The 56,740-nt window shown below is 73.0% G+C and carries 50 protein-coding genes; 28 read left to right on the top strand and 22 right to left on the bottom strand.

Features of this window, described 5'->3' with window-relative positions:
• Positions 1-56 precede the first annotated feature (56 nt).
• The 6 genes from AB0912_RS21185 to AB0912_RS21160 all read right to left on the bottom strand — a co-directional run bounded on the left by AB0912_RS21185 (position 57) and on the right by AB0912_RS21160 (position 5,227).
• Entirely contained in the window at positions 57-545 is a 489-nt protein-coding gene (locus tag AB0912_RS21185) for a DUF3180 domain-containing protein (RefSeq protein ID WP_366701920.1), read from the bottom strand.
• Between the two features lie 73 nt (positions 546-618).
• Positions 619-1,230: a 2-amino-4-hydroxy-6-hydroxymethyldihydropteridine diphosphokinase gene (gene folK / locus AB0912_RS21180; protein WP_366701918.1), complete on the bottom strand. Its 612-nt coding sequence runs from the start codon at positions 1,228-1,230 to the stop codon at positions 619-621.
• The gene (folB, locus tag AB0912_RS21175; protein WP_366701916.1) at positions 1,227-1,586 is read right to left on the bottom strand and encodes a dihydroneopterin aldolase; all 360 of its coding nucleotides are present in this window, start codon (positions 1,584-1,586) and stop codon (positions 1,227-1,229) included. Before folB ends, folK begins: the two co-directional genes overlap by 4 nt.
• 291 nt (positions 1,587-1,877) lie before the next feature.
• A complete protein-coding gene (locus AB0912_RS21170; protein ID WP_366701914.1) occupies positions 1,878-2,372 on the bottom strand; it encodes a nuclear transport factor 2 family protein in 495 nt (164 codons plus the stop codon).
• Entirely contained in the window at positions 2,369-3,280 is a 912-nt protein-coding gene (gene folP, locus AB0912_RS21165) for a dihydropteroate synthase (protein WP_366701912.1), read from the bottom strand. The genes AB0912_RS21170 and folP overlap by 4 nt, the downstream gene beginning before the upstream one ends.
• A gap of 141 nt (positions 3,281-3,421) precedes the next feature.
• On the bottom strand, positions 3,422-5,227 hold the full coding sequence (locus AB0912_RS21160) for a phosphatidylglycerol lysyltransferase domain-containing protein (protein WP_366701910.1): 1,806 nt from the start codon (positions 5,225-5,227) through the stop codon (positions 3,422-3,424).
• A 222-nt stretch (positions 5,228-5,449) separates the two neighbouring features.
• Here AB0912_RS21160 and AB0912_RS21155 point away from each other — a divergent pair, with 222 nt between their 5' ends.
• Together AB0912_RS21155 and AB0912_RS21150 are read left to right on the top strand one after the other, a co-directional pair.
• Positions 5,450-6,580, top strand: a complete 1,131-nt coding sequence (locus AB0912_RS21155) for an alpha/beta hydrolase-fold protein (protein WP_366701908.1) — start codon at positions 5,450-5,452, stop codon at positions 6,578-6,580.
• Between the two features lie 468 nt (positions 6,581-7,048).
• On the top strand, positions 7,049-9,031 hold the full coding sequence (locus tag AB0912_RS21150; protein ID WP_366702001.1) for a hypothetical protein: 1,983 nt from the start codon (positions 7,049-7,051) through the stop codon (positions 9,029-9,031).
• Positions 9,032-9,445: 414 nt separating this feature from the next.
• Here the strand turns inward: AB0912_RS21150 and AB0912_RS21145 are convergent, their stop codons facing one another.
• Both AB0912_RS21145 and AB0912_RS21140 read right to left on the bottom strand, forming a co-directional pair.
• Positions 9,446-10,969: a PH domain-containing protein gene (locus tag AB0912_RS21145; protein ID WP_366701999.1), complete on the bottom strand. Its 1,524-nt coding sequence runs from the start codon at positions 10,967-10,969 to the stop codon at positions 9,446-9,448.
• A complete protein-coding gene (locus AB0912_RS21140) occupies positions 10,954-11,472 on the bottom strand; it encodes a PH domain-containing protein (RefSeq protein WP_366701906.1) in 519 nt (172 codons plus the stop codon). Before AB0912_RS21140 ends, AB0912_RS21145 begins: the two co-directional genes overlap by 16 nt.
• A 31-nt stretch (positions 11,473-11,503) precedes the next feature.
• Between AB0912_RS21140 and AB0912_RS21135 the strand changes: the two genes are divergently transcribed.
• Complete coding sequence (locus tag AB0912_RS21135; protein ID WP_366701904.1) at positions 11,504-12,655, top strand: NADH-quinone oxidoreductase subunit D; 1,152 nt, start codon at positions 11,504-11,506, stop codon at positions 12,653-12,655.
• On the opposite strand, the gene AB0912_RS21130 is transcribed toward AB0912_RS21135, so the two are convergent.
• Positions 12,620-13,720, bottom strand: coding sequence for an SAM-dependent methyltransferase (locus tag AB0912_RS21130; protein WP_366701901.1), 1,101 nt, complete (start codon positions 13,718-13,720; stop codon positions 12,620-12,622). The two genes, AB0912_RS21135 and AB0912_RS21130, sit on opposite strands and share 36 nt — an antisense overlap.
• Positions 13,721-13,838: 118 nt before the next feature.
• Here AB0912_RS21130 and AB0912_RS21125 point away from each other — a divergent pair, with 118 nt between their 5' ends.
• From AB0912_RS21125 to AB0912_RS21115, 3 genes are all read left to right on the top strand, one after another.
• Complete coding sequence (locus AB0912_RS21125; protein ID WP_366701899.1) at positions 13,839-15,044, top strand: sensor histidine kinase; 1,206 nt, start codon at positions 13,839-13,841, stop codon at positions 15,042-15,044.
• 92 nt (positions 15,045-15,136) lie between these two features.
• Complete coding sequence (locus tag AB0912_RS21120; protein ID WP_366701897.1) at positions 15,137-15,808, top strand: response regulator transcription factor; 672 nt, start codon at positions 15,137-15,139, stop codon at positions 15,806-15,808.
• A gap of 61 nt (positions 15,809-15,869) precedes the next feature.
• Positions 15,870-16,502 (top strand): AAA family ATPase, encoded by a 633-nt coding sequence (locus AB0912_RS21115; RefSeq protein ID WP_366701895.1) that lies wholly within the window; start codon positions 15,870-15,872, stop codon positions 16,500-16,502.
• Positions 16,503-16,580: 78 nt separating this feature from the next.
• On the opposite strand, the gene AB0912_RS21110 is transcribed toward AB0912_RS21115, so the two are convergent.
• Both AB0912_RS21110 and AB0912_RS21105 read right to left on the bottom strand, forming a co-directional pair.
• On the bottom strand, positions 16,581-17,687 hold the full coding sequence (locus AB0912_RS21110) for a DUF5937 family protein (RefSeq protein WP_366701893.1): 1,107 nt from the start codon (positions 17,685-17,687) through the stop codon (positions 16,581-16,583).
• Between the two features lie 254 nt (positions 17,688-17,941).
• The gene (locus AB0912_RS21105) at positions 17,942-19,153 is read right to left on the bottom strand and encodes a beta-eliminating lyase-related protein (RefSeq protein WP_366701891.1); all 1,212 of its coding nucleotides are present in this window, start codon (positions 19,151-19,153) and stop codon (positions 17,942-17,944) included.
• Between the two features lie 246 nt (positions 19,154-19,399).
• Here AB0912_RS21105 and AB0912_RS21100 point away from each other — a divergent pair, with 246 nt between their 5' ends.
• The 10 genes from AB0912_RS21100 to AB0912_RS21055 all read left to right on the top strand — a co-directional run bounded on the left by AB0912_RS21100 (position 19,400) and on the right by AB0912_RS21055 (position 27,883).
• Positions 19,400-20,338, top strand: a complete 939-nt coding sequence (locus tag AB0912_RS21100) for a DUF2520 domain-containing protein (RefSeq protein WP_366701889.1) — start codon at positions 19,400-19,402, stop codon at positions 20,336-20,338.
• The gene (gene panC, locus AB0912_RS21095) at positions 20,335-21,327 is read left to right on the top strand and encodes a pantoate--beta-alanine ligase (RefSeq protein WP_366701887.1); all 993 of its coding nucleotides are present in this window, start codon (positions 20,335-20,337) and stop codon (positions 21,325-21,327) included. Before AB0912_RS21100 ends, panC begins: the two co-directional genes overlap by 4 nt.
• A complete protein-coding gene (locus AB0912_RS21090; protein ID WP_366701885.1) occupies positions 21,324-23,087 on the top strand; it encodes an L-aspartate oxidase in 1,764 nt (587 codons plus the stop codon). The genes panC and AB0912_RS21090 overlap by 4 nt, the downstream gene beginning before the upstream one ends.
• A 5-nt stretch (positions 23,088-23,092) precedes the next feature.
• A complete protein-coding gene (gene nadC / locus AB0912_RS21085) occupies positions 23,093-24,058 on the top strand; it encodes a carboxylating nicotinate-nucleotide diphosphorylase (protein ID WP_366701883.1) in 966 nt (321 codons plus the stop codon).
• Between the two features lie 7 nt (positions 24,059-24,065).
• Positions 24,066-24,863, top strand: a complete 798-nt coding sequence (locus AB0912_RS21080; protein ID WP_366701881.1) for a type III pantothenate kinase — start codon at positions 24,066-24,068, stop codon at positions 24,861-24,863.
• A gap of 362 nt (positions 24,864-25,225) precedes the next feature.
• Positions 25,226-25,843, top strand: a complete 618-nt coding sequence (locus AB0912_RS21075) for a hypothetical protein (RefSeq protein ID WP_366701997.1) — start codon at positions 25,226-25,228, stop codon at positions 25,841-25,843.
• Between the two features lie 55 nt (positions 25,844-25,898).
• Entirely contained in the window at positions 25,899-26,084 is a 186-nt protein-coding gene (locus tag AB0912_RS21070; protein ID WP_366701879.1) for a hypothetical protein, read from the top strand.
• 195 nt (positions 26,085-26,279) lie between these two features.
• Positions 26,280-26,729, top strand: coding sequence for a BlaI/MecI/CopY family transcriptional regulator (locus tag AB0912_RS21065; RefSeq protein WP_366701877.1), 450 nt, complete (start codon positions 26,280-26,282; stop codon positions 26,727-26,729).
• A 9-nt stretch (positions 26,730-26,738) separates the two neighbouring features.
• Positions 26,739-27,320 (top strand): amino-acid N-acetyltransferase, encoded by a 582-nt coding sequence (locus AB0912_RS21060; RefSeq protein ID WP_366701875.1) that lies wholly within the window; start codon positions 26,739-26,741, stop codon positions 27,318-27,320.
• A gap of 227 nt (positions 27,321-27,547) precedes the next feature.
• Positions 27,548-27,883: an Lsr2 family protein gene (locus tag AB0912_RS21055; protein ID WP_366701873.1), complete on the top strand. Its 336-nt coding sequence runs from the start codon at positions 27,548-27,550 to the stop codon at positions 27,881-27,883.
• Here the strand turns inward: AB0912_RS21055 and AB0912_RS21050 are convergent.
• Positions 27,814-28,509 carry an SCO3374 family protein gene (locus AB0912_RS21050; protein WP_366701871.1) on the bottom strand — a complete coding sequence of 232 codons (696 nt, stop codon included), beginning with the start codon at positions 28,507-28,509 and terminating at the stop codon, positions 27,814-27,816. The two genes, AB0912_RS21055 and AB0912_RS21050, sit on opposite strands and share 70 nt — an antisense overlap.
• Before the next feature lie 441 nt (positions 28,510-28,950).
• Here AB0912_RS21050 and AB0912_RS21045 point away from each other — a divergent pair, with 441 nt between their 5' ends.
• Positions 28,951-31,476: an ATP-dependent Clp protease ATP-binding subunit gene (locus AB0912_RS21045; RefSeq protein ID WP_366701869.1), complete on the top strand. Its 2,526-nt coding sequence runs from the start codon at positions 28,951-28,953 to the stop codon at positions 31,474-31,476.
• Between the two features lie 565 nt (positions 31,477-32,041).
• The gene (locus tag AB0912_RS21040) at positions 32,042-32,728 is read left to right on the top strand and encodes a M23 family metallopeptidase (RefSeq protein WP_366701867.1); all 687 of its coding nucleotides are present in this window, start codon (positions 32,042-32,044) and stop codon (positions 32,726-32,728) included.
• A gap of 235 nt (positions 32,729-32,963) precedes the next feature.
• Here the strand turns inward: AB0912_RS21040 and AB0912_RS21035 are convergent, their stop codons facing one another.
• Positions 32,964-33,557 (bottom strand): TetR/AcrR family transcriptional regulator, encoded by a 594-nt coding sequence (locus AB0912_RS21035; RefSeq protein ID WP_366701865.1) that lies wholly within the window; start codon positions 33,555-33,557, stop codon positions 32,964-32,966.
• A gap of 168 nt (positions 33,558-33,725) precedes the next feature.
• Between AB0912_RS21035 and AB0912_RS21030 the strand changes: the two genes are divergently transcribed.
• The gene (locus AB0912_RS21030; protein ID WP_366701863.1) at positions 33,726-35,327 is read left to right on the top strand and encodes an MDR family MFS transporter; all 1,602 of its coding nucleotides are present in this window, start codon (positions 33,726-33,728) and stop codon (positions 35,325-35,327) included.
• Positions 35,328-35,503: 176 nt separating this feature from the next.
• On the opposite strand, the gene cseC is transcribed toward AB0912_RS21030, so the two are convergent.
• From cseC to AB0912_RS21005, 5 genes are all read right to left on the bottom strand, one after another.
• Positions 35,504-36,847 carry a two-component system sensor histidine kinase CseC gene (gene cseC, locus AB0912_RS21025; protein WP_366701995.1) on the bottom strand — a complete coding sequence of 448 codons (1,344 nt, stop codon included), beginning with the start codon at positions 36,845-36,847 and terminating at the stop codon, positions 35,504-35,506.
• Positions 36,848-37,140: 293 nt separating this feature from the next.
• A complete protein-coding gene (cseB, locus tag AB0912_RS21020) occupies positions 37,141-37,848 on the bottom strand; it encodes a two-component system response regulator CseB (RefSeq protein WP_366701861.1) in 708 nt (235 codons plus the stop codon).
• A gap of 19 nt (positions 37,849-37,867) precedes the next feature.
• Positions 37,868-38,524 carry a hypothetical protein gene (locus AB0912_RS21015; RefSeq protein ID WP_366701859.1) on the bottom strand — a complete coding sequence of 219 codons (657 nt, stop codon included), beginning with the start codon at positions 38,522-38,524 and terminating at the stop codon, positions 37,868-37,870.
• Complete coding sequence (locus AB0912_RS21010; RefSeq protein WP_164372953.1) at positions 38,512-39,063, bottom strand: SigE family RNA polymerase sigma factor; 552 nt, start codon at positions 39,061-39,063, stop codon at positions 38,512-38,514. Before AB0912_RS21010 ends, AB0912_RS21015 begins: the two co-directional genes overlap by 13 nt.
• Positions 39,064-39,700: 637 nt before the next feature.
• Entirely contained in the window at positions 39,701-40,636 is a 936-nt protein-coding gene (locus AB0912_RS21005) for an A/G-specific adenine glycosylase (protein WP_366701857.1), read from the bottom strand.
• A gap of 191 nt (positions 40,637-40,827) precedes the next feature.
• Here AB0912_RS21005 and AB0912_RS21000 point away from each other — a divergent pair, with 191 nt between their 5' ends.
• The gene (locus AB0912_RS21000; RefSeq protein ID WP_366701855.1) at positions 40,828-41,691 is read left to right on the top strand and encodes a hypothetical protein; all 864 of its coding nucleotides are present in this window, start codon (positions 40,828-40,830) and stop codon (positions 41,689-41,691) included.
• Positions 41,692-41,863: 172 nt separating this feature from the next.
• Here AB0912_RS21000 and disA read toward each other — a convergent pair whose 3' ends face one another.
• Together disA and radA are read right to left on the bottom strand one after the other, a co-directional pair.
• Positions 41,864-42,988 carry a DNA integrity scanning diadenylate cyclase DisA gene (disA, locus tag AB0912_RS20995; protein ID WP_366701853.1) on the bottom strand — a complete coding sequence of 375 codons (1,125 nt, stop codon included), beginning with the start codon at positions 42,986-42,988 and terminating at the stop codon, positions 41,864-41,866.
• An 80-nt stretch (positions 42,989-43,068) separates the two neighbouring features.
• Entirely contained in the window at positions 43,069-44,478 is a 1,410-nt protein-coding gene (gene radA / locus AB0912_RS20990; protein ID WP_366701851.1) for a DNA repair protein RadA, read from the bottom strand.
• Positions 44,479-44,993: 515 nt separating this feature from the next.
• Here radA and AB0912_RS20985 point away from each other — a divergent pair.
• Positions 44,994-46,919, top strand: coding sequence for a hypothetical protein (locus AB0912_RS20985; RefSeq protein ID WP_366701849.1), 1,926 nt, complete (start codon positions 44,994-44,996; stop codon positions 46,917-46,919).
• A 228-nt stretch (positions 46,920-47,147) separates the two neighbouring features.
• On the opposite strand, the gene AB0912_RS20980 is transcribed toward AB0912_RS20985, so the two are convergent.
• The gene (locus AB0912_RS20980; RefSeq protein ID WP_366701847.1) at positions 47,148-47,987 is read right to left on the bottom strand and encodes a hypothetical protein; all 840 of its coding nucleotides are present in this window, start codon (positions 47,985-47,987) and stop codon (positions 47,148-47,150) included.
• A gap of 125 nt (positions 47,988-48,112) precedes the next feature.
• Here AB0912_RS20980 and AB0912_RS20975 point away from each other — a divergent pair, with 125 nt between their 5' ends.
• The 4 genes from AB0912_RS20975 to ilvD all read left to right on the top strand — a co-directional run bounded on the left by AB0912_RS20975 (position 48,113) and on the right by ilvD (position 53,100).
• Positions 48,113-49,045: a Ppx/GppA phosphatase family protein gene (locus AB0912_RS20975; RefSeq protein ID WP_366701845.1), complete on the top strand. Its 933-nt coding sequence runs from the start codon at positions 48,113-48,115 to the stop codon at positions 49,043-49,045.
• Positions 49,046-49,438: 393 nt separating this feature from the next.
• Positions 49,439-50,263, top strand: a complete 825-nt coding sequence (locus AB0912_RS20970) for a sugar phosphate isomerase/epimerase (RefSeq protein WP_366701843.1) — start codon at positions 49,439-49,441, stop codon at positions 50,261-50,263.
• 163 nt (positions 50,264-50,426) lie between these two features.
• The gene (locus AB0912_RS20965) at positions 50,427-51,053 is read left to right on the top strand and encodes a TetR family transcriptional regulator (RefSeq protein WP_366701841.1); all 627 of its coding nucleotides are present in this window, start codon (positions 50,427-50,429) and stop codon (positions 51,051-51,053) included.
• Positions 51,054-51,246: 193 nt separating this feature from the next.
• Positions 51,247-53,100, top strand: coding sequence for a dihydroxy-acid dehydratase (gene ilvD, locus AB0912_RS20960; RefSeq protein WP_366701839.1), 1,854 nt, complete (start codon positions 51,247-51,249; stop codon positions 53,098-53,100).
• Between the two features lie 64 nt (positions 53,101-53,164).
• On the opposite strand, the gene AB0912_RS20955 is transcribed toward ilvD, so the two are convergent.
• Positions 53,165-55,321: a serine/threonine-protein kinase gene (locus tag AB0912_RS20955; protein WP_366701837.1), complete on the bottom strand. Its 2,157-nt coding sequence runs from the start codon at positions 55,319-55,321 to the stop codon at positions 53,165-53,167.
• Positions 55,322-55,469: 148 nt separating this feature from the next.
• On the opposite strand from AB0912_RS20955, the gene AB0912_RS20950 reads away from it, so the two are divergent.
• The 3 genes from AB0912_RS20950 to AB0912_RS20940 form a co-directional block, all read left to right on the top strand.
• Positions 55,470-55,802, top strand: coding sequence for a hypothetical protein (locus AB0912_RS20950; protein WP_366701835.1), 333 nt, complete (start codon positions 55,470-55,472; stop codon positions 55,800-55,802).
• A gap of 86 nt (positions 55,803-55,888) precedes the next feature.
• Entirely contained in the window at positions 55,889-56,173 is a 285-nt protein-coding gene (locus tag AB0912_RS20945) for an SH3 domain-containing protein (protein WP_366701993.1), read from the top strand.
• Between the two features lie 57 nt (positions 56,174-56,230).
• Positions 56,231-56,740, top strand: a 510-nt coding sequence (locus tag AB0912_RS20940) for an EamA/RhaT family transporter (RefSeq protein WP_366701833.1), incomplete at its 3' end; no start/stop codon positions are given.

Here is a 56,740-nt window from a genome sequence, read left to right as displayed (position 1 = left end):
ACCGCTGACCGCTGACCGCGCCGACGGTGTGTGTGGGGGCGGCGGCGGGGTGACGGCTAGGCGGCCGTGGCGGTTCCGCCGTGGTGTTCGTCGTCGTCCTCCGGGAGCTTGCAGACGCGCTCCAGGAAGAAGCCGGCCGCTATGACGGCGATTCCGGCGGCGACCGAGAAACCGGCGTAGATGGCCTGGTCGCGGCGGGCGGGGACCTCCAGGGACTCCAGCAGGAACACGCCGGTCCCGCCGTACAGCCCGGCCACCAGGGCGGCCACCAGGGCGCTCGCCTGGCCGAAGACGACCGCGCGGGCCGCCATCAGCGGGTCGACGCCCTTCGCGCCCGGGCGGCGCTCGCGCTGTGCCTTGAGCCGGGCGCGCAGCGACAGGGCCGTGGCCAGCAGGACGATCGCGATCAGGGCGAGCACGATGGGGGCGGCCAGCGGGACCCGGGGGAGTGTGCCCAGCGCGTTCCACAGGCGGGCGCCCGCCCAGGACAGCACTCCGGCCACGAGGAACACCGCGGCCAGGGTCCGGATGCGCAGCTCTTTCACGATGCCCCTTCGATAGCCCGCCTGGGGGCCGGCCCCGCGTCGGGCCGGCCCGTGGTCGTCCTGACCTTAACGACTACTCGGGCAGCCGGAGTTCCAGGTCCCCGCGGGGGGCCACGCCGTCCCGGGTGACCGCGCCGAGGAGCTGGGCGACGGCGCCGCGCCCGGGGAGCTGGGCCTCGGGGTCGACATCGTGCCAGGGGGCGAGGACGAAGGCCCGCTCGTGGGCGCGCGGGTGAGGGAGGGTCAGCACCGGGTCGTCGGAGACGAGATCGGCGTAGGCAACGATGTCCACGTCGATGGTGCGGGGCCCCCAGCGCTCGTCGCGCACCCGGTGGAAGGCCTCCTCGACCGCGTGCGCCCGCTCCAGGAGCGAGGACGGCGGCAGGGTGGTCCGCAGGACCACGACCGCGTTGAAGTACGAGGGCTGGCTGCCCGGGTCGACGCCCCAAGGCTCCGTCTCGTAGACGGGCGAGACCGCCTTGACGCGGACGCCCGGGGTGTCCTCCAGCGCGTCGATGGCGCCCTGGAGGGTCTCCAGACGGTTCCCCAGGTTCGAGCCGAGGGAGATCACGGCGCGCCGCGGGTTCTGCAGCGTCGAGTCGGCGGCGTCCACGCGCTCGACGACGGAGGCGGGCACCGGCTGGACGGTCGGGTCGCTCTGACCCTCGGTGAAGGACGCGGTCATACTCGGCTCCGGGTGATCGTCACGGTCACGTCGTCGAAGGGGACCGTGATCGGCGCGTCGGGTTTGTGGACGCAGACCTCGACCTCCAGGACCGCGTCGTGCTTGAGACAGGTCTGGGCGATGCGTTCGGCGAGCGTCTCGATGAGGTCGACCGGCTCGCCCTGGACGACGGCGACGACCTCCTCGGCCACGATGCCGTAGTGCACGGTCTTCGTGAGGTCGTCGTCGGCCGCGGCCGGCCGGGTGTCCAGGCCGAGGGTCAGGTCCACGATGAAGGTCTGGCCCTCCTCGCGCTCCCTCTGGAAGACGCCGTGGTGCCCGCGGGCCTTGAGGCCGCGCAGCGCGACACGATCCACGCGAATCACTCCTGCAATCGTCGGTAACGGCCGTGGTGCGCCGAGTGCGGTCGGCACACCGGCCTCAGGCGAATCTACCTGCGGGCACCGACAGCGTTCGCCCGAGGGGGCGGGCGTCCGGACGAAGGCGCCGAGGCTTCACCGGGCGTTTCCCCCGGGGAACGCGGCGGCTCACGGGTTGGTAGCCGCCCCTACCCAGGGGCGGTGATTCCAACCACTTCTTGGTTCTTGTGGGGGTCCCTGTGCGGGCCGCCCGTACGCCGGAAGCGGTCCTCATGGGCCCCTGCCCACTCAACCGGCGGTGTCCTCGTCGTCTTCCTCACTCGATTCGGCGAGGACCGGCGAGGCGTGGTGGGACCAGAGTTTCCAGCCCTCGGGGGTGCGGCGGAACAGGTTCGTGGCGACGACGAGCTGGCCGACGAGCGGGCCCAGCTCGTCGCTGTCGTCGGGCGCCGGGCCGCCGCTGAGGATGTTCTCCGTGCAGGTGACGAGCGCGGTGTCCCCGGAGACGGAGACCCGCACGTCGGTCAGGAAGAACTGGATGTACTCCGTGTTCGCCATGATCAGCGCGTACGAGCGGAGCACCTCGCCGCGGCCGGTGAGGACGGGCCAGCCGGGGTGGACGCAGGAGACGACCGCGCCCTCGCCGGCGAAGTCGTCGTCGGCGGTGTCCAGCGGGGCCAGCCACAGGCCGGAGAGTTCCTCGAAGTCGCCCCGCTCCATCGCCTCGTAGAAGGCGGTGTTGGCGCTCTCGACCTGCTCGACGTCGGTCTGCGGTGTGCTCACCGGGCTCCCTCTGCGGCCGGACGGGCGGCGGCGCCGTGGGGCCCGCCGGTGCGGGCGCCCTCGACGGCGCGGGCGACCCGCACGGCGTCGGCGGTGGCCCGGACCTCGTGGACGCGGACCGCCCAGGCGCCGTGCTGGGCGGCGATCGCGGAGACGGCGGCGGTGGCCGCGTCCCGTTCGCGGGCGGGCGGTGGGGCGCCCTTCGGGTCGGCCAGGACGTGGCCGAGGAACCGTTTGCGGGAGGCGGCGACCAGCAGGGGGCGGCCGAGGGTGTGCAGGCGGTCGAGGTGGGCGAGGAGCGCGAGGTCGTGGGCGGGGTCCTTGGAGAAGCCCAGTCCGGGGTCGACCACGATCCGGTCGGCGGCGATCCCGGCCTCGATGGCGGCCGCCACGCGCGCGTGCAGCTCGTCGACGACCTCGGAGACCACGTCCTCGTAGACGCCCCTGACGTTTCCGCCGGCCAGGAAGCCGCGCCAGTGCATGACGACGAAGGGGGCTCCGGCGGCGGCGACCGCCGGGATCATCGCGGGGTCGGCGAGGCCGCCGCTGACGTCGTTGACGAGGGCGGCGCCGGCGGCGAGGGACTGTTCGGCGACGGAGGCGCGCATGGTGTCGACGGAGACGGTGACGCCCTCGGCGACCAGGCCCCGGACGACGGGGATGACGCGCTTGAGTTCCTCCGCCTCGTCCACGCGGGTGGCGCCCGGGCGGGTCGACTCGCCGCCGACGTCCACCAGGTCGGCGCCCTCGGAGACCAGGTCGAGGCCGTGCTTGACGGCGGCCGTCGTGTTGAACCAGTGGCCGCCGTCGGAGAAGGAGTCGGGGGTGACGTTCACGACCCCCATGACCGCGCAGCGGTCCCACGTCGGCAGCCCCACGACTCGCCCGCGCCCACGCTCGATGCTCATACACCCAGCCTAGGCCCTGTAACCGCTCCTCCCGGGGGCCGCCGGGACCGCTCCCCCCAAGGGGAGGGCGGCCCTCGGACGGCCCGCCGGGGAGGGCGGGCCGTCCGAGGGCGCCCGGGGCGGGGGCGGCCGGTGTTCCGGCTACGCCGCCCGGACGCCCCGGTCGGACACCGCGTGGGGGCAGGGGCGCGGCGGACGGGGGCGGCGGCGCAGCAGGCGGGGGAGGGCGAGGGTGACGAAGCCCTCGGCCTGCATGGCGGCGAGGCCGATGCGCGGGAGGTCGCGGGAGGAGGCGTAGACGACGAAGCGCGGCTCCCAGCGGGGGCGGAACTTCGCGTTGAACTTGTACAGCGACTCGATCTGGAACCAGCGGGACAGGAACACGAGCAGCCCGCGCCAGGCGCGCAGCACCGGCCCGGCGCCGATCTTCTCGCCGCGGGCGAGTGCCGCGCGGAACATCGCGAAGTTGAGGGAGATCCGGGCGATGCCGAGGCGGGGGGCCGCCTGGAGCGCGGCCACGATGAGGAGTTCGTTCATGCCCGGGTCGGCCGCGCGGTCGCGCCGCATGAGGTCCAGGGAGACCCCGTCGGTGCCCCAGGGCACGAAGTGCAGGACGGCCTTCAGGTCGCCGTACTGGCCGGGCTGGTCGTCGGCCTTGTGGGCGGTGGCGATCAGGCAGTCCCCGTCGGAGGGGTCGCCGATCCGGCCGAGCGCCATGGAGAAGCCGCGCTCGGTGTCGGTGCCGCGCCAGTCCTCGGCGGCGCGCCGTATCCGGTCCAGTTCGCCCTCGCCGAGGTCACGGATGCGCCGTACCCGGGTCTCGTAGCCAGCCCGTTCGATGCGCTTCACCATCTGGCGCACGTTCCGCATCGCGCGCCCGGCCAGGGAGAAATCCGCGACGTCCACCACCGCCTCGTCGCCGAGTTCGAGCGCGTCGAGGCCGGTCTCGCGGGTCCAGACCTCGCCGCCCGTCTCGGAGCAGCCCATGACGGCGGGCGTCCAGGAGTGTGCCCGGGCCTCGTCCATGAAGCGTTCGATGGCGCCCGGCCAGGCCTCGACGTCACCGATGGGGTCGCCGCTGGCGAGCATCACCCCGGAGACCACCCGGTAGGTCACCGCCGCCTTGCCGCTGGGCGAGAAGACGACGGCCTTGTCGCGGCGGAGCGCGAAGTGGCCGAGCGAGTCCCGCCCGCCGTGCTTCTCCAGCAGCGCGCGCAGCCGGACCTCGTCGTCCTCGGTGAGGCGGGCGGCCGGGTGTTCGGGGCGGAAGGCGAGATAGACGGTGGTGACGGCGGTCAGCCAGCCGAGCGCGCCGAGGGAGAACGCGACGGTCCAGGAGGTGGGCCCCGCGTAGTCGACGGGACCCTCGAAGCCGACCAGCCCGTACAGGACGTGGGTGATCCGGTCGGCCAGGCTCGGGTCGCCGATCATGCGGTTCTCGTGGACGCTGACGATGAGGAGTCCAAGGACGAGGGAACCGGCGCCCATGAGAACGAAGTTGGCGAGCGCGCGCCAGCGGCTGCGCGGATCGGGCAGGGCCGCGAACTCGTCGCGGTGGCGCAGCAGCGGCGCGAGCAGCGCCGCCGAGATGACGACGCCGATCAGCGAGTGGCGGTACGAGAACTGCGCGACGGCGCCGACCGGGAGCAGGACCACCGCGGCCCGCCAGGCCCGGCGCTTGCGGCGCCGCAGCCCGTGGGCGAGCAGCAGCAGGAGCACCCCGGCGCTGAGCGACAGGGCCGCGGCGAACGGGCCGAACGAGCCGGGCAGCACTTCCGCGAGGGCGTGCATACGGCTGTGACGGAAGCGCGGGAAGACGCCCGCGGCGATGTCCAGGAGACCGACGAGTGTGCAGGCCCTGGCGATCAGGGCGGGAACGGCCTCGGGGCTCGGACCGCGCAGTATGCGCCGCGTCCGCCCCGTCCGGCCCGGAACCTCGCCCACCATTTCCCCATCTACCCTGACAGACATCGCATCCCGTAGTTCCGCGAGAGACCTTGAATCCGGTGCCATTCCGGCATCCGGCGACATTGCGCCCTCTAGGACGGTGTCTTGGGGACACAGGTTCACTCGTCTCCGGAAAGCCGGTTCAAAAGGTAAGGAAAGTCCAGGGCAAGGCCTCGCGAAGGAGCGGGACGGCCGGGACGGAAAGCGCGGGCGGAGCAGCTCATGGGTCTCACGAGCGACAAGGTGCTGGTACTGGCGGTCCTGCTGGCCGTGCTGCTGTTCGCGGGCACGGTGTGGTGGTGGCCGCGGCTCGCGCGGCGCACCTGGCGGGCCGTCAGCGGGCGCGTGGGCCTGCTGCTGGCCACCCAGTTGGCGCTGTTCGCCTGCGTGGGGCTCGGCACCAACCAGGCGTTCGGGTTCTACGCGAGCTGGGCCGACCTGCTCGGCCAGGAGCACGGCGAGGGCGTGGTCGTCGACCACAACGGCGCGGGCGGTGCGGGCGGCGGCCCCCTCCAGGTGGTCGACACCCAGCAGGTGAACGTCTCGGGCGGCTCCCGGCGGTGGGTCGGCGGCCAGATCCAGAAGATCGACGTCGTCGGCCGGACGACCCGGATCGCCACATCGGCGTACGTCTATCTGCCGCCCGAGTACTTCCAGCCCCGCTACCGCACCCGGACCTTCCCGGCCGTCACCGTGCTGACCGGCTATCCCGGGACCGCGGGCGCGCTCGTCAAGGGCCTGCGCTACCCGCAGACGGCGAGCAGGCTGGCCAAGAACGGCACGATCCAGCCGATGATCCTGGTGATGCTGCGGCCGACCGTGGCGCCGCCGCGCGACACCGAGTGCGTGGACGTCCCCGGCGGGCCGCAGGCCGAGTCGTTCTTCGCCCAGGACCTGCCCGAGGCCGTCTCGGCGCACTACCGGGTCGGCACGAAGCCCGGGAGCTGGGGCGTCATCGGCGACTCGACGGGCGGCTACTGCGCGCTGAAGCTGGCCGTCCACCACCCCGGGGTGTACGCGGCGGGGGCGGGCCTGTCCGCGTACTACAAGGCGCCGATCGACCGCACGACGGGCGACCTCTTCCACGGCGACAAGGCGCTGCGCGACAACGCCGACCTGCGCTGGTACCTGAAGAACCGTCCGGCCCCCGACACCTCACTGCTCGTCAGCAGCAGCAAGCTGGGCGAGTCCAACTACAAGGACACGCTCGCCTTCATAGACCTCGCCAAGGCCACCGGCCGTACGCGGATCTCGTCGATCATCCTCGACAGCGGCGGCCACAACTTCAACACCTGGCGGCGGGAGATCCCGGCGGCGCTCCAGTGGATGAGCGGACGGCTGAGCGACCGCTGAGGCAGGCGGTGAGCGGTCCCCGGGGCAGGCGGTGAGCGGTCGCCGGGGCCGGTGGCGAGCGTCCACCGGGGCAGGCGGTGAGCGGTCGCGGGGGCCTGGGGTGAGCGGTCGCGGGGGCCGGCGCCGAGACGCTGTCGGGGCCGGCCGGTCCGGTGCCGTGCCAATTCGGTGCGGCGCGTGGGAAATGCGTCCCGGGGAAATGCCCGCCCCCTGACGTCGATTCCGACGCGGTGATTCCGGCGGGATGACGGCCCCCGGAGCGGCGCCAATTGATCAACGGGCGTGAGGGGCCGCCGGTTTGCGACGGCCCTTGCGGGACAAGGGACACGTCCTGTCGACGGCCGGTACGCGACAAAGCCTCCGGGGTGGCTGTGTTTTTACCGTGCGGGGCACCACGATTCGCCTACGCGCGGTAAGTTTCTGGCCATGCCACGTGGACGCCATCGCCATTCCCCGCCCTTGCACAGGCTGCTGCCTCCTTCGGCGATCGCCGGCGTGTCGCTCGTCTGCGCCGTGGGGCCCTGGCTGTTCACGGAGCCGGCCGTGCTCCGTGTGCTGGCCGCGGGCGCCGCGGTGACGGCGGTCGCCGGTGCGGTCGTGATGCGCCGCTGGGACACCGCGGCGGGCAAACGGGTCGCCGACCTCACGCGCGCGCGGGCGAGCGACGAGTGGCGTCACGAGGAGCGGGTCGCCGAACTGGAGACCGACCTCGACGAATCGCGCGAGCTGCGCGTGAAGCTGGAGCACAAGCTCCGGGCCAAGCGCACCGAGCTGGCCAACTTGCGCAACGAACACGCGGCGCTGCTGCGGCGGTACGCGACCGCGGAGACGGAGCGGGCGACCGCCCTGGAGGGGCGCCGGCAGCTCGCCATCGAGGCGGCCGTCCCGACCCGGGCCCTCCCGGCGGCGCGGACCGCTCCGGACACGGTGGCCGTCCCGGACGCGCCCGTCGTCCCGGAGACTCCCGCTGTCCCGGAACCCGTCGACCCGGCGGGCTTCTTCGGCGTCGCCGAGGCGCCGGGGGCGGCGGCGAAGCGGGCGGGGGCCTCCGGGGCGGAGGCCGTCTCCGGGGCGGAGGATGCCGACTCGGTGAGGGGCGCGCAGGCCGCGCGGGGCACGCAGAGCGCTTCGGATGCGCCGGGCGCGAAGGGTGCGGGCGCGGGCGCGGGCGCGAACGGCCCGGCCGGTTCCGCGACTTCGGAAGCGGGCGGGACGGCGGAGGACGCCGAGGCGGTGGCCGGAGACGACGACACGTCGTCCGAGGGTGCCGACGCCACGGACCCCGACGTCACGGACTCCGACGTCCCGGACTCCGGCGCCGACGCCGGGACGGGGACCGACACGGAGGCGGATTCGGCGACGGAGTCCGAGGCCGGTGCCGAGCGGCCCGCCGAGGTCTTCTCCCCGGCCGGTTCGGGTCTGTTCCTGCGGGCGGGCGCCGCGTTGAGCCGGATAGCGAGCGGTGGCCCGGAGCAGGAGGGCGCCGAGGCGGCCACCCCGGGATCGGTCGCCGTGGCGCAGTCCGAGGACGAGACCGGCGCCGAGGCCGAGTCCGAGTCCGAGGTCAAGGCCGACACCAAGGCCGACACCAAGGCCGATACCAAGGCCGACGCCGCCGACAGTGACCCCGACGCCGACCCGGACCCCGATGCCGCACCCGACACGGACGCGGACGCCGAGGGCGACACGGACGGGGCGCAGGCCGTCTCCCAGGAGGGGCGCCCCGAGCCCGGCGAGTCCGCGCTCGACGCGGCCGTGAAGGACGCGGCGGCCCGCAAGAACGCGGCGGCGGCCCGGCAGAACGCTTCCGGCCGGCCGGCGGCGACCCCGGGTACGAACAGCGAGCCCCCGAAGGGCACTTCACGCCGTGGACCGGCAAACCCCGGTCCGGGTCCGGCCACCGGGGCGGGCCGCCCCTCCACCGGACCGGGTCCGGCCTCGGGCGGCGGCGCGGAGGACGGTGGGGCGCAGGGGAAGCCCGAGGCGGTCGGCGGGCATCAGCGCGCGACCGCCGAGGCCACGCCTTCGCCGTCCCGCCCGTCCGCCCCGACGGCCCCCTCCCGCGCGGCCCTGCCGGCTCCGGCGGCCCGGGCGCAGCACCCCGTCAAGGCCGCCGAGCCCGTGAAGCGGTCCGGGCACTTCACCGTGCCGACGGCGGTGGCGGTCGTACCGCCCACCGCGCCGGTGCGCCGGCCCTCGGTGGAGGGCGGGTTCGACTTCTTCGGTACGCAGAAGGGGGCGTCCGACGCCGCCACGCTGGAGGCCGTGCAGAACGAAGACCTGGCCGATGTCGTCGGACAGGAGGCGCTCGCCCTGCACAAGGAGGAGGCCGAGTCCGGGTTCAAGCCCGCGAACGAGGCCACGCTCCGGACCGGCCAGGTCATCGACCTGACGGAACACGACGAGACCGAGCAGATCGACGTGGCGGGACTGCGGAGCGCGGCTTCCTGACCCCACCGGCACATCGGGCGCGTACGGCGCGTGAGGCGCGTACGGTGCGGCGGGCGCGTCCGGCGCTGACAACGGGAAACTCGGGATGAGGGCGGTGGCGTACTGACGCCACCGCCCTCACCTCTGTCCCCGCCCGGCCGCCGCCTCCGGGCGCCGTCCCGCCCACGCACGCGTGGCCCGCCTGCAAGACCTGCCGCCGCCTCTGGAATCCCGCGTCCCGCGCGCGCACGCGTGACGTGACGAAGGCCCGCGACACGGCGTGCGCGTTCGCCGCCGTCCCGCGCGCACGCGCGTGACCCCCTTTCCCCGCCCCGCGCGTTTCCCGCCCCGCGCGCCGGGCGCCCAGCCTCCGCCACGCACGCGTGTACCCCGAGCCCCCTCAGGTCCGCCCGCCCCCCGTCAATCCCGCCCCCCTCAGGCCATCCACCGGTCCGGTCGGGCCTCCCGGCGGCCCGTGCGGGAGCGGTTTGCCTGGGCCTGGAGCAGGTCCCTCGCCTCGGCGGCGTCCCGCAGCCGGGCCGTCACCGTGTTGCCCGCGCCCGTGTCGACATGGACGTCGGCGAGCCCCTTGAACCGCGTCCAGGGCCCCTGGGTGAGCCGGACGCTCTGCACCTTCGCGTGCGGGACCAGGGAGAGACCGCGCCGGAGCAGACCGTGCCGCGCCGCGAAGACCGTGCCGGTGACGGCGAGCCCGTGGCCGCGCCACCACAGCGGCAGGCACCAGCGGGCCCGCCGCGGCGGCCGGTCCAGGGAGGCCGGGACGGTCACCCCGGGCAGCACCGCGGCGATCACGGTCTCGGCGACCTCGCGCGGGGCGACCGGTACGAGGACCGAGTTGGAGGACCCGGCCACGTGCAGCTCGACGCGTACCCAGCCGCGCCGCCGCCACAGCAGCGGCTCGACGATCCGCACGGTCTGAACCCGGCCGGGCGGCACCGTCTCGTGCGCGCGGTCCAGGAGCCCGTGGTCGATGCGCAGTCCGTCGGGGGACTCGCCCACCGTCCAGTCGTACTCGCCGACGAAGCGCCCCACGCTGCTCGCGCCCGCCGCGCCGAGCAGCGGCACGCCGGTCGCGAGGACCGTCCACACGCTGTGGGTGGCGAACCACAGCAGCGGCGGTACGACGAGGGCGGCGGCCAGGGAGCCCCAGGTGGCGCCGGTCAGCACCAGGGAGACGGCGAGGACGCCCGGCGGCACGTGCAGCAGCCGCCGTACCGGTGCCTCGCCGACCTCGCGGGCCGCCTCCGGGGTGAATCCGGCGGCGCGGGCGAGGAGCAGGGCGCGCAGCGTGCGGGCCTCCTCCTCGCCGAGGTAGGCGAGTTCGTCCTTCTTGTCGGCCCCGACGACGTCGAGTTTCAGCTTGGCGACTCCCGCGACCCGGGCCAGCAGCGGCCGGGTGACGTCGACGGCCTGGAGCCGGTCGAGCCGGATGTGCGCGGTGCGCCGGAACAACAGGCCGGTACGGATGCGCAGTTCGGTGTCCGTCACCGCGAAGTGGGTGAACCACCAGCTCAGGAAGCCGTACAGGGCGGCGCCCGGGACGATCACGGCGAGCCCGACGAGCAGCGCGGTCGTGGTGAGCCGGGTGAGCTGTTCCTGCGCCTGGTTGGGGTCGTGGACGGCCCAGCCGGCGAGCACGGCGACAGGCGCCCAGGCCCGCCGGAACGGCGTCACGGGATGCAGCCGCCGCTCGGCCCACGGCTCCTGGCCAAGCGGCCCGCCCTGGTAGCCCTGGTCGCTCTGGTCGCCGGGCCGTTCGACCCACGGTTCCCGGCCAGGCGGACCGCCCCGGCCACGCGGTCCGCCCCGGTCGCCCGGTGACGCGGTCGCGGGAGCCGGAGCGGCGGTCCCGGGCGCCGGGCCGGCGGGGACCGGCGTTCCGGACGCGGGCGGCGGACCCTTCGGGCCCGGGGAGGCCGTGGTCACAGGCCCGCCGATCGGGCCTCGCCGAGTTCGGTCAGCCGGTCCCGCAGCCGCTCCGCCTCGGCCGGATCGAGCCCGGGGATGCGGGCGTCGGTCGCCGCGGCGGCCGTGTGGAGCTGCACCCCGGCGAGCCCGAAGTGCCGCTCGACGGGCCCGGAGGTCACCTCGACGAGCTGCATCCGCCCGTACGGCACGACGGTCTCCTCACGCCACAGCACGCCCCGGCTGATCAGCAGGTCGTCGGCGCGTTCGGCGTACCGCCAGGAGCGCCAGTTGCGGCCCAGCATGCGCCAGCCCCAGGCGGCCAGGGCGAGCGGGAGCAGCGCGAACAGCGCCCAGCCCGGGCCGGCGAACACGCCGAGGAGCACCCCGACGGCGGCGGTCAGCAGTCCCAGCCACACCACCAGCAGCAGGCGGCGCATCCGCAGCAGCCCCGGAGGCAGTCCGGCCCACACCGGCTCGGGCGTCGTGCCCTCGGCAGTCTCCGTGCTTCCCGTCTCCGTGCTCCCCGTCTCCATGGGGCAAGCGTACGTACGACAGACTGTGTCCATGACTCCTACGACGGAGACCATGGTCGGTATCGGCGGCGCCGCGGAGAGCACCGACATGGTGCTCAACATCGGCCCCCAGCACCCGTCCACGCACGGGGTGCTGCGGCTGAGGCTCGTGCTCGACGGCGAGCGGATCCAGCACGCGGAGCCGGTCGTCGGCTATATGCACCGCGGCGCGGAGAAGCTCTTCGAGGCGCGCGACTACCGTCAGATCATCATGCTGGCCAACCGGCACGACTGGCTGTCCGCCTTCTCCAACGAGCTGGGCGTCGTCCTCGCCGTGGAGCGGATGCTCGGCATGGAGGTGCCCGCCCGCGCGGTGTGGACCCGTACGCTCCTCGCCGAGCTGAACCGGGTCCTCAACCACCTGATGTTCCTCGGGTCCTATCCCCTGGAGCTGGGCGGGATCACGCCGATCTTCCACGCCTTCACGGAGCGCGAGGAACTCCAGCACGTCATGGAGGAGATCTCCGGCGGGCGCATGCACTACATGTTCAACCGGGTCGGCGGCCTCAAGGAGGACCTGCCGGCCGGCTGGGCCGGCCGCGCCCGGGCCTCCGTCGCCGCGCTGCGCTCCCGGATGGGCGTCTACGACGACCTGGTGCTCGGCAACGAGATCTTCCGGGGCCGGACCCGCGGCGTCGGCACCCTGTCGGCGGAGGCCGTGCACGCCTACGGGGTGAGCGGTCCCATCGCGCGCGCCTCCGGGGTGGACTTCGACCTGCGCCGCGACGAGCCCTACCTCGCGTACGCCGACCTCCAGGACACCCTGCGGGTCGTCACCCGGCGGGAGGGCGACTGCCTGGCCCGCTTCGAATGCCTCCTGGAGCAGACACACGTCTCCCTGGACCTCGCGGACGCCTGCCTCGACCGGCTCGCCGAGCTGCCGCCCGGGCCGATCAACCAGCGGCTCCCCAAGGTCCTGAAGGCGCCCGAGGGACACACGTACGCGTGGACCGAGAACCCGCTCGGCATCAACGGCTACTACCTCGTCAGCAAGGGCGAGAAGACGCCGTACCGCCTGAAGCTGCGGTCGGCGTCGTACAACAACATCCAGGCGCTCACCGAGCTGCTGCCCGGCACGCTGGTCGCCGACATGGTGGCGATTCTCGGGTCACTGTTCTTCGTGGTCGGGGACATCGACAAGTAGCCCCGCGAAGGGGTCGCCGTCCGCCGGGCCGGCGCGGTCCGCGTCCCCGTGCGCGGTCTTCTCGGTGTCCCGGAGGCCGACGGGGGTGATCAGCCAGCCGAAGTCGCCGAGGCCGCCCGGCGCGGTGAGTTCCGCCGCGGCCCCGGCGCCCGCGAGGGCGCGCACATAGGCGGCGGGGTCCGTCGAGGCGAGCGTGAGCGGGGGGCGCGCGCCGCGCACGCCCAGCGCCCGCAGCGCCGCCCGCTGGGTCGTCACGTGCCCCCCGGCGCGCGCGCACGCGTCGAGCGCCACATGCGCGGTGATGTCACGGGAGCCGTCCGGCACCGGCGTGGTCTCGCGGCCGTCCCGGAAGCCGGTGAGGGTCCCGAAGGGCGGCCGGCGCCCGGCCGTGTGCGCGTAGTCGGCGGCGACGGCGAGACCCCGGTCCAGCGAGGCCACGGCGTCGGCCCAGGCCAGGTCGCGGGGGAGCCCGATCTCGGCCCTGGCCCCTTCGGGGCGCGCCTCGGCCGCCGGCCACCACCAGGCGCGCAGCCAGTCCGCGTCCGCGCCCTCGACGGGGTCCCCGAGGCGTTCGGTGCCGTCGTCGGCCACCAGGACCAGCCGCGCTACCCCCCGCGCGTCGGTCTCGGCGACGTCCACGGGCACGTTGTCCAGCCACTCGTTGGCGAACAGCAGCCCGGTGACGCCCCGGGGCGGCTCGGCGAGCCAGGTGATCCGGCTGTCGAGTCCGGCCGGCCGTCCGGCGCGTTCGACGGCGTACGCGCGCACCCGGGCGGCCACCTCGGCGGGGAGGCCGGCCAGGACGGCGGACACCAGCTCGCCGCGCCCGGCGGCCATGTCCACGAAGGCCAGCTCCGCCGGCCGGCCGAGCGTCGCGTCGAGGCGGCACAGCAGCCGCGCCACGGCCGCCGCGAAGAGCGGGGAGGCGTGCACCGAGGTCCGGAAGTGCCCGGCGGGACCCTCGGGCCTGCGATAGAAGCCGGAGGGCCCGTACAGCGCCTCTTCGGCGGCCTCCCGCCACCCCCGCCACCGGCGTTCCGTCCCGGGGCTCCTCGTCGCTGTCACCGGGACACGATAAGTGCGGGGAGGCGGGGTCCCTCCACCTTGGGGAGTACGAGGGGCGGTCATGGATCGATCCTCCGGTTGACCCCTGCACACAGCACGCTTCCCTACTCTGGGTTACGTGCAGCGCCTCTACGACTTTCTCCGCAGGCACCCGACATGGGTCGACGGCTTCTGGGCCGTCGTCCTGCTCGGGATCACCGGCGTGAACATCGTCAGTGTCGACGGGGTCGAGGACCACCACGGGTCGTTCGCCGAGACGCTGCCCATCGCGTTCTTCCTGTGCGTGGTCGTCGCGCTGCGCCGCCGGATGCCGGAGAAGATGCTCGTCCTGGCCGCCGCCATGGGCTTCGTCCAGGTCGTCGTGGACGTCGAGGTGATGTCCGCCGACTTCGCGATGCTGGTGATCATCTACACGGTCGCCGCGGACGGGGCGCGCTGGGCCTCCCGGTTCGGGCTGATCGGCGGCCTGTGCGCGGGCACGATCGCGCAGATCCGCTGGCCGGCGAACGAGTCGGGCGCCCTGAGCAGCGTCCTCATAGCGATCTTCCAGACGGTTCCCTTCGCGCTCGCCTGGGTGCTCGGCGACTCGATCCGCACCCGCCGGGCCTATCTCGCCCAGCTGGAGGAGCGCGCGGCCCGGCTGGAGAAGGAGCGCGAGGCACAGGCCAAGGTGGCCGTCGCCGCCGAGCGCGCCCGGATCGCCCGCGAGCTGCACGACGTCGTCGCGCACAACGTGTCGGTGATGGTCGTCCAGGCCGACGGCGCCGCCTACGTCATGGACACCGCCCCCGACCAGGCCAGGAAGGCCCTGGAGACGATCTCCGGGACCGGCCGCCAGGCGCTCGCCGAGATGCGCCGGCTGCTCGGCGTCCTGCGCACCGGCGAGCACCAGGAGAGCGGCGAGTACGTGCCGCAGCCCGACGTCGAGCAACTGGACGACCTGATCGAGCAGTGCCGCACCTCCGGCCTGCCCGTCGACTTCAAGGTGGAGGGCACCCCGCGCCCGCTGCCCAGCGGCGTCGAGCTGACCGCGTACCGCATCGTGCAGGAGGCGCTCACCAACACGCGCAAGCACGGGGGCCCGAACGCGGGGGCGAGCGTGCGCCTGGTCTACTTCGACGACGGGCTCGGCCTGCTGGTCGAGGACGACGGCAAGGGCGCACCCCACGAGCTGTACGAGGAGGGCGGCGCCGACGGGCAGGGTCACGGCCTGATCGGCATGCGCGAGCGCGTCGGCATGGTCGGCGGCACCCTGGACGCGGGGCCGCGCCCGGGCGGAGGCTTCCGCATCAGCGCCCTGCTGCCCCTCAAACCGGCCCACTGACACCTGTACACCGCCTGAGCGTGAACACCGCTGACACCCGTCCACGGGGGCACCCGTGGACGGCCTTGAACGTACGAAGGGAAAGGACCCCGATGGCGATCCGCGTGATGCTCGTCGACGACCAGGTGCTGCTGCGCACCGGCTTCCGGATGGTGCTCGCCGCCCAGCCGGACATGGAGGTCGTGGCCGAGGCGGGCGACGGCGTCGAGGCCCTCCAGGTGCTGGCCGCCACCGAGGTCGACGTGGTGCTGATGGACGTCCGTATGCCGAAGCTGGACGGGGTGGAGACCACCCGCCGCATCTGCTCGGACCCGAACCCTCCGAAGGTGCTGATCCTGACCACCTTCGACCTCGACGAGTACGCGTTCTCCGGGCTGAAGGCGGGCGCGTCCGGCTTCATGCTCAAGGACGTGCCGCCCGGCGAACTGCTCACCGCCATCCGTTCCGTGCACAGCGGGGACGCGGTGGTCGCGCCGTCCACCACCCGCCGGCTGCTCGACCGGTTCGCGCCGATGCTGCCCAGCACCGGCGGCGAACCCCGCCACAAGGGGCTGGAACGGCTCACGGACCGCGAGCGCGAGGTCATGATCCTCGTCGCCCAGGGGCTGTCGAACGGCGAGATCGCGGCGCGGCTCGTCCTCTCCGAGGCCACCGTGAAGACCCATGTGGGGCGCATCCTGACGAAGCTGGGGTTGCGCGACCGGGTCCAGGTGGTCGTGCTGGCGTATGAGACGGGCCTGGTCCGCGCGGGCGGCCTCGGCTGAGCGGCGGCGCCTCGCGGACGCGCGTGACCGGGGCGTGACCGGCGCCCACTAGGGTCTGCGCATGCTCCTGTGGATCAACGGCCCCTTCGGGGGCGGCAAGACACAGACCGCACACGAGATCCGGCGCCGGCTGCCCGGCAGTGTCATCTGCGACCCGGAACACCCCGGCTTCGGTCTGCGCCGGATGCTCCCGCCCGAATTGCGCGGCGACTTCCAGGACTTGGTGTCCTGGCGGCAGGGCGTCGTCGAGGTGCTCGACCTCGCGCTCGCCAGGCACGACGGGGTGGTCATCGCGCCGATGACGGTGACCGACCCGCGCTACTTCGCGGAGACGGTCGGCCGGCTCCGCGAACTGGGCCACGACGTACGGCACTTCACGCTGCTGGCCGAGCGGGAGACCGTACGGGCGCGGCTGCGCGAGCGCGGCTTCGGGCGGCTGCTGCGGTACGCGGCCGGGAAGGACGCCGCGCCGCGCCGCGAGAGCTGGGCCGTGGAGCAGCTCGACCACTGCCTGGAGCGGCTGCGCGAGCCGGAGTTCGCCGAGCACCTGTGGACCGACCGGACGTCGGTCGCCCGCACCGCCGAGCGGATCGCCGTCCTCGCCGGGCTGACGCTCACGCCGAACCGTGAGGGGGCCCTGCGCGGGCGCCTCAGGCGCGCGTGGACCGGCGTACGCCACATCCGCTTCGACTGAGGCCGCCCCGGCTTCCCGCCCCCGCGTACGCGTGCCCCCACTCCGGTACCGCGGCAGGCCCTTACCGTGGCAGGCCCCCTACCGCAGCAGGCCCTCCAGGAAGTCGCTGCCCAGCCGTGCCACCACGCCGGCGTCGAGCTGGTGGAGCACGTACCGGCCGCGTCGGCGGGTGGTGATCAGGCCCGCCTTCTTGAGGACGCCCAGGTGCCGGGATATCTCCGGGGCGGTCATGCCGTGCACCTGGGCCAGCTCGCCGGTGGTGTACGCGCTGCGGGCCAGGTGGCGGCAGATGCGCATCCGGACCGGGTGGGACAGGGCGGTCATCCGCAGGGTGAGCTGTTCCACGGAGGGCGGGGCGGCGAGGTCGGGGGAGCTGACCGGGTAGTGCAGCACGGGCTGCCAGCGGTACCGGTGCAGGACCATCAGATGCGGGCGGCCGAGGCTGGTGGGGACGAGGAGCAGGCCGCCGTCCGCCGTGACGGTGTGCCCCTCGGTGAGCTTGTCGACCACGATGTGCCCGGCGCTCTCGTCCAGCGACAGCGCGGAGGAGACGGACGACAGCGCCTCGCCCAGGCCCTTGCGGCGCAGCAGCTCGGTGCGGTGCCGGGCCTCGGCGGCCAGCGGGTGGCGCAGCCGGGACCAGGTCTCGGCGAAGAACGCCTCGTCGCAGTCCTCCAGGAACTGCCGCAGCCAGGCCCGCACCCCGGGCGGGTCCGCGAGCAGCCGCTCGGTGAACCGCGTCTGCCGCGGTCCGCGCGAGGCGGCCAGGTCCACCGCGCGGCGGCGCACCTCGGGGTCGGTCAGCGCGTGCGGTCCGGCGGAGCTGTAGGACAGCGCGCAGGTGAACTCCAGGGCCGCGTCCACGAACTGCTCGTCCGTGAGCTTGTCCAGCAGGTCCAGGTCCTCGGCGAGCGTCCCGCCCGGCAGGCAGGCCCCGCCGGGGATGCCCGCGCAGGGCAGGAACAGGTCCGAGAACGTCGTACGCCACAGGAAGTCCGCCTCGCACATACGGTCCGCGAGGTGCGGGTCGAGCCGGGCGGTCACGCCGGTGACCCAGCCCTGGAGGCCGGAGTGGTGGCCCGGCTCCGCGAGCGCGTGCAGCGCCATCCCCAGCTCGGCCAGCGGGGAGGGCACGAACCCGATCCGCTCCGGCCGCAGCCCGCCGATGTCGATACGCACGCTCATGCCCCCATGGTGCACCCCGCCACCGACAACGCCCGCCGTCGCCCCACAGCGCCCGTCAACGGCCGGGACGGGGCCGGTGAGCAGGCGCGACGGGGGACCAGCACCGGGGCAGGCAGCCCCGGGGCAGGCAGCCCCGGGTGGGCCTCGGCCGCCCCCGCCGCGCCGCGACCGGTCAGCCCGGGTGGGCCTCCGCAGTCCCCGCCGCGCCGCGACCGGTCAGCCCGGGTGGCCTCCGCAGCCCCGCCGCGCCCCTGTCACCCGGCGATCCCGCCCGGCAGCCGCTTCACGAACTCCCGGACGGCCGCGCGTACGTCGTCCGCCGTCCACTCCAGTCCCGGCCCGGTCACCGTCACCTCGGTGAGGGAGAGGCCCGGCCCGGCGGGGGTCCAGCCCTGGGCGAACAGGCCCGTGCCCGTCTCCTCGGTCTGGAACAGCGCCGCGTCCCCGAGGACGTCCGCGTCGTAGGGCAGCCAGACCTGGAACTGGTGGGTGTGCGGCACCTCCGGGTGGACGCGGGCCCACGCCACCCCGGCCTCGGTGAACCCGGCGCGCAGGGCGGCGGCCACCACGCGCGCGTGGGCGACGTACTCCGGCAGCCGGGGCAGCTCCTGGTCGAGGCCCACCAGGGCGGACAGCACGGTCGGGAACTGCTGGATGATCATGCCGCCGTACCGGTGCCGCCAGGTCTTCGCCTCGTCCACGAGGGTGGCGGGACCGGCGAGGGCCGCGCCGCCGAAGCCGTCGAGCGACTTGTAGAACGACACGTACACGCTGTCCGCGAGCCCGGCGATCTCGTCCAGGAGACGCCCGAAGTGCGGGGTGCACTCCCACAGGCGGGCGCCGTCGAAGTGGACCACCGCGTCCCGCGCGCGGGCGGCCTGAACGACCTCGGTCAGCTCCTCCCAGGACGGCAGCACGAAACCGGCGTCCCTGAGGGGCAGTTCCAGCAGCAGCGCGCCGAACGGCTCGGGGAAGTCCCGTACCTCCTCGGCGGTCGGCAGCCGCGGCTCGTCCGTCACCCGCACCGGCCGCAGACCGCTCACCTGGCTGAACGCGTGCCGCTCGTGGACCTCCGGGTGGCTGAGGGCGTGCAGCGCCACCGCCGGGTTCCCGGTGCGGCCCGCCCAGCAGCGCAGCGCGACCTGCTGGGCCATGGTGCCGGTCGGGAAGAACGCCGCCGCCTCCTTGCCGAGCAGCCCGGCGACCCGCTCCTCCAGCGCCTCCACGACGCCGTCCCCGTACATGTCGACCCGCCCGTCGAGGTCGTACGCGCCCTCGGCGGTCTCGCTCAGCCACGCCAGGCGCTCGCGCAGCGTCTGCTGGTAGCTGGGGCGCCACAGCACCCGCTCCGCGGTCTTCCAGGCGACCGCCCGCCGCTCGAACCGCTCCTTGGGAGACAGCGGTGCCGCCGCCCGCCCCGCCCGCTCCGCAGGCTCCGTACCCGTCTGTGCCGCCCTGTCGCTCATCCTTGGATGATGTCCCGGGGCCGCCCTCCGGGTCATCTCCGAATTTCCGTACGCCCTTTCCGTACGCCGGTGACCTGCGCGGATCGCGCCGGGGACGGTGTTCACGCGGGAGGGTGACGGGGTTCTCGCCTCCACCGTCGCCGTCCACAGGCTGTGGACGGCCGGACACCCCCCGAGGCAATCGCGTTAACATGACGAGAAATCGTCCGGTACCCCGAGCGGACTGGAACGGAAGGCCGCCGTCGAGTGAGTACATTCCCACAGCCAGAGCCCAAGGACCGCCCCGCGCGGCTCGCCGTCGGCGTCGTCGGCGCCGGCCGGGTCGGCCCCGCGCTGGCCGCCGCGCTCCAGCTCGCCGGGCACCGCCCGGTCGCCGTCTCGGGCGTCTCCGACGCCTCCCGGCGCCGCGCGGCCCAGCTCCTGCCCGACGTGCCGCTGGTCTCCCCGGCGCAGGTCCTGGAGCGCTCCGAGCTGGTCCTGCTGACCGTCCCGGACGACGCCCTGCCCGGCCTGGTCGAGGGCCTCGCCGAGACCGGTGCCGTCCGCCCCGGCCAGCTCGTCGCGCACACCTCCGGCCGGTACGGCGCCCGCGTCCTCGACCCGGTCCTGCGGGCGGGCGCGCTGCCGCTCGCGCTGCACCCCGCGATGACCTTCACCGGCACCCCGGTGGACGTCCAGCGGCTCGCCGGATGCTCCTTCGGGGTCACCGCGCCCGAAGAACTGCGGCTGGCCGCCGAGGCCCTGGTGATCGAGATGGGCGGCGAGCCCGAGTGGATCGCCGAGGAGTCCCGGCCGCTCTACCACGCGGCCCTCGCGCTCGGCGCCAACCACCTGGTCACCCTGGTCGCCGAGTCCATGGAGCTGCTGCGCACCGCCGGAGTCGAGGCCCCCGACCGGATGCTCGGCCCGCTGCTGGGCGCCGCCCTGGACAACGCCCTGCGCTCGGGCGACGCGGCCCTCACCGGCCCCGTCGCGCGCGGTGACGCCGGCACGGTCGCCGCGCACGTCGCCGAACTGCGCGAGCACGCCCCGCAGACCGTCGCCGGCTATCTCGCGATGGCCCGCGCGACCGCCGACCGCGCGCTCGCCCACGGACTGCTCAAGCCGGAACTCGCCGAGGACCTCCTCGGGGTACTCGCCAACGGCACGGACGGCACCCAGGGGACCAAGGGGGACACCCGATGACCACCGCCCTGCTGCGCACCGCCGACGAGCTGCACGCGCGTGCCCGCGCCGGCCGCCGCGCCGTCGTCATGACGATGGGCGCCCTCCACGAGGGGCACGCCACCTTGATCCGCACCGCCCGGGAGATCGCCGGGGAGGGCGGCGAGGTCGTCGTGACCGTCTTCGTGAACCCCCTCCAGTTCGGCGAGGGCGAGGACCTCGACCGCTACCCGCGCACCCTCGACGCCGACCTGAAGATCGCCGAACAGGCCGGAGCGGACGTCGTGTTCGCGCCCTCGGTGGACGAGGTCTACCCCGGCGGCCGGCCCCAGGTCAGGATCTCCGCCGGCCCCATGGGCGGCCTCCTGGAGGGCGCCACCCGCCCCGGGCACTTCGACGGCATGCTCACCGTCGTCGCCAAGCTCCTGCACCTGACCCGCCCGGACGCCGCGCTGTACGGGCAGAAGGACGCCCAGCAGCTCGCCCTGATCCGGCGCATGGTCCGCGACCTGAACTTCGGCGTGGAGATCGTGGGCGTGCCCACGGTCCGCGAGGAGGACGGCCTCGCCCTCTCCAGCCGCAACCGCTATCTGTCGGCGCCCGAGCGGCGCACCGCGCTCGCCCTCTCACAGGCCCTGTTCGCGGGCCGTGACCGGCACGCCGCGCAGGAGGCGCTGCGCGCCCGGGCCCGCGAGGTGCCCGCCACCCGCGCGCGTGCCGAGGCCCTCAGCGCCCTGGGCGAGTCCCGGGCCGCGGCCGACGCGCACGCCGTCGCGAAGGCCGCCCCCGGCGGCCCGGCCGGGGTCCGCTCGGCCGCCCGCCTGGTCCTGGACGAGGCGGCCCGCCTGAACCCGCCGCTCACCCTGGACTACCTCGCCCTGGTCGACCCGTCCGACTTCGCCGAGATCCAGGACGACTTCACCGGCGAGGCGGTCCTCGCCGTCGCCGCCCGGGTCGGCTCGACCCGGCTGATCGACAATCTCCCCCTCACCTTCGGAGCCGCCTCGTGACCGGCAAAGGCACAGGTTCAGACACCGCCACGGGCATACGCCTGCACGCGCCCGCTCCCGGCTGGGCCCTCACCGCGGACGTCGTGGTGGTGGGCTCCGGAGTCGCCGGACTGACCGCGGCGCTGCGCTGCGAGGCCGCGGGGCTGCGCACCGTCGTCGTCACCAAGGCCCGCCTGGACGACGGCTCGACCCGCTGGGCGCAGGGCGGCATCGCCGCGGCCCTCGGCGACGGCGACACCCCCGAGCAGCACCTCGACGACACCCTCGTCGCCGGCGCCGGCCTGTGTGACGCGGAAGCGGTGCGCATCCTGGTCACCGAGGGCCCCGACGCGGTGCGCCGGCTCATCGAGACCGGCGCCCACTTCGACGAGTCCTCCGAAGGCGGCCTCGAACTGACCCGGGAGGGCGGCCACCACCGCCGCCGTATCGCGCACGCGGGCGGCGACGCCACCGGCGCCGAGATCTCCCGCGCCCTCGTGGAGGCGGTCCGCGCGCGCGGACTGCGCACGGTGGAGAACGCGCTCGTCCTCGACCTGCTCACCGACGCCGAGGGCCGCACCGCCGGCGTCACCCTGCACGTCATGGGAGAGGGCCAGCACGACGGCGTGGGCGCCGTGCACGCCCCCGCCGTGGTCCTCGCCACCGGCGGCATGGGCCAGGTCTACTCCGCGACGACCAACCCCTCCGTTTCCACCGGCGACGGCGTGGCCCTCGCCCTGCGCGCCGGCGCCGAGGTCTCCGACCTGGAGTTCGTCCAGTTCCACCCGACGGTGCTGTTCCTCGGCGCCGACGCGGAGGGCCAGCAGCCGCTGGTCTCCGAGGCGGTCCGCGGCGAGGGCGCCCACCTGGTCGACGCGGACGGCGTGCGCTTCATGGTCGGGCAGCACGAGCTGGCCGAGCTGGCGCCCCGGGACATCGTCGCCAAGGGCATCACCCGCCGTATGCAGGAGCGGGACGCCGAGCACATGTTCCTCGACGCCCGGCACTTCGGCGCCGACATGTGGGAGCACCGCTTCCCGACCATCCTCGCCGCCTGCCGCGCGCACGGCATCGACCCGGTCACCGAGCCCGTCCCGGTCGCCCCGGCCGCCCACTACGCCTCCGGCGGCGTCCGCACCGACGCCCGGGGCCGCACCACCGTCCCCGGCCTGTACGCGTGCGGCGAGGTCGCCTGCACCGGCGTCCACGGCGCCAACCGGCTCGCCTCCAACTCCCTGCTGGAGGGCCTGGTCTACGCCGAGCGCATCGCCGCCGACATCGCGGCGAGCCACGCCGGGAACGGCCTGCACGCGCGCGTGCCCGCACCGGTCCCGCACCCCGAGAAGCCCGCCCACCCGCTGCTCGCCCCCGAGGCCCGCTTCGCGATCCAGCGGATCATGACCGGCGGCGCCGGTGTGCTGCGCTCCGCCGAGTCCCTCGCGCGGGCCGCCGACCAGCTCCAGCGGCTGCACAGCGACGCCCGGGACGCCCTGGAGGAGAACGGCAAGACCGCCGAGCCGGGCGTCGACACCTGGGAGGCCACCAACCTGCTGTGCGTGGCCCGCGTCCTGGTCGCCGCCGCCCGGCAGCGCGAGGAGACCCGCGGCTGCCACTGGCGCGAGGACCACGCCGACCGGGACGACACCCACTGGCGCCGCCACATCGTCGTACGGCTGAATCCCGACCGGACACTCGCGGTCCGGACCACCGATACCGCAGACTTCCCCCCGACGACCCGGCAGCCCCGTCCGGCGCCCCCGTCCCGTCCCCAGGAGCAGTGACCGAAGTGAGCACCCCCGACCTTCCCCTCGTCCCGAGCGGCGGCTGCGGCTGCGGCGCCGGCACGGACGAGGAGTACCTGGAGTGCGGCCTCGACCCCGCGCTCGCCCAGCTCCTCGCCGACGCCGGACTCGACCCGCTGGAGGTCGAGGACATCGCCAACGTGGCGATCCAGGAGGACTTGGACCACGGGGTGGACGTGACCACGGTCGCGACCATCGCCGAGGACGCCGTCGCCACCGGCGACTTCACCTCCCGGGACGCGGGCGTCGTCGCGGGCCTGCGGGTCGCCGAGGCGGTCCTCTCGGTGGTCTGCACCGACGAGTTCGAGGTCGAGCGGCACGTGGACGACGGCGACCGCGTCGAGGCCGGCCAGAAGCTGCTCAGCGTCACCACCCGCACCCGGGACCTGCTCACCGCCGAGCGCAGCGCGCTGAACATCCTGTGCCGGCTGTCCGGCATCGCGACCGCCACGCGCGCGTGGGCGGACGCCCTGGAGGGCACCAAGGCCCGCGTGCGGGACACCCGCAAGACGACACCGGGGCTGCGCGCCCTGGAGAAGTTCGCGGTGCGCTGCGGCGGCGGCGTCAACCACCGGATGTCCCTGTCGGACGCCGCGCTGGTCAAGGACAACCACGTGGTCGCCGCCGGCGGCGTCGCCCAGGCCTTCGAAGCCGTACGGGAGGCCTTCCCGGACGTGCCGATCGAGGTCGAGGTCGACACCCTGCACCAGCTCCGCGAGGTCGTCGACGCGGGCGCCGACCTGATCCTCCTGGACAACTTCACCCCCGCCGAGTGCGAGGAGGCCGTGGGCGTCGTCGGCGGCCGGGCCCTCCTGGAGGCGTCCGGCCGGCTCACCCTGGCCAACGCCGGGGAGTACGCGAAGACGGGCGTCGACTTCCTGGCCGTGGGCGCGCTCACGCACTCCTCGCCGATCCTGGACATCGGCCTCGACCTGCGAGCGGCGGAGTAACCGCGCCATGCTGCTGACCATCGACGTGGGCAACACCCACACGGTTCTCGGCCTCTTCGACGGGGAGGAGATCGTCGAGCACTGGCGCATCTCCACCGACGCCCGCCGCACCGCCGACGAGCTGGCCGTGCTGCTCCAGGGCCTCATGGGCATGCACCCCCTGCTCGGTGTGGAACTCGGCGACGGCATCGACGGCATCGCGATCTGCGCCACCGTCCCGTCCGTGCTGCACGAGCTGCGCGAGGTGACCCGCCGCTACTACGGGGACGTCCCCGCCGTCCTGGTGGAGCCCGGCGTCAAGACCGGCGTGCCGATCCTCACGGACAACCCGAAGGAGGTCGGCGCCGACCGGATCATCAACTCCGTCGCGGCCGTCGACCTCTACGGGGGCCCCGCGATCGTGGTCGACTTCGGCACGGCGACCACCTTCGACGCGGTCAGCGCCCGGGGCGAGTACGTCGGCGGGGTCATCGCGCCCGGCATCGAGATCTCCGTGGAGGCGCTCGGCGTCCGGGGCGCGCAGCTCCGCAAGATCGAGGTGGCCCGCCCCCGCGCGGTGATCGGCAAGAACACCGTCGAGGCGATGCAGTCCGGGATCATCTACGGGTTCGCCGGCCAGGTCGACGGCGTCGTGAACCGCATGGCGCGCGAGCTGGCGGACGACCCCGAGGACGTCACCGTCATCGCCACGGGCGGCCTCGCCCCCATGGTCCTCGGCGAGTCCTCGGTGATCGACGAACACGAGCCCTGGCTGACCCTGATCGGCCTGCGCCTGGTCTACGAGCGCAACGTCTCCCGTATGTGACCCCGCCCCCGGGGTCCGCCACCACCGGACCCCGGGCCGCACCTCACCGCCGGCCTCCGGAGAACCCCTTTCGAAACGAATTCGGGGGCCTTTTCCGATGACTTCCCGTGTCCTGATGACTTCCGTGTCCCGGTGACTTCCCCTGTCCTGGCACTTCCCGTGGCTTCCCGAGCCTTCCCGTGACTTTTCAGGGGATTCACGCTCAGAGGAACCTCCCCTGAGCGCCCGCCGACGCGGGACGCGAGGAGAGGCCCTATGCCTTGGGACGCGCCCTCTCCCCGCTCGTTATGTCGTTATGCCTCTTTTGTCTGATTAGCGCGTATCGTCGCGGCATGCCCACGCCCTACGGATCCCACGGCGGCATGGCGTTCGGCGCACAGGAACTGCGTGTGCTCCGTCGCGCTCTCGCCCTCGCCCTGCACCCCACCTCCGCCTCCGCCGAGGACGGCCGCCTCCTCGGGGACGTCCTCCGCCTCGCCGAGTCCCTCGACGAGGCGGTCCGCGAGGGAGCCAGGCTCCGGGCCTTCCTGCTGGCCGACCTCGCCCGCTACCGCGCGGCCCTCCCGGGCACCGCCACCGGCTACCTCGCCCTCCTGGAGGAGGTCCTCGCGACCGGCTACCGGCCGCAGGCCGACGACCTCGCCGCCCTGCGCGCGCTGCGCGGCAACCCCGCCGCGGCCGCCCTCCTGGACCGCTGCCGGGCCCTCGCCGAACAGGACGTGCGCGCCCGGCTCGCGGGCCGCTCGGTCCCGGCCGCCCCCACCGTCCCGTCGTCCCGCACCCGGCTGCTGGCGCTGCCCGGCGGCCGGGCGGCCGAGGAGCCGGAGAAGAAGCCCGAGCCCAAGCCGCGGTCGCGGCCCCCGGCCGGAACGCCGCGCACCGACCGGCCCATCCCCACCCCGGGCGAGGTCTTCCCGCCGCGCCGCAAGCCCGAGCACCAGCCGCCGGCGAGCCCGTCGCAGCGGCTCGCGGCGGGCTGACGCCGGTCGCCGACCCCGGGGCACCGGCACGGCGCCGCCTGGCTACTCTGGAGGCATGGACTACGTCTCCGCGCTCGTGCCCCCCGTCGTGATGGCCGTCTTCTTCATCGGGCTCATCGTGACGATCGTGAAGTCCCAGGGCGGCGCCAACAAGGCCAAGGAGGACGCGGCCGTCGACGCCGTCCTCGCGCGCGCGGAGGGCGCCCACCAGGCCTCGGGCCCCAAGGACGCCGGAGCCTGACTCCCCAGGGGCGAGCCTGACTCCCCGGGGCGAGTCTGACCCCTCCGCGGCGCGGCGGCGCCCGGCGCCCCCTCCCTCGTAGCGCGCCCTGCCCGGCGTACGACTCGGACGTTTCATGTGTTTCATACGTTCTTCGAGTCGTACGCCCTTTTTGTTGACTCTCTCCCACTATTGTTCAGGACTGTGCCTCGCCCATTGGGAGAACTCGAAGACTCGGTCATGACGCGGGTGTGGAAGTGGAACCGCCCGGTGACCGTTCGGGAAGTCCTGGAAGACCTTCAACAGGAACGGTCCATCGCGTACACCACGGTGATGACCGTTTTGGACAATCTCCATCAGAAGGGCTGGGTCCGCCGCGAGGCGGAAGGCCGGGCCTATCGATATGAGGCGGTCTCCACACGGGCCGCCTACTCCGCCGCCCTGATGAACGACGCCTGGTCGCAGAGCGACAACCCGGCGGCCGCTCTCGTCGCCTTCTTCGGGATGATGAGCGAGGAACAGCGGGTCGCGCTCCGGGACGCCGTACGCATGGTGCAAGGGCCCGAAGAACCCGAGCCGCCGGCCGCCGAACCCGCCGAAAGGCCCGCGCCCGCCGAACCCCCCGAAGAGAACCCCGCCGCCCACGAGGACGGCCCTGGGCGATAGCGTCCGCTCATGCCAGCAGAGCATCACGCAGAGGTTCCAGCAGAGGTTCCCGCCGGCCTTCCGGCACGGCATCCCGAAGCCGCCGCAAAAGCCATCACCGTCCGGCGGGCCAGGACCGGCGATGTCGCCGCCGTACGCGGACTCCTTGACGCCAACGTGCGCCGCCGCATCCTCCTCGACAAACCCACGGTCACCCTTTACGAGGACATCCAGGAGTTCTGGGTCGCGGAACGCGACGACAACGCCGAGGTCGTCGGCTGCGGCGCGCTCCACGTGATGTGGGAAGACCTCGCGGAAGTCCGCACTCTCGCCGTGAACCCCGCGGTCAAGGGCCTCGGGGTGGGACACCGGCTTCTGGAGAAGTTGCTGCAGACCGCCCGATGGCTCGGCGTTCGCCGGGTTTTCTGTCTCACCTTCGAAGTCGGCTTCTTCGCCAAGCACGGCTTCGTGGAGATCGGTGAGACTCCCGTCGACACCGAGGTGTACGCCGAGCTGCTGCGTTCCTATGACGAGGGCGTGGCGGAGTTCCTCGGTCTCGAACGGGTGAAACCGAACACCTTGGGCAACAGCCGGATGCTTCTGCATCTGTGATCGCCGGCGGCTATTCCGGCCGAGCGCCTTGCCCAGGGCCCCTATGTCCGAAACGCGCATGTTTCCCGGCAGGCGGAGCCGCGTGAGTCTCCGCCAGGGGTTTGTGTTTTTCCGGCAAAAGCGGTTTGCTTTCCGACGTACTGCAGTACTGCATATAACAAGGGACGGCGAAACGGCGGACGCCGCGGGCCCTCCTTGCCCTGAAGTTATCGATGAAAGGAAATCCGGTGGCACAGAAGGTTCAGGTCCTTCTTGTCGACGACCTCGACGGTGGCGAGGCGGACGAGACCGTGACGTTCGCGCTGGACGGCAAGACGTACGAAATCGATCTCACGACCGCCAATGCGGACAAGCTCCGTGGCCTTCTCGAGCCCTACGTGAAGGGTGGCCGTCGTACCGGAGGCCGTGCTTCGGGCGGACGCGGAAAGACGCGCGCCACTTCCGGCGGCAGCCAGGACACCGCGCAGATCCGCGCCTGGGCCAAGGAGAACGGCTACGAGGTCAACGACCGCGGCCGTGTTCCCGCGTCCATTCGCGAGGAGTACGAGAAGGTCAACGGCTGAGCGCTCGCGCGCCCCAGCCGCATCCGGTGACATTGCGTCGCCATCGTCTGTACGACGCGTACGAGATCGGGGGCGCCCCCACCGCCCCCGCCGACGGCCCCGCCGCCCAGCGCCGACAGCGTCGGCAGTGCCGGTCCGACCGCGCAGCCGGGCTCGGGGGGCCGCAGCCAGTGGGCGGCCCCTCGCGGGCCCTCCCGCGTCTCCCGTCCGGCCGGCGGAGCACCGGGACCCGGCGGCGGGGGAGCCTCGATGCTCCCGCCCGCGCCGACCGCCGTGAGGTCGAGCGCCAGGCCGCCCCACTCCAGCCAGTCGAGCAGCCCCGGCAGCTCCTCCGCGCTCCCCGCGGCCACCAGCAGCCGCGCCCGGCCCCCGTGCAGCGCCACCGGGGACGCGGGCTCCAGATGCCGCAGGGCCGCGAGCCCCGCCTCGGCCGGCCCCTCCAGGACGTCGAAGAGCAGCCCCGTCACCAGCCGCACCGGCAAACCGGGCACGGTCGCCCAGCCCAGTTCGTTCTCGTACCACCGCCGCACCGGATCGACCGGGGCGGCCGGGCCGCGCGGAGCGGCCGGAGCGCCCGGAGCAGCCGGGTCGAGCGGCCGGCGGGGAAGGGGGACGGTGGGAACCATGCAAGGAGCAACCGCCGACAGGACCCCGGAGTTACGCTGGGTGTCCCCGCGGGCGCGTGGCGTGCCGGGCGGACGGGTGTCCGGGAGCGTCCGGCGGGGCAATGGTGTTCGCCCATAGCGGAGGGAACCGGTGCGCGCGGCATGGACTGTCGGTGCGTGCGGGTAAGACATCCCTAGTGGGAGGGGCGACACGCAGGTCTGCGGCATCTCACGTTCGCCATCGGCGTACTGATGGTGAGGGTATCTGCCTGGCCTGCGGGAACATCGTCTCGCACCATCAGGTTGAGGCAGATGTCGGCGTTCGGGGTCAGGAGGCTGTGCTGGTTCTCGGTCCGGTGTCGGCAGTTGGAATGAGCGGTCCCCGCTTGCGGGACTAAGCTGCGGAAGGACAGGGAGGGGAGCGTCCCCTTACTGCCTGACCGCTCTGAGGAGCGATTAACGATGTTCGAGAGGTTCACCGACCGCGCGCGGCGGGTTGTCGTCCTGGCTCAGGAAGAAGCCCGGATGCTCAACCACAACTACATCGGCACCGAGCACATCCTCCTGGGCCTGATCCACGAGGGTGAGGGTGTCGCCGCTAAGGCCCTGGAGAGCCTCGGGATTTCGCTCGAGGCGGTCCGCCAGCAGGTGGAGGAGATCATCGGCCAGGGCCAGCAGGCCCCGTCCGGCCACATCCCCTTCACCCCCCGTGCCAAGAAGGTCCTGGAGCTGTCGCTCCGCGAGGCCCTTCAGCTGGGCCACAACTACATCGGCACGGAGCACATCCTGCTCGGCCTGATCCGTGAGGGCGAGGGCGTCGCCGCCCAGGTCCTGGTCAAGCTGGGCGCAGACCTCAACCGGGTGCGGCAGCAGGTGATCCAGCTGCTCTCCGGCTACCAGGGCAAGGAGACCGCCACCGCCGGCGGTCCTGCCGAGGGCACCCCCTCCACGTCCCTGGTCCTCGACCAGTTCGGCCGGAACCTCACCCAGGCCGCTCGTGAGTCCAAGCTCGACCCGGTCATCGGGCGCGAGAAGGAGATCGAGCGGGTCATGCAGGTGCTGTCCCGCCGTACGAAGAACAACCCGGTGCTGATCGGCGAGCCCGGCGTCGGCAAGACCGCCGTCGTCGAGGGCCTCGCCCAGGCCATCGTCAAGGGCGAGGTGCCCGAGACCCTCAAGGACAAGCACCTCTACACCCTCGACCTCGGCGCGCTGGTCGCCGGCTCCCGCTACCGCGGTGACTTCGAGGAGCGCCTGAAGAAGGTGCTCAAGGAGATCCGCACCCGCGGCGACATCATCCTGTTCATCGACGAGCTGCACACGCTGGTCGGTGCGGGTGCCGCCGAGGGCGCCATCGACGCCGCTTCGATCCTGAAGCCGATGCTGGCCCGCGGTGAGCTGCAGACCATCGGTGCCACCACGCTGGACGAGTACCGCAAGCACCTCGAGAAGGACGCGGCCCTCGAGCGCCGCTTCCAGCCGATCCAGGTGGCGGAGCCTTCCCTTCCCCACACGATCGAGATTCTCAAGGGCCTGCGCGACCGGTACGAGGCGCACCACCGGGTCTCCATCACCGACGAGGCGCTGGTGCAGGCGGCGACGCTCGCCGACCGGTACATCTCGGACCGCTTCCTGCCCGACAAGGCGATCGACCTGATCGACGAGGCGGGCTCCCGGATGCGCATCCGCCGGATGACCGCGCCGCCGGACCTCCGCGAGTTCGACGAGAAGATCGCCGGTGTCCGCCGGGACAAGGAGTCCGCGATCGACTCGCAGGACTTCGAGAAGGCCGCCTCGCTGCGCGACAAGGAGAAGCAGCTCCTGGCCGCCAAGGCCAAGCGGGAGAAGGAGTGGAAGGCCGGCGACATGGACGTCGTCGCCGAGGTCGACGGCGAGCTGATCGCCGAGGTCCTCGCCACCGCCACCGGCATCCCGGTCTTCAAGCTGACCGAGGAGGAGTCCTCGCGTCTGCTGCGCATGGAGGACGAGCTGCACAAGCGGGTCATCGGCCAGAAGGACGCCATCAAGGCGCTCTCCCAGGCGATCCGCCGTACGCGAGCGGGTCTGAAGGACCCGAAGCGTCCCGGTGGTTCCTTCATCTTCGCCGGCCCCTCGGGTGTCGGTAAGACGGAGCTGTCGAAGACCCTCGCGGAGTTCCTCTTCGGCGACGAGGACGCGCTGATCTCCCTCGACATGTCGGAGTTCAGCGAGAAGCACACGGTCTCGCGGCTCTTCGGTTCGCCCCCCGGTTACGTGGGCTACGAAGAGGGCGGCCAGCTCACGGAGAAGGTCCGCCGCAAGCCGTTCTCCGTCGTCCTGTTCGACGAGGTCGAGAAGGCCCACCCGGACATCTTCAACTCGCTGCTGCAGATCCTGGAGGACGGTCGGCTGACCGACTCCCAGGGCCGGGTCGTGGACTTCAAGAACACGGTCATCATCATGACGACCAACCTCGGCACGCGGGACATCTCCAAGGGCTTCAACCTCGGCTTCGCGGCCGTGGGCGACGTCAAGACCAACTACGACCGGATGAAGGCCAAGGTCAACGAGGAGCTGAAGCAGCACTTCCGCCCCGAGTTCCTGAACCGCGTCGACGACACGGTGGTCTTCCACCAGCTCACCGAGGAAGACATCATCCAGATCGTCGACCTCATGGTCGCGAAGGTGGACGAGCGTCTGAAGGACCGGGACATGGGCATCGAGCTCAGCCCCAGTGCCAAGTCGCTCCTCGCGAAGAAGGGCTACGACCCCGTGCTGGGCGCCCGGCCGCTGCGCCGGACCATCCAGCGCGAGATCGAGGACGTCCTCTCCGAGAAGATCCTCTTCGGCGAGCTGCGTCCCGGCCACATCGTGGTCGTGGACACGGAGGGCGAGGGCGAGGCCAAGGCCTTCACCTTCCGCGGCGAGGAGAAGTCGGCACTGCCCGACGTCCCGCCGATCGAGCAGGCGGCCGGCGGCGCCGGTCCCAACCTGAGCAAGGAGGCGTAACCCCCGGGTTCGCCTGACAGGGGCTGCCCCAGGACCACGGTCCTGGGGCAGCCCCTTTCGCATGCCCGCAACGCCTTTGCGGGCGCGGAGTCGAGTGGCCTGGGGCACATCCCCAAGTGCCTTGAAACCAGGGGCCGGAGGGTAGCCCGGGTCACATTTCCGGGGGTCCGGAAGGGGCGCCCCGGTGACATGGCGCACAGGCGATTTGTCCGGTACTAGGCGGAATAGTGGATGCGCGAGAACGGACATAAAGGACTTTAGGCCCAGGGTGTGCGGGCCGGTTCTCCCGCCCTGCGGGCCAAGGGGTCGCGGGCCCGTTTCGGCAGGGATGCCACCGCCCGAAGTGGGGCTAAACCTGGCTTCCGGGATCAAATCGGGAAGATCGCGCCCCGGATGTCCGAGCTGTCAAGGTTCATCAGGTTTCAGGATGAACTACTAGTTTGCGTCGTAGAAAGGGGGTTTGGGCATCTCTGGGGGTGCGGGTTACCAAGGTATGGCCCACCCGGTCGCCGCTCATCGCACCGGGTGATCGCACCGCCCTTGTCCCCGTCATCACGAGGTATCCATGTCGAAGCGCGTCACGTCCCGCAAGTCCCTCTCGTCCCTGGTCCGCAATCGGGCGGCCGTCCTGGCCGTCGGCTTGAGCGCCACGGTCGCGTTGGGCGCGGGGGTCGCGAACGCCGCCGAAGCCGGCCTCAGCAGCAGTGGAACCGTCACCGCGGCGCACGCCGTGCAGACGCAGGCCGCCGCGCAGGCCAAGGCCGCGGCGGCGAAGAAGGCCACCACGGTCGCCAAGAAGGCCGCCGCCAAGAAGACCGTCGCCAAGGCGGCCCCTTCCTGGATCGACCCGGTCAAGAAGTACACCCTGTCCGCGACCTTCAACCAGGCCGGCGGCATGTGGGCCCACAAGCACTCCGGCCAGGACTACGCGGTCCCGCAGGGCACCAACGTCATGGCCGCGCACGGCGGCATCGTCGTCAAGGCCGGCGGCAACGGCGCCGGCGACGGTCCGGCGTACGGCAACGCCATCGTCATCAAGCACGGCAACGGCACGTACTCGCAGTACGCCCACCTGTCGCGCATCGACGTGAAGATAGGCCAGGTCGTCAAGACCGGTCAGCACATCGCCCTGTCCGGCAACACCGGAAACTCCAGCGGCCCGCACCTTCACTTCGAGATCCGTACGACCGCCAACTACGGTTCGGCCGTCGACCCCGTCGCCTTCCTGCACAGCAAGGGCGTCAAGGTCTGATCCACCCCGTGCCGGTTCACCGCGAACCGGCGCCGTGCCCCCGACGGGGCAAGCCCGAGGCGGAGCCCGGCGTCAGGAAACGGCGCTGTGAGGCTCCGCTTCCGTGCGTCCGGGGCGATGCCCCGTGGGTCCGCGGAAAGCCCGTGGACCCGGACCCCGTACCGGACCCCGGGCTGGGCCCCCGTACCGGACCCCGGGCTGGGCCCCCGCACTACGCGGCGGACTGGGCCCCGTGCTACGCGGCCGCGCCGCCGTGGGCCTGGGTCACCAGGTCGATCGCGACCTCCAGGACGGCCTTGCGCTTGTCCTCGGGGTCGCCCTCGACCTCCTTGAGGACGAACATCCCGGCGTGCATCGTGAAGAGCGCGCTGATGCAGCGGACCTGGTCGGTCAGCGGCGCCTCGGGCTCCTTGATGATCTCCAGCATGCTGATCATCCGGCGCTTGAAGGTCTCGCCGATGCTCAGCTCGCGGACCGTCGCCTGGTTCTCCTGCATGAAGCGGAAGAGCGGGGAGGCGCCGCCGAGGGCGTCGCTGTACCGGCGCAGGACCTCCTGCTTGGTCTCCAGCGTGCGCGGCTGCCCCTTGCCCCACTCGATCAGCTCGTCGAGCGGCCTCGTCATGTCCTCGAAGAGGCTGATGAGGATCTCTTCCTTGGTCTTGAAGTGGTAGTAGAGGGCCGCCTTGGTGACGTCGAGATGCTCGGCGATCTCCCGCAGGGACGTCTTCTCGTACCCCTGTTCGGAGAACAGCTCAAGGGCGACGTCCTGGATGCGCTGCCGGGTGTCGCCCCGGCGCTGTCGCTTGGTGCCGTCCATCGTGCCGCCCATCCTCGTGCTCCTCGCGCTCCCTTGAAACCTACCTGTGACCCGGCTGGCAAAACTACTTAAACTTACTTGACGCCCGGCTAGTTACGGGTCTACTTTCCTCAGTGTAGTCAGCTTGCCGGTCGGCAAGTAAGTAGCCGAACGGCAGCAACAGCCAGGGGAGTGGGAACGATGGCGGACAAGACACAGGCGGCCGCACCGGCCGTGGGGACCGGAGCGGCCCCCGAGGAGAAAAAGCCGCGCAGCGTGCGCGTCGTGCTGCTGGCGCTCATGATCGCGATGCTGCTCGCGATGCTGGACAACATGATCGTGGGCACCGCGATGCCGACGATCGTCGGTGAGCTGGGCGGTCTGGAACACCTGTCCTGGGTGGTCACCGCGTACACGCTCGCCACCGCCGCCTCCACCCCGATCTGGGGCAAGCTCGGCGACATGTACGGGCGCAAGGGCGCCTTCCTCGCCTCGATCGTGATCTTCCTGATCGGCTCCGCGCTCAGCGGTATGGCCCAGGACATGGGACAGCTCATCGGCTTCCGCGCCATCCAGGGCCTCGGCGCCGGCGGTCTGATGGTCGGCGTCATGGCGATCATCGGCGACCTGATTCCGCCGCGTGAGCGCGGCAAGTACCAGGGCATGATGGCCGGGGTCATGGCCTTCGCGATGATCCTCGGCCCGCTGGTCGGCGGCACCATCACCGACCACTGGGGCTGGCGCTGGTCCTTCTACATCAACCTGCCGCTCGGCATCGTCGCCCTCCTCGCGGTCAGCGCGGTGCTGCACCTGCCGAAGAAGCGCGTCCAGGCCAAGATCGACTACCTCGGCGCGGGGCTGCTCGCGCTCGGCATCTCGTCCATCGTGCTCGTCACCACCTGGGGCGGCACGGAGTACGCCTGGGGCTCCGCCCGGATCATGGAGCTGATCGGCATCGGTGTCGCCGCCCTCGTCGGCTTCGTCTACCGGCAGACCAAGGCCGCCGCCCCGATCATCCCGCTGCACATCTTCCGCAGCCGCAACTTCACGCTGATGGCGGTCATCGGCTTCATCACCGGCTTCGTGATGTTCGGCGCCGTGCTCTTCCTCCCGCTGTACCAGCAGTCCGTGCAGGGCGCGTCCGCCACCAACTCGGGTCTGCTGCTCCTGCCGATGCTCGGCGCGATGCTCGCCGTGTCGATGATCGCCGGCCGGGTCACCACCAACACCGGCCGGTACAAGATCTTCCCGCTGGTCGGCAGCGCGCTGATGATCGTCGGCCTGTTCCTGCTCGCGCAGATGGACACCGAGACGACCCGCCTCACCTCCGGCCTCTACATGGCGGTGCTCGGCGCGGGCATGGGCTGCCTGATGCAGGTCACGATGCTCGTCGCGCAGAACAGCGTCGAGATGAAGGACATGGGCGTCGCGTCGTCCTCCGCCACCCTGTTCCGTACGCTCGGCTCGTCCTTCGGCGTCGCCATCATGGGCGCGCTGTTCAACCACCGGGTGCAGGACGTCATGGCGGAGCGGGCCGGCGCGGTCGGCTCCAAGCTGACCGAGAAGTCCGCGCAGCTCGACGCGGCCAGCCTGGCGAAGCTGCCGGCGGTGGCCCGCGAGGCCTACCAGCACGCGGTGTCCTCCGGTACGCACTCCGCGTTCCTGCTCGGCTCCGTGGTCGCGGTGGTCGCGCTCGTCGCCGCGGTGTTCGTCAAGGAGGTCCCGCTGAAGGGCGCGGCCGCTCCCAAGCCCGGCGAGGGCGAGGCCCGCGACGCGGTGCCGGCCCCGCTGGCCGAGGTCTGATCCCGCCCGCCCGTTCCTGACCACCCCCGACCCGAAGGCCCCCGGCGTTGTCCGCCCCGGGGGCCTTCGCCCGTTCCCCGGTACCGGGCCGCGGTACCGGGCCGCCGTGGGGCCGCGCCAGGGGCCGCCGAGGGCCGCCAGGGGGGTGCGTTACGGGGAGGGCGGGGCGGTCGGGTCTACGGCGTGGCGGGCGGCAGCATCGGGTAGCTGCCCGTGCTCGTCGGCGCGTGTTCCGGCAGCCACAGCACGGCGACCGCGCCCTCGGCCGGTACGTCGTCGGGGGCGCCCGCCGGCCGTACGTTGCGGAAGGTCAGCCGGGCGCCGAGCACCCGGGCCTGGCCCGCCGCGATGGTCAGCCCGAGCCCGTGGCCGTGGCCCGCGCGGTCCGTGCTGCCGGTGCGGAAACGGCTCGGGCCCTCCGCGAGGAGCTTCTCCGGGAAGCCGGGCCCGTGATCGCGGACCCGGATGACCCGGCCCTCGACGGTGACCTCGATGGGCGGCCTGCCGTGCCGGGCGGCGTTGGCGAGAAGGTTGAGCAGGACGCGCTCCAGGCGGCGCGGGTCGGTCGTGACCTCCGACTCGTGCACCACCCGCACCTCGACGTCCGCCCCGCGCGCGGCCACCCGGCGGCTGACGAACTCCCCGAGCATGATGTCCTGCAGCTCGGCCCGCTCGGAGGCGCCGTCGAGCCGGGCGACCTCCAGGACGTCCTCGACGAGGGTCCGCATGGCCTGCGCCCGGTCCCGCACCAGCTCGGTGGGGCGGCCGGGCGGCAGCAGCTCGGCGGCGGTGAGCAGGCCCGTCACCGGGGTGCGCAGCTCGTGCGCGATGTCGGCGGTCACCCGGCGCTCGGCCTCGATGCGCTGCTGGAGCGCGTCGGCCATGGCGTCCACGGCCCGCGCGAGGTCGTCGGTCTCGTCCAGTACGACACCGCCGATCGCGTCCCGGACCCGGACCTCGGTCTCGCCCTTGGCGACCCGGTTCGCCGCGGCGGCGGCCTTGCGCAGCCGCCTGGACAGCTGCCCGCCGATGAGCACGCCGAGCGCGCTGCCGCCGAAGACCACGGCGATGGAGCCGATGACCAGCGCCTGGTCGAGGTCCTTCATGACGTCCGCGTTGCGGTCGGTGAACCGCTCGTGCCAGGACAGCACCTGTCCGTTGCGCAGCGGCACCGCGGCCCAGATGTCGGGCACCCCGCTCGCGCCGTCGGAGACATAGGTGGCCCGGCGGCCCGCGGTGACCTTCGCCAGCAGGTCAGCCGGGATCGAGGGGTCGTCGATCTTGGCGCCGAACGGCGGCGGCCGACCCGGCCCGTACATGCGTTCGGCGAGCTGGATGCGCTCGTCCGCCAGGTCCCGCGAGTTGTCCAGCATGGAGACACGGGCCGCGTTGTGCACGACGAGGCTGAGCGCGATCGCGACGAGGGCGCCGACCAGGGCGATCGCCGTACTGAGCTTCCAGCGGATGCCCGTACGGATGCTCGTGCCGGAGTCGGTGCCCCGGTCGATGCCGATCCCCAGCCCCCGGACACCCCGGGCCCGGTCCTCGCCCCCGCCCGTGTCCCGGTCGCCGCCGTCACCGGTCCCGGGCCCGGTGACGGCGGCCCGGCGCGTGATCCGGCCGACGACCGTGTCCACCCGCCGGCCCCGCACCGAACCCTGCCCGGCCGGGTGAGCCGGCCCCGACCCCTGCCCCGGCCCCTGCCCTGATCCCTGAACCGGCGCCTGCCCCGGCACCCGGTCCCGCTCCTCGCCCGGAGCCGCCGCCGATGCCGCCGTCGCCGGCCGCTGAAACTTCCCCCGCATACCCCTGCTCAGGCCTTCAACTTGTAGCCGAAGCCGCGGACCGTCTCGATACGGTCCTGGCCGATCTTCGTACGCAGCCGCTGCACATGGACGTCCACCACGCGGGTGTCCCCGCCCCAGCCGTAGTCCCACACCCGTTCGAGCAGCTTGTCGCGGCTCAGCACCGTGCCCGGCGCGGAGGAGAACTCCAGGAGCAGCCGCATCTCGGTGGGCGTCAGCGCCACCGGCGTCCCGCTCCGGCGCACCTCCATGCCCTCGGTGTCGATCTCCAGTTCGCCGAAGGCGAGCACACCGCCGTCCACGGCGGCGTCCCCGTCGCCGCCCGCGCCCTGGCCGCCGCTCGCGTGCCCGAAGCGGCGCAGCACCGCGCGGATCCGGGCCACCAGGACGGCTCCGTCGAAGGGCTTGGTCACATAGTCGTCGGCGCCGGCCTCCAGGCCGAGCACGACGTCGATGGAGTCGGCGCGCGCGGACAGCATGATGACCGGCACGGTCGACTCGTCACGGATACGGCGGCACAGCGAGACCCCGTCCAGCCCGGGGACCATCACGTCCAGCAGGGCGATGTCGGGGCGGTCGGCGCGGAACGCCTCCAGGCCCGCGAGCCCGTCGGGCATGGCCGTGACCGCGAAGCCGTCGCGCTCCAGGGCGAGCTGCGTGGCCTCGCGGATGACGTCGTCGTCCTCGACGAACAGGACATGGGTCTGCTCTGCCATCCGGTTGCTCCGTGTGCTCTCAGTTCGCGTCCGCGTCGGGCGAGGGCGAACTCGCGCCGCCCACCGCTTTGCTGTAGTCGTTGTGGATCCGGGACCGCTCGACGAAGCGGGTCGCGGACCAGCCGTAGGTGATGACCTCCTCGCTGGAGGGGTACGACACCGGGTCGCCCTTCTCGTAGAGCTGCTGGGTCACCACCAGGTCGCCCCGGTCGATCTCCGCGTAGACCGGCGGCTCCTCGGCCTTGAAGACGTTCTCGTACCGGCCGTTGTGCTCGCGGTACACGTACGAGCCGATGCCGACCGCGTCGGCGCAGGTCATCACGTTGATCACGATGTCGGTCGAGGAACCGTGGGTGAGGTCCCCGTACGACACGTCGACCGGGTACTCGTCGGCGACGCAGGGCTTCAGACCGCGCTTGACCGCCGCGCTGACCGTCGGATCGTCCCGGACGATCCGCACCGCGTCGACCCGCCGGGGCGTCCTGCTCGGCGAGGCGGAGGCGACCGGTGCCGTACTGGCCTTGGCGACGGCGTCACTGCCCGCCGGGCCCTCGTCGCGGGCGCCGGTCCCGCCGGTGGCACAGGCGGCCGTGAAAAGGCCGAGGGCGGCGAGCACGGCGACCGCCGAACTCCCCGCCTTCAGGACCTGTCTGGCCCGGATTCCTAGGCCGCGCAACGCTCCCGCTCCCTACTCGCTTCGAGCGCGCGGGCGGCGCCCTCTTCCAGGTCCCGGCTCTCCAGCTCCTCGCGGAGCCGGGCCAGGGCCCGGTGCAGCGTGCTCTTGACCGTTCCGGCCGACATGCCGAGCGCGGCGGCCGTCTCCTCGGTGGACATCTGCTCCCAGTGTCGCAGCACCACGACACTGCGCTGCTTCGGTGCCAGCACCTTCATGATGTCCATCAGCAGGGCGCGGTCCGCGTGCTGCTCGGTGGCGTCCTCGACGCTCGCGTCCGGGAGCTGCTCGGTGGGCACCTCTTCGAGCTTGCGGGCCCGCCACCACTCGGTCCGGGTGTTGATCATGACGCGGCGCAGATAGGCGTCGGCGAGGCGCTTGTCGGCGATCCCGTCCCAGCGGCCGTACGTCCGCACCAGCGCGGTCTGGAGCAGGTCCTGGGCGTCGACCGGGTCGGGGACCAGACGGCGGGCACTGCGCAGCAGCGCGTCCTGTCGAGTGCGGACGTACTCCTCGAATTCGAGCACCTCGCCGTGCGCCATGATCAACCGCCTCCATCCCCGTGTCCGACCTGCCCGCTGCCGGTTTCCGTTGCCTGCGCCCGAGGGCTCCCCGGCCGCTCGTCGCGGCCGCCCTGCGGTACGGGAATGAAGCTACGGAGGCGTTGTCACGGGGTTGTCCGAGCCAGCCTGCGGCCAGCACTCGGCTGTCCGTCGGTTGTGTAACGGATGTAGGGGCGGGGTAAGCCGGTACGGGTCTATGTCCGGGTTGATGACGTTTTGGCTGGTCGGCGGGGTCACCGGCCGTCACCGGCCGCCGATACACGGGCCTGCGGCGGCCGACGACGAGGCCGCGGGAGGCGGCCGAAGACCGGGCGCGCGAGGGGGCCGGTCACCTGGCCGACGGGGGTCGGTGTGCGAGGGGGCCGGTCACCTGGCCGATGGGGGGTCGATGTGTGCGGCGGCGGCCGGTGACCTGGCCCCCGGCGGCCGTACCGGCTGCCGGGTGTGGACCGATGGGGACCGGTGCCGGCTGCCGGGTGTGCGCCGACGGGGACCGGTACCGGCTGCCCGGTCCGCGTCGATGGGGAGCGGCGCGGGGCCGTCGGGGTCCTGCCGACGGGGAGCGGTGCGGGGCCGTCGGGGTCCTGCCGACAGGGACAGGCGCGGCCCGCCGGGGCTACGCCGACGGCAGTCGGTACAGGCCGTCGGGGAGGGGTTCGACCAGGCCGTCGGCGACCAGGCCGTCCAGGGCCCGGGCCCGCTGGACGGGTTCGTCCCACACGCGGTCCAGCGCGGCCTGCGCGACGGGCACATGGGCCTCGCGCAGGACGGCCAGCAGCTTGCCCCGCACCTGGCGGTCGGTGCCCGCGTACGTCTGCCCCTTGCGCGGCGGCCCGTCGTGCTCGGGCTTGCCGGCCAGCCGCCAGGCGCACCGCGCGGCGATCGGGCAGCGGTGGCAGGACTCGTTCTTCGCCGTGCAGACCAGTGCCCCCAGTTCCATGGAGGCCGCCGCCCAGCGCGCCGCCGTGCTCTCCTCCTCGGGCAGCAGCAGGCGGGCGAGCCGGCGCTCGGCGGCGGTGGTGGCGTTCGGCGGGTAGCGCACGCCCGTCACGGCGCGGGCGAAGACCCGGCGGACGTTCGTGTCCAGCACCGGGTGCCGCTGCCCGTACGCGAACGAGGCGACCGCCGCCGCCGTGTACTCCCCGATGCCGGGCAGCGCCAGCAGGTGCGCGTGCTCGGTCGGTACGTCGCCGCCGTGCCGTTCCGTTATGGCCACCGCGGCGCCGTGCAGCCGCAGGGCCCGGCGCGGGTAGCCGAGCCGGCCCCAGGCGCGGACGGCCTCGCCGGGCGCGTCCTTCGCCAGGTCGGCGGGGCGCGGCCAGCGGGCCAGCCACTGCTCGTACACCGGCAGCACGCGGTTGACGGGGGTCTGCTGGAGCATGAACTCGCTGACCATCACCGCCCAGGGCCCGGCGTCGGGGCGGCGCCAGGGCAGATCGCGGGCGTGCTCGTCGAACCAGTCGATGACGGGCGCGTGAAGGTCCTCGCCGGGAGCGGTCAGGGAGGTCCGGGAGGTCCGGGCGGTTTCGGTGGGCTTGGTGGGTGCAGTCATGGCGATGTCGATCCTGCCATGCGGGGGCGGGGCGGCGGGGGCGACGCCGGGGGCGGGCGGTGGTGAAACACCGCACCCGGCCGTCCGGGTGTCCTCCGGAGGGTGGCTGCCGGGATGATGATCCGGAAAAGTTGGTGCCGGGGCGGCGGGTGGGGCCAGCGGCGCGGCGGATCTCTCGTACAGTTTGCGCCGTGGGATCACTGCGCAATCCGGTCGGGCCGCTTCCCTCCACCATCTACTGGCGTCGGAGGGCCGTTCTGCTGTCCGTGGTAGCCCTGTTGGCGCTGCTCACGGTCTGGGTGGTGGGCCCGGGCGGCGGAGGCGGTGACAACAACTCCGGCGGTTCCAACGGGAAGAACCCCGCGCCCTCGATCACGCCGGGCCCCTCCGGCTCGGGTCCGGCGATCAGTCAACACCCGGGCGGGCGCGACGAGTCGAGCGGCGGCGGCCGTGGCGGCAGCGGCGGGGGCGACGGCGGTGACGGCGGGGGCAACGGCGGTTCCGGTGACTCCGGCGGCTCCGGCGGCGGTTCGGGTTCCGCCGGTTCCGGTGGTTCGGGCGGTTCCGGGGGCGACTCCGCAGGCAATGGTTCGGACGACGGCGCCAAGAACGGCGGCGGTTTTGGCGGTCAGCTCCCGGCCGGCTCCAGCCTCCCCAACTGCACGGCGAACAACGTGAAGTTGACGCTGAAGAGCGTGCACAACTCGTACGCTCCCGACGAGCGGCCCACCATCCAGCTCATCGCCAAGAACACCTCGGGCGGCGACTGCAAGGTCGATCTCGGCCCGGAGAACACGGTGTTGACGATCACTCAGGCGGGCAGCGACGACGACATCTGGGCGTCCGACGACTGCCTCAAGGGCACCACGGCCGCGCTGTACCGGGTGCCGGCGCACAGCCAGGTCGTCCACACGGTGAAGTGGGACCGCAAGCCCGGCGCCCCCAAGTGCGCCACCCCGCCCGCTGGTTCGGCCCCGGCCGGCACGTATCTGGTCGAGGCGAAGGCCCCGGGCCTGTCCAAGGCGCAGACGTCCTTCGTCCTCGCGAAGGACTGAGCCCCCTCGACAGAGCGCCCCAACAGGGCCCTCTGGCAGAGCCCCCAACGGGGCCCTCTAACAGAGCCCCGACCAGAGCCCCCGAACCGGGCCCGTCGAAGAGTGAGCGCCGGACGAGACCGACTCGTCCGGCGCTCGGTCGTCCGTCGTCAGACCGCTCGGTCGTCCGTCGTCAGACGTAGCGCTCCAGGATCGACGACTCGGCCAGCCGGGACAGGCCCTCGCGGACGCTGCGGGCGCGGGCCTCGCCGACGCCGTCCACCGTCTGGAGGTCGTCCACGCTCGCGGCGAGCAGCTTCTGCAGCCCGCCGAAGTGCTCCACCAGCCGGTCGATGATCGCGCCGGGCAGCCGCGGCACCTTGGCGAGCAGCCGGAAGCCGCGCGGGGACACCGCGGAGTCGAGCGCCTCGGGAGACCCGGTGTAGCCCAACGCCCGGGCCACCGTGGACAGTTCGAGAAGCTCGGCGTGACTGAGCGCGTCCAGCTCGAAGAGCGCCTGGTCGACCGTGCGGGACCGCTTCGCGGTCGGCTCCGGCACATAGTCCCGGACGACCAGCTCGCGGTCGGGCTCGACGCCGGCGATCAGCTCGTCGAGCTGGAGCGTCAGCAGCCGCCCGTCGGTGCCCAGCTCGACCACGTACTCGGCGATCTCGGTGGCGATACGGCGCACCATCTCCAGGCGCTGCGCGACCGCGGAGACGTCCCGGACGGTGACCAGGTCCTCGATCTCCAGCGCGGACAGCGTGCCCGCGACCTCGTCCAGCCGGAGCTTGTAGCGCTCCAGGGTGGCGAGGGCCTGGTTGGCGCGGGACAGGATCGCGGCGGAGTCCTCCAGGACCCGGCGCTGACCGTCCACGTACAGGGCGATCAGCCGCATCGACTGGGACACCGAGACGACGGGGAAGCCGACCTGCTTGCTCACCCGGTCCGCGGTGCGGTGCCGCGTGCCCGTCTCCTCCGTCGGGATCGTCGGGTCGGGCACGAGCTGCACCCCGGCCCGCAGAATCTTGGTGATGTCCTTGTCGAGCACGATGCCGCCGTCGAGCTTGCACAGCTCCCGCAGACGCGTCGCCGTGAACTCCACGTCCAGCACGAATCCGCCCGTGCACATCGCTTCGACGGTCTTGTCGGAACCGAGCACGATGAGTCCGCCCGTGTTGCCGCGGAGAATCCGCTCAAGCCCGTCGCGCAGCGCCGTGCCGGGTGCCACGGCGCTCAGTGAGGCGCGCATCAGGCCATCGGCACCGGAGCTCCCACCGGACTTTCCGGGAGCTGCTGCCCGGTCGTTGGCTGCCACTGCACTCCTCCGGTCGCAGGTTCTGGACGCCCGCTTCGCGCACACACAGTTCGTACGGACGGGCGAGACCAGGGCAAAGTCTACCGGCGCCGCTCCTCGTCCCGTGGGGCCTCTCTGCGACGCGAGCGCGGAAGGACGCTCAGCGCCTCGCCGATGTCGGCCACTTCCAGGACCTTCATACCGGCCGGGACCTTGCCCGGGTCGGCCGGGACGAGGGCGTGCGTGAAGCCGAGCCGGTGCGCCTCGGCCAGCCTGCGCTGCACGCCCGTGACGCGTCTCACCTCTCCGGCGAGGCCCACCTCACCGATCGCGACCAGGTTCTTGGGCAGCGGGGTGTCGCTCGCGGCCGACGCCAGGGCCAGCGCGACGGCGAGGTCCGCGGCCGGCTCGGTGAGCTTCACGCCGCCGACCGTCGCCGAGTAGATGTCCCGCTTGCCGAGCGCGCTGATCCGGCCGCGCTGCTCCAGGACGGCGAGCATCATCGAGACGCGGGAGGTCTCCAGGCCGGAGGTGGTGCGCCGCGGGGAGGGGATCTGCGAGTCCACGGTGAGCGCCTGCACCTCGGCGACCAGCGGGCGGCGGCCTTCGAGGGTGACGGTCAGGCAGGTGCCGGGCACGGGCTCGGCGCGGCGCGTGAGGAACAGCCCCGACGGGTCGGTGAGCCCGGTGATGCCCTCGTCGTGCAGCTCGAAGCAGCCGACCTCGTCCGTCGTCCCGTACCGGTTCTTGACGCCGCGCACGAGACGCAGGCGCGCGTGCCGGTCGCCCTCGAAGGACAGCACCACGTCCACCAGGTGCTCCAGCAGGCGCGGGCCGGCGATCGCGCCGTCCTTGGTGACATGGCCCACGAGCAGGGTGGACATGCCCCGCTCCTTGGAGGCGCGGATCAGCGCGCCCGCCACCTCGCGGACCTGCGCCATGCCGCCGGGCGCGCCGTCGATCTCCGGGGAGGCGATGGTCTGCACGGAGTCCAGGATCAGCAGGGAGGGCTTCACCGCGTCCAAGTGGCCGAGGACGGCGGCCAGATCGGTCTCGGCGGCGAGATACAGGTGGTCGTCGATCGCCTTGATGCGGTCGGCGCGCAGCCGCACCTGGCTCGCCGACTCCTCGCCCGTCACATACAGCGTGCGGTGCTCGTCGCTCGCCGACTTGGCCGCCACGTCCAGCAGCAGCGTGGACTTGCCGACGCCGGGCTCGCCCGCGACCAGGACGACCGCGCCGGGCACGAGTCCGCCGCCCAGCACCCGGTCCAGCTCGGGCACGCCGGTGCTGCGGGCGGTGGCCTGGCGGCCGTCGACCTGTCCGATCGGGACCGCGGAGGTGGTCACCCGGCCGGGGGCCGTGGTCCGGACGGCGGGCGCGCCGTACTCCTCGACCGTGCCCCACGCCTGGCATTCGGGGCAGCGGCCGAGCCACTTGGCCGTCTGCCAGCCGCACTCGGTGCAGCGGTAGGACGGCCGGTCCTTCGCGGTTTTCGTACGGGCAGCCATGACCGAACCGTAGCCCGGCCCACTGACAACCCGACACGCGCCGACGCCTCCGGCCGGGCGAGGGGGGATTCCGGCGGACGAGGGCGGCTCCCGGCGGACGAAGGCGGTTCCCGTCGGACGGGAGCGGCTCCCGGGACACGCCGACGGCTTCCGTCCGATGCCGACGGCTCCCGGCGCATGTCACCGGCTTCCGTCCGACGCCGACGGTTCCGGTCGGCCGGGAGCGAGTGTCGGCGGAACCGAGAGCTACGGTCGCCAGGCGAGGGCGGACGCCGGTCACTCCGCTCCCTCGGGCCCCACGAGCCCCCTGTGCCCCGGTGCCACCCCCGCGCGACGGAACCTCCGGGGTCTCGCCGCGGGTGATCTGCCATCGACTGCCATCGCCGCCCGTGACGGCCCAGGCCAGGGGATCGGGGGGAGGTGTCCCCTATTGAGGGATCGTTTCACCCGTACGGATTAAATGTGCTCAAGGTGGCGGAAGTGGCCACCGTCGGGCACCTACGGTCGCACGGGTGATGAGCAGCAGTCCGGAGACCTCCACGCACACCACCGGCGCACACCGGGCGCACGGAGCCGCGCGCAAGCGGACGGCCGTGCCCCGTGGCGCGACCCCCCGCGGCCTGGCCGAGCGGCCCCCCGCGCGGTACGAGCCGTACCTGGACGGCCTGTTCACCTACTGCCTGTCCGTGCTGTGCGACCACGACGCGGCGACCGCGGCCCTCGCGGACACCCTCGCCCTCGCCGAGCGCCGGGGCCCGCGCGGCCCGGAGTCCGGCGCCGACCGCAGGGCCTGGCTGTACGCGCTGGCCCGCTGGTCCTGCCTGCGCAAGCTCACCGAGGCGCGGCGCAGGCGCCAGGCGGCGCACGCCTCCGGCCGCCACGCCCCCCGGCAGCCGCAGCCGCAGCCGCAGCCGCAACCGCAGCCACAGACGCCCGCGCGGTCGCAGCCCGGGCAGCCGGCCGGGAAAGGCGACCCGCCGGCCGGGGGAGCGGCGGGCGGTGTCGGCGCCGGCACCGGCGCCGGCGTCGGGGAGGCCGGGCCCAGGCCGTCGCACCGGGCGGCGCACAAGGCCGCCGCCGACCGCCGCGCCGCCGAGGCGCTGAGCGTCGTCCCGCTCTCCGAGGAGACCCAGGCGCGCCGCCGGCACGAACTGGCCCTGCTGGCCTGGCCGGAGGCCGCGGGCACGACCCCTGAGCAGCGCGAGGCGCTCGAACTCGCCGTCCGCCACCAGCTCGCCGCCCACGAGGTCGCCGCCGTCCTCGGCATGGACCTCGCCGGCACCCGCGAACTGCTCGCCTCGGCCGCCTGCGAGGTGGAGCGCACCCGGGCCGCCCTCGCCGTCGTCGAGACGGGCACCTGCCCCAGCGTCGCCCGGCTCACCGGAGACAGCCGGCTCGTGCTGAGCACCACCCTGCGCAGCGAACTGGTCCGGCACGTGGACGACTGCCCGCGCTGCCGCCGTACCGCCGAGCGCGCCGTCCCCGGCACCTGGCCCGGCACGAGTGTCACGCCCGCCGCGCTCCCCGTCCTGGAGGCCCCGCAGGCGGAACTCCGCGCGGCGATGGCGCACGCCCCGCGCGCGCGGGGGAGCGCTCCGCGTTTCGACCGGCGGGGCTTCCCGATGGACCCCAAGGACCACGCGGCCCGGCGGGACCGGATGCGCGCGCGTGCCCTCACGACGGCGATCGTCGCCACCGTCGTCGCGGCGCCCGTGGTCGCCCTGTGGGCGGCGTACCGGGGGGCGCCGCTGACCGGCGAGGGCGTCGACGGCCGTCCGGCCACCGCGAGCGAGGCCCAGGACCCCGACGGCCTGGACGCCGGCCGCGCGGGCGGCTACGAGAACGCGGGCAACGCCAGTTCCCGCCCCGACTCCCGCTTCACCAAGGGCAGCCGCTCGCCCGACGTCTCCGTGGAGGTCGTCAGCCCGCCGGGGGACAAGGAGGGGCACCTCGCGGTGGCGGCCGGCACCGACGGCGACACCACCCTCGTCACCCTGAAGGCGTCCGGGAGTTCACCGGTCCACTGGTCCGCCCGCACCGACGCGGCCTGGCTCTATCTGAGCAAGGCGTCGGGAACGCTCGAACCGGGCGAGTCGTTGACGATCAAGGTGTACGTCGACCATCTGCACGAGCCGCTGGGCCACTGGCGGGCCCGGGTGTCGATCGCCCCGGCGGGCGCGGTCGTCACCATCGACGGGTTCGGGAACGCCCGCCCGACCCACCCCGGCGGCCACCACGGGCACGGGCATGGGCATGGTCCCCGTCCGACCCCGAGCGCGACCGACTCGTCCGGGCCGGGCCCGACACCGCCCCCGACCGGCCCCGACCCCTCCGACAGCCCGGCCGACCCGTCACCGACGCCCACCGACTCCTCCCCCTCGGACCCCGACGGCTCGACGCCCCCGCCGAGCGACGGCGGCGACGCGAGCCCGTCTTCGTAAGACCGTCCGCGCGAGGCGGGGAGGACCGTCCGCGCGAGGGGGTCCGACCCGGGGACTCGGCGCACCGGGACGGGCCCGGCGTCCAGGGGCGGCGGGGACTCGGCGCACCGGGTCGGACCCGGCGTCCAGGGCCGGCGGGGACTCGGCGCACCGGGACGGGCCCGGCGTCCAGGGCCGGCGGGGACTCGGCGCACCGGGACGGGCCCGGCGTCCAGGGAGGGCGGAGACTCAGCGCGCCGGGTCGGCGGGATGCGGGGCCAGCAGCGGCAGTTGGGAGGCCAGACGCTCCTCGCACAGCTCGACCAGCCGGTCGTATCCCGCCTTGCCCATCAGCTCGACCAGCTCAGGCCGGTACGAGACGTACACCGGGTCGCCGGCGCCGTGCGCCGAGGTCGCCGACGTGCACCACCAGTGCAGGTCGTGACCGCCCGGACCCCAGCCCCTGCGGTCGTACTCGCCGATGGAGACCTGGAGGACCCGGGTGTCGTCGGGCCGGTCGATCCACTCGTACGTGCGGCGCACCGGAAGCTGCCAGCAGACGTCCGGCTTGGTCTCCAGGGGTTCGCGCCCCTCCTTCATCGCCAGGATGTGCAGCGAGCAGCCCGCGCCGCCGGCGAAGCCGGGACGGTTCTGGAAGATGCAGGAGCCCTGGTAGGGGCGGGTCTGGCGCTCGCCGTCCTCGTCCTCGGAGACCCAGCCGGTCGCCGTGCCCACGTCGTGGTGCTGCCAGATCTCCGGAGTGAGCCGGGCCACGTGCTCGGAGACCCGCTGCTCGTCCTCCTCGTCGGAGAAGTGGGCGCCCAGGGTGCAGCAGCCGTCGTCGGCGCGGCCGGCCTGGATGCCCTGGCAGCCGCTCCCGAAGATGCAGTTCCAACGAGAGGTCAGCCAGGTCAGATCGCACCGGAAGATCTGCTCGTCGTCGGCGGGATCGGGAAACTCCACCCACGCGCGAGCGAAGTCGAGTCCCTTCTCGTCGCTCTTCATCGCCGCCTTCTTCGACTTCGTGGCCTTCGCCTGCGAAGAACCCGTGGCTGATTTGTCGGACTTCGCCTTTTTCGTCTTTGGCACGGGTCCAGGGTAAGTCGCTTCCGGCCCCTCCGGGGACGCCCCGTCCGCCCCGCGCAGATCACCCTTTGACAAGGGCTTTCGCCCCGCCCCACGCGAAGCGCCGCGCGGGCAGTAGCGTTCCGTACATGAGACTCGGTGTCCTCGACGTGGGTTCGAACACGGTGCATCTGCTGGTGGTGGACGCCCACCCCGGCGCCCGCCCGCTGCCCGCGCATTCGCACAAGGCCGATCTGCGGCTCGCCCAACTGCTCGACGAGAGCGGGGCGATCGACCCCGAGGGCGTCGACAAACTGATCGAAACGGTCCAGGAGGCGCTGGTCGCCGCCGAGGACAAGGGCGTCGAGGCCCTGCTGCCGTTCGCGACGTCGGCCGTCCGCGAGGCGAGCAACGCCGACGAGGTCCTCGCGCGCGTGCAGACCGAGACCGGTGTCGAGCTTCAGGTCCTCACCGGCGCGGAGGAGGCCCGGCTGACCTTCCTCGCCGCCCGCCGCTGGTTCGGCTGGTCGGCGGGCAAGCTGCTCGTACTGGACATCGGCGGGGGCTCCCTGGAGATCGCGTACGGCATCGACGAGGAGCCCGACGCGGCGGTGTCGCTGCCGCTCGGCGCCGGCCGGCTCACCGCGGGCTGGCTGCCCGGCGATCCGGCGGACCCGGCGGACGTACGGGCGCTGCGGCGTCACGTACGGACCCAGATCGCCCGGACGGTCGGGGAGTTCAGCCGTTTCGGCGCGCCCGACCATGTGGTGGCCACGTCCAAGACGTTCAAGCAGCTCGCCCGTCTCGCCGGCGCGGCCCGCTCCACGGAGGGCCTCTACGTCCAGCGTGAACTGAAGCGCCGCTCCCTGGAGGACTGGGTTCCGCGCCTCACCGCGATGACCGCCGACGAACGGGCGGAACTCCCCGGCGTCTCCCCGGGCCGCGCCCGCCAGCTCCTCGCCGGCGCGATGGTCGCCGAGGGCGCGATGGACCTGTTCGGCGTGGAGACCCTGGAGATCTGCCCGTGGGCCCTGAGAGAGGGAGTCATCCTCCGCCGCCTGGACCAAATGGAATCCGAGTAGCCACGGGCGGCACCTCCCATGCGCCGGAGCCCCCCAGGGGCGCGGGAAACCGCGCGACCAGCCAGCGCTGGACCGACACCACCGGTGACTATGGAATCGGGGCTGAGCGAAGGGGATAAGGGGCGCGGGGAACTGCGCGATCAGCCACGATGCCCCCGCACCGGCCAACGGAGAATTCCCCCACGGCGGCGGTCCGGCACCACCGGTGACCATGGAATCGGGGCTGAGCGAACGGATTTAGGGGCGCGGGGAACTGCGCGAACGCCCCCACCCCGCCCCCACCCCACCCGCACCCGGGCAGACAAGCTCACCTCCGGACGGGAAGGACCCCCGGCCGGCCAACCCCGGCCAACCCCCACCCACCCGCCGGAGCCACCCCGTACCCTGTCCCTCGTGGCAGAACCAGTCGTACGGATCCCGGATGCGAAGGTCGCGCTGTCCACGGCGTCCGTGTACCCGGAGTCGACGGCGACGGCCTTCGAGATCGCCGCGCGCCTCGGCTACGACGGAGTAGAGGTCATGGTGTGGACCGACCCGGTCAGCCAGGACATCGACGCCCTCCGCCGCCTCAGCGACCACCACAGGATGCCGATCCTCGCCGTCCACGCCCCCTGCCTGCTGATCACGCAGCGCGTCTGGTCCACCGACCCGTGGACCAAGCTCCAGCGCGCGAAGGCCGCCGCCGAGAAGCTCGGCGCGAGTACCGTCGTGGTGCACCCCCCGTTCCGCTGGCAGCGCCAGTACGCGCGTGACTTCGTCACCGGCATCTGGCGGATGGCGGACGAGACGGACGTCCGGTTCGCCGTCGAGAACATGTACCCCTGGCGCTACCGCGACCGCGAGATGCTCGCGTACGCCCCCGACTGGGACGTGACCAAGGACGACTACCGGCACTTCACGATCGACCTGAGCCACACCGCCACCGCCCGCACGGACGCCCTCGCGATGATCGGCCGCATGGGCGACCGCCTCGGCCACGTGCACCTCGCGGACGGCAACGGCTCCGGCAAGGACGAGCACCTGGTCCCCGGCCGTGGCAGCCAGCCCTGCGCCGAGCTGCTCGACCACCTCGCGCAGTCCGGCTTCGACGGTCACGTCGTGATCGAGGTCAACACCCGCCGCGCGATGTCCAGCGCCGAGCGCGAGGCCGACCTCGCGGAGGCCCTGGCCTTCACCCGCCTCCACCTCGCCTCGGCCGTGAAAGTCCCCCGCCGATGAGGACCCCGCACCCCCGCCGCACCACGGCGGCCCCTCACGGCCGCCGTACGAAGGCCCGCAACAGCTGCCGTACGAAGGCCCCCAGCACCCGCCGTACCAGGGCGAACCGCTACGGCTGCCGTACGCAGGCCCCCCGCCCCCGCCGCACCAAGGCCCCCCGCGCGTGACGGACGCCGCCCCCCGCCGCGGCCGGGGACGCCCCACCCGTACGCAGACCGAGGCGGGCCCCGCGACCCGCGACCGCATCCTGGACGCGGCCCGCGAGGAGTTCTCCGCGCGCGGCTACGAGAAGACGTCGGTGCGCGGCATCGCCAAGGCCGCCGGTGTGGACTCCGCGCTCGTCCACCACTACTTCGGCACCAAGGAACAGGTCTTCGAGGCGGCCGTCGAGGGTGCCATGGCCCCGGCGCTCGGCGCACCGGAGACGATCGTGGACGGCCCGCTGGACGGCGTCGGCGAACGCCTGACCCGCTTCTTCTTCGGCGTCTGGGAGAACCCCACGAGCCGTACGCCGCTGCTCGCGATCGTCCGCTCGGCGGTGAACAACGACACCGCCGCCGCGGTCTTCCGCCGGCTCGTCGCCGCGCAGCTGATGCGCCGGATCGCGGCCCGGCTCGACGCCCTCGACGCCCCCGACGCGGAACTGCGCGCCGAACTGGCGGCGGCCCAGCTCGTCGGGGCGGCGATGCTCCGCTATGTGATCAGGATCGAGCCGCTGGCCTCGGCGGACATCGAGCGCATCGTGGCGGCCGTGGCCCCGGTGGTGCAGGGACACCTGACGAACCCATGAGCGAGCGGCCCGCCGTACGACCCGGTTCCGCCCCGCCGAAACGGCGCTGACCTGCGCGTACACCTCATCCCCGTAACCGCTGTACGAGACGGATGTCCCGCGATCCGGACACCCTGTCCGGATCCTGGAGCACCGGCGTAGGCTCGACAGCAGCCACATTTCTCCTCATGCCTCCCCGAAGGAGCGAGCGACGATGCCCGAGCTGAGGTCCCGCACAGTCACCCACGGCCGCAACATGGCGGGCGCACGCGCCCTGATGCGCGCCTCCGGTGTACCGGGCGCGGACATCGGACGGAAGCCGATCATCGCGGTCGCCAACTCCTTCACGGAGTTCGTCCCGGGCCACACCCACCTCCAGCCGGTCGGCCGGATCGTCAGCGAGGCCATCACGGCGGCCGGCGGCATCGCCCGCGAGTTCAACACCATCGCGGTCGACGACGGCATCGCGATGGGCCACGGCGGCATGCTGTACTCGCTGCCCTCCCGCGACCTGATCGCCGACTCGGTGGAGTACATGGTCGAGGCGCACTGCGCCGACGCCCTGATCTGCATCTCGAACTGCGACAAGATCACCCCCGGCATGCTGATGGCGGCCCTGCGGCTGAACATCCCGACGGTCTTCGTCTCCGGCGGCCCGATGGAGTCCGGCCGCGCCACCCTGGTCGACGGCACGGTCCGCACGCTCGACCTGGTCGACGCGATCTCCGACGCCGTGAACGACAAGATCTCGGACGAGGACATCCTCCGTATCGAGGAGAACGCCTGCCCGACCTGCGGCTCCTGTTCCGGCATGTTCACCGCCAACTCGATGAACTGCCTGACCGAGGCCATCGGCCTGAGCCTGCCCGGCAACGGCTCGGTCCTCGCCACCCACACCGCCCGCAAGGGCCTGTACGAGGACGCGGCCCGCACGGTGGTCGACATCACGCGCCGCTACTACGACCAGGACGACGAGTCGGTCCTGCCGCGCAACGTCGCCACCCACGCCGCCTTCGAGAACGCCATGGCGCTCGACATCGCGATGGGCGGTTCCACCAACACGATCCTGCACCTGCTGGCCGCCGCCCAGGAGGCCGGTGTGGCGTTCGGCCTGGACGAGATCAACGAGGTCTCGCGCCGGGTGCCGTGCCTCGCCAAGGTCGCCCCGAACGTGGCCAAGGACCGTACGTACTACATGGAGGACGTGCACCGCGCCGGCGGCATCCCCGCCCTCCTCGGCGAACTGCACCGCGCCGGTCTGCTGAACGAGGACGTCCACTCCGTGCACAGCCCGTCGCTGTCCGACTGGCTCAAGACCTGGGACGTGCGCGCCGGTTCCCCGTCCCCGGAGGCGGTCGAGCTGTGGCACGCGGCCCCCGGCTGCGTCCGCTCCGCCGAGGCATTCTCCCAGTCCGAGCGCTGGGAGGCGCTGGACGAGGACGCCGAGAACGGCTGCATCCGCTCCGCCGAGCACGCCTACTCCAAGGACGGCGGCCTCGCGGTCCTCAAGGGCAACCTGGCGGTCGACGGCTGTGTGGTGAAGACGGCGGGCGTGGACGAGTCGATCTGGACGTTCGAGGGCCCGGCGGTCGTCTGCGAGTCGCAGGAGGAGGCCGTGGAGAAGATCCTCAAGAAGGAGATCACCCACGGCGATGTCGTCGTCATCCGCTACGAGGGCCCCAAGGGCGGCCCCGGTATGCAGGAGATGCTCTACCCGACCTCGTTCCTCAAGGGCCGCGGCCTCGGCAAGACCTGCGCGCTGATCACCGACGGCCGCTTCTCCGGCGGCACTTCGGGACTGTCCATCGGCCACGCCTCTCCGGAGGCCGCGTCCGGCGGCACGATCGCCGTCGTCCGGGACGGCGACCGCATCCGCATCGACATCCCGAACCGCTCGATCGAACTCCTCGTCCCCGAGGAGGAGTTGGCGGCCCGCCACGAGGCCCTGAACGGCGTCTACGCCCCCGCGAACCGCGACCGCAAGGTCTCCGTCGCACTCCGCGCGTACGCCGCGATGGCGACGAGCGCGGACAAGGGCGCGGTGCGGGACGTCTCCAAGCTGGGCTGAGCGCCCGCCGGAACACCACGAAGGGGCCCCTCCCGCCGGAGCGGCCCCTTCGCCGTCCCGCCCGTCACCACCGCGAGGGGTCCTTCCCGTCGACCGCGAAGAGGGAGCCGTCGGGGGAGGTGGCGTAGATCCTGCCGTGGGTGGGGAGGGGGGCGGGGAGCACGTTGACCAGCGAACCCCGCTCGCTGCCCAGCCGCGCCCGGGTCTGCCCGAGCAGGGTGCCCCTGGCTGCGTCGACCGCGAGCAGCCGTCCGTCCGCGGCGCTCAGGTAGACGCGGTCACCCGCCGGGACGGGCGCCGAGGCCCAGGAGACGGACGTCTCCAGCCGCCACCGCTGGGTGGCCGACTTGGTGTCGACGGCGACCAGCGCGCCGCCGTCGCCCAGCAGATAGGCCGTGTCCCCGCGTACGGCGGTCTGCGCCGCGGGAAGCGGCAGCCGCAGCGGGATACGCCGGTCCGTCCGGTCGGCGACGTCGTACAGCACGACGGCGTCCGTCGCCTGATAGGCGTCCGTCGAGGTGAACCAGAGCGTGCCGTCCTGCGCGTGGACGAGGGTCAGCCCCGGGTCGACACCGCGCTGCCACTTCACGTCACCGGTCTCGGGGTCCACCGCCGTCACAGTCGTGCGCGTTCCGCCCGCGGTGACGGCGTACGCCAATGTGTCCCCGTAGGACGAGAACCTCGGCACCCCCTTCTTCCCGGGGAGTGCGTGGTGCCACAGCTTTCTGCCGGTCGCCGCGTCGAGGCCGGTCACCTCGCCGTGCCGGTCGGTGAGCAGGACGACACCGCCGGCGTGCGCGATCCCGCCCCCGTAGCGGGTGGTGTCGAGGCCCCAGCGGGTCTCCCCGGTGGCGGGGTCGAGGGCCGTGATCCGGCGTCCACCGCTGCTGATGACCTGGAGCAGCCCGCCGGACAGCACCGGGCCGCTCGTCACGTCGTCACTCCGCGCGGCGGTGTCCGGCCGCGACCACAGCACCTTGCCGCTCACCTGGTCGACGGCCGCTGCCAGCAGCCCGCGCCGAACGCAGTACAACCGTCGCCCGTCGGCAGCGCACAGCGGCTGGCCGGAGACCTTCGCTCCCCGGGCGCCCGGCTTGACGTCCCACGGCGCGAAGGCCGCGCCGGCCGTGGGCCGGGCCGGTTGGTCCCGCGCCGCCGGAGCCGTCGTTCCGCCGACGCGGGCGATGGAACCGACGGCGACGGCGAGCCCCACAAGGGCCAGAGCGGCGAACAGCCGCCGGCGCCGCCCGGACCCTTTGCGCCCGGCCGTGTGCGTCGGGTCCTCGGAACCCTCCGGGCGCGCGGGCGCCGCGGGCCGGAGCCGGAACGCCCGCCGCTCCGACTCCCCGTTCCCGGAACGCTGTTCGGGTATGAACGCCCGGGTGTCGTACGACGCCGAGACCGAACGCAGCGCCGTCATCAGCTCGTCCGGGGTGGGCCGGTCCTCCGGCTCCTTGGCGAGACAGCGTGCGACCAGACCGGCCAGTTCGTCCGGCACCCCTGTCAAGTCCGGCTCGTCGTGCACGACTTGGTACGCGACCAGATACGGACTGTCCGAATCGAAGGGCCCGCTCCCGGTGGCGGCGTGCACGATCAGCGAACCGAGGGCGAACACGTCGGCGGCGGGCCCCACATGCCGTGGTTTGCGGAACTGCTCCGGCGCCATGAACGGCGGAGTGCCGATCAACTTGCCGGTCTCCGTGCGCAGTTCGCTGTCGGCCGGCCGGGAGATGCCGAAGTCGATGACTTTCGGACCGTCGTCGGCCAGCAGGACGTTGCTGGGCTTGAGGTCGCGGTGCACGACCCCGGCCCGGTGGATGTCCCGCAGGGCCTCGGCGAGCCCGGCCATGAGGTGCCGCAGCCGGGCCGAGGGCAGCGCGCCGTTCCGCTTCACGTGCTCGGCGAGGGTCGGGCCGGGGATGAACAGGGTTGCCATCCACGGGTTCTCGGCCTCGGGATCGGCGTCGACCACGGGTGCGGTGAAGGCCCCGCTGACCCGGCGGGCGGCGGTGACCTCCTGCCGGAACCGGCCCCGGAACTCGGGGTCCTGGGCGAGCGCGGCGTGTACGACCTTGACGGCGAGCCGCAACCCGGAGGCGGAGCGCGCCAGATGGACGATGCCCATGCCACCGGAGCCGAGTTCCGCCTCCAGCAGGTACTGCCCGGCATAGCGCGGTTGTTCCGCTTCCGGGTCCGTACCGGTGCTGCGCTGTGGCGGCATCACTCACCCCCGTGGGTTCGACCGCATGCGCGACGCGCAGAGCCTAGTCGATCCCGCGTACGAAACATCGGCGGCTTGCTAGCCTCTGCGCGCAGCTCGATTTTGGCGTGAACCAGTCACGTCAGTCATCCACTGGGGGGAGAACGAAATGGCCACCGAAGACAGCACGGAAGACAGGGCCGTCACGGCGTCGACGGAAGGGGCGGAAGCCGAACCGCTCGCCGCACAGGCGCTCCGCACGTACCCGATCGCACCGGGCGTCGCCCTGAACGTCCGCAGCGGACCGGGCACCCACTACCCGGTCGTCCGCACCATCCCCGCGGGCTCGTCCGTCCCCATCCGCTGCCAGTGCCCGGGCGAGTCCGTCACGGGCCCCTACGGCACCTCGAAGATCTGGGACAACATCGCCAACGCCCAGTTCGTCGCGGACGCCTACATCTACACGGGCAGCGACGGCTACGTCGCCCCGAAGTGCTCCTGACGCCTTACGACAAGCGGAGGAAGACCGTGAAGATCGTGTCAGCCAGACGGGCCGCCCTGCTCGGCGGGGCCACGGCCGCGCTGCTGATGGTGGCGGGGGCCACCTCCCAGGCATCGGCCGCCCTGCGTACGTACCCGGTCGCACCGGGCGTCGCCCTGAACGTCCGCAGCGGACCGGGCACCGGCTTCAGCATCGTCCGCACGCTGCCGGCGGGTACGAGCGTCCCGATCTACTGCCAGTGCCCCGGGGAGTCCGTCAGCGGCACCTACGGCACGAGCAAGATCTGGGACAACATCTCGAACGGACAGTTCGTGTCCGACGCGTACATACAGACGGGCAGTGACGGTTACGTCGTCCCGAAGTGCTCCTGACCGGGGGCACCCCACCAGGTATCCCGCCGCGCGCGGCGCCGGGGCGATAATCGTCGGGTGAGTGACAAGACGACGACCCCCGGAACCGCGGCCGGCACCCCCGTGGGCCCCCGCCCCGAGCCGCTGCGTTTCTTCGGGACGACGTGGGTGGAGCACGACGGCGGCTACGCCGGCCGGCGCGCCGGCGTGGCCGTCGGCTCGCTCGCCGCCGCCGTGGCCGCCTGCTTCGTGCTCCGCTTCGCCTACCAGGGCCTCGCCATCGCCGACGTCGGCAAGCCCGTGACCGTCCTGCTCGTGGTGATGTTCGCGGTGTGCACCGCCCTCGCGTTCCGCCACACCTGGGACTCGTTCACCACGCGCCCCGACCCCGAGCGCCAGGCCTCCCTCCGCGGGCTCCTCGCCATCGGCTTCGTCGGCACCCTGCTCGCCTACGCCTTCCGCTCCGTCACGGAGGCCCCCGGCGAGCAGCTCCACCGCCAGGAGTACGAGACGGCGAAGGAGCGGTACGCCCGCCGCGGCACACGCCGGACGGGCAACCCGTCGAAGGCGAGGAAGGGCCGCAAGGCC

The organism is Streptomyces sp. NPDC007084 (assembly GCF_040703595.1).
In the GTDB taxonomy this organism is placed as follows: domain Bacteria; phylum Actinomycetota; class Actinomycetes; order Streptomycetales; family Streptomycetaceae; genus Streptomyces.
This window is presented reverse-complemented; position numbering and strand designations above follow the sequence as displayed.

Excerpts from the sequence above, each read along its gene's own strand:
- AB0912_RS21120 (WP_366701897.1), top strand. The coding sequence starts at position 15,137 with ATGGCGATCCGCGTGATGCTCGTCGACGACCAGGTGCTGCTGCGCACC.
- AB0912_RS20985 (WP_366701849.1), top strand. The coding sequence starts at position 44,994 with ATGAGCAGCAGTCCGGAGACCTCCACGCACACCACCGGCGCACACCGG.
- AB0912_RS21035 (WP_366701865.1), bottom strand. The coding sequence starts at position 33,557 with ATGGGCGGCACGATGGACGGCACCAAGCGACAGCGCCGGGGCGACACC.
- AB0912_RS21070 (WP_366701879.1), top strand. The coding sequence starts at position 25,899 with ATGGACTACGTCTCCGCGCTCGTGCCCCCCGTCGTGATGGCCGTCTTC.
- AB0912_RS21115 (WP_366701895.1), top strand. The coding sequence starts at position 15,870 with ATGCTCCTGTGGATCAACGGCCCCTTCGGGGGCGGCAAGACACAGACC.
- radA (WP_366701851.1), bottom strand. The coding sequence starts at position 44,478 with ATGGCTGCCCGTACGAAAACCGCGAAGGACCGGCCGTCCTACCGCTGC.
- AB0912_RS21105 (WP_366701891.1), bottom strand. The coding sequence starts at position 19,153 with ATGAGCGACAGGGCGGCACAGACGGGTACGGAGCCTGCGGAGCGGGCG.
- AB0912_RS21160 (WP_366701910.1), bottom strand. The coding sequence starts at position 5,227 with ATGGTGGGCGAGGTTCCGGGCCGGACGGGGCGGACGCGGCGCATACTG.
- folK (WP_366701918.1), bottom strand. The coding sequence starts at position 1,230 with ATGACCGCGTCCTTCACCGAGGGTCAGAGCGACCCGACCGTCCAGCCG.
- AB0912_RS21040 (WP_366701867.1), top strand. The coding sequence starts at position 32,042 with ATGTCGAAGCGCGTCACGTCCCGCAAGTCCCTCTCGTCCCTGGTCCGC.
- AB0912_RS21135 (WP_366701904.1), top strand. The coding sequence starts at position 11,504 with ATGACTCCTACGACGGAGACCATGGTCGGTATCGGCGGCGCCGCGGAG.
- AB0912_RS21050 (WP_366701871.1), bottom strand. The coding sequence starts at position 28,509 with ATGGTTCCCACCGTCCCCCTTCCCCGCCGGCCGCTCGACCCGGCTGCT.
- AB0912_RS21030 (WP_366701863.1), top strand. The coding sequence starts at position 33,726 with ATGGCGGACAAGACACAGGCGGCCGCACCGGCCGTGGGGACCGGAGCG.
- ilvD (WP_366701839.1), top strand. The coding sequence starts at position 51,247 with ATGCCCGAGCTGAGGTCCCGCACAGTCACCCACGGCCGCAACATGGCG.
- AB0912_RS21110 (WP_366701893.1), bottom strand. The coding sequence starts at position 17,687 with ATGAGCGTGCGTATCGACATCGGCGGGCTGCGGCCGGAGCGGATCGGG.
- AB0912_RS21010 (WP_164372953.1), bottom strand. The coding sequence starts at position 39,063 with ATGGCGCACGGCGAGGTGCTCGAATTCGAGGAGTACGTCCGCACTCGA.
- AB0912_RS20950 (WP_366701835.1), top strand. The coding sequence starts at position 55,470 with ATGGCCACCGAAGACAGCACGGAAGACAGGGCCGTCACGGCGTCGACG.
- folP (WP_366701912.1), bottom strand. The coding sequence starts at position 3,280 with ATGAGCATCGAGCGTGGGCGCGGGCGAGTCGTGGGGCTGCCGACGTGG.
- panC (WP_366701887.1), top strand. The coding sequence starts at position 20,335 with ATGACCACCGCCCTGCTGCGCACCGCCGACGAGCTGCACGCGCGTGCC.
- AB0912_RS21060 (WP_366701875.1), top strand. The coding sequence starts at position 26,739 with ATGCCAGCAGAGCATCACGCAGAGGTTCCAGCAGAGGTTCCCGCCGGC.
- AB0912_RS20945 (WP_366701993.1), top strand. The coding sequence starts at position 55,889 with ATGGTGGCGGGGGCCACCTCCCAGGCATCGGCCGCCCTGCGTACGTAC.
- cseB (WP_366701861.1), bottom strand. The coding sequence starts at position 37,848 with ATGGCAGAGCAGACCCATGTCCTGTTCGTCGAGGACGACGACGTCATC.
- AB0912_RS21080 (WP_366701881.1), top strand. The coding sequence starts at position 24,066 with ATGCTGCTGACCATCGACGTGGGCAACACCCACACGGTTCTCGGCCTC.
- AB0912_RS21045 (WP_366701869.1), top strand. The coding sequence starts at position 28,951 with ATGTTCGAGAGGTTCACCGACCGCGCGCGGCGGGTTGTCGTCCTGGCT.
- AB0912_RS21005 (WP_366701857.1), bottom strand. The coding sequence starts at position 40,636 with ATGACTGCACCCACCAAGCCCACCGAAACCGCCCGGACCTCCCGGACC.
- AB0912_RS20955 (WP_366701837.1), bottom strand. The coding sequence starts at position 55,321 with ATGCCGCCACAGCGCAGCACCGGTACGGACCCGGAAGCGGAACAACCG.
- AB0912_RS21075 (WP_366701997.1), top strand. The coding sequence starts at position 25,226 with ATGGCGTTCGGCGCACAGGAACTGCGTGTGCTCCGTCGCGCTCTCGCC.
- AB0912_RS21155 (WP_366701908.1), top strand. The coding sequence starts at position 5,450 with ATGGGTCTCACGAGCGACAAGGTGCTGGTACTGGCGGTCCTGCTGGCC.
- AB0912_RS20975 (WP_366701845.1), top strand. The coding sequence starts at position 48,113 with ATGAGACTCGGTGTCCTCGACGTGGGTTCGAACACGGTGCATCTGCTG.
- AB0912_RS21140 (WP_366701906.1), bottom strand. The coding sequence starts at position 11,472 with ATGGAGACGGGGAGCACGGAGACGGGAAGCACGGAGACTGCCGAGGGC.